This window comes from Streptomyces recifensis (genome assembly GCF_002154615.1).
GTDB classification, from domain to species: domain Bacteria; phylum Actinomycetota; class Actinomycetes; order Streptomycetales; family Streptomycetaceae; genus Streptomyces; species Streptomyces griseoluteus.
The window spans coordinates 1-43740 of record NZ_MUNH01000038.1; the positions used below are offsets into that span (position 1 = coordinate 1).

A 43740-nucleotide genomic window follows, 5' to 3' on the forward strand; every position below is an offset into this window, starting at 1 on the left:
GCCAGATGGCGGGCGGGCGGACAGTGCGGCTCCAGGCCGAGCAGCGGCGGACACCAGCGCCGCACCGCGAACCCCGTCTGCGTGTCGAACAGCGTGGTCCCCGGCGCGGGCGGCCCCTCCCCCCGCCCCAGCCGCGCCTCGAACGTCCCGAGCCCCAGCTCGGTCCGGAGCACCCCATGGCAGTACTGATCCACGAGCGAAGGCGTGTCGATCATTCCGGCTCCCGAGGAGGACGCTGTTTCACACGTCCTAACGGCACGAACCGGATTCAGGTGGCGCGGGGGCGGGACTCAGAGCTGAATACCGGCCATCCGCTTCCACTCGTACGCGCCGGTGCGGATCTTCGCCGCGAACTCCCCGTCGAAGTCGTCCTGGAGCGCCACCCCGGCCTTCTCCACCGCCCGGCGCCCGATCTCCACGCTGGGGGCCACGAGGTTGCCCCACTCGCCGTCCTCGCCCACGAGGGCGATACGGGCCCCGCGCTCGCCGAGGTAGGCCACGTTCCCCTCGGCGCCCCCGTGCGCCTTGGCGAACGTACCGATCTGGTGGGCGAGCCGCTTCACCTGGCGCTCGCTCTTCGCGTCAACCTGCTCCGTGTCAGCCATGACCAGGATGCTACCGACGAGTAGAGAAAAGGGCGACGGGAGGGTCGGCATCCCGCTCAGCGGAGGAAGGGGTCCACCGCGACGGCGACGAAGAGGAGGGAGACGTAGGTGATCGACCAATGGAACAGCCGCATCTCCTTGAGCTTGCCCCCGGTCACCTCGGCCTTGGCCCGGTTCTGCAGGCCGTGCGCCTCCCAGAGCCAGAAGCCGCCGGCCGCGAGGGCGACCACGGTGTAGAACCAGCCGGTGTAGCCGAGCGGGGTCAGCAGCAGGGAGACGGCGACCATCACCCAGCTGTAGATCACGATCTGCCGGGCGACCACCTTGTTGGAGGCGATGACGGGCAGCATCGGCACGCCCACGCGGGCGTAGTCCTCCTTGACCTTCATGGACAGCGGCCAGTAGTGCGGCGGCGTCCAGAAGAACATCACGAGGAAGAGGATGACCGGCGCCCAGGACATCGAGTTGGTGACCGAGGACCAGCCGATCAGCACCGGCAGGCAGCCCGCGATGCCGCCCCAGACGATGTTCTGCGAGGTACGCCGCTTGAGGATCATCGTGTAGACGACGACGTAGAAGAGGAGCGCACCGAGTGACAGCCAGGCGGACAGCCAGTTGACGGTCAGCCCGAACAGCAGGGTGGAGACGACCGCGAGGGTGATGCCGAAGGCGAGGCACTCGCGCGGGCTGACCAGCCCGGTCACCAGCGGCCGCTGCGAGGTGCGGTCCATCAGCGCGTCGATGTCGCGGTCGATGTACATGTTGAGCGCGTTGGCGCCGCCCGCGGACAGGTAACCGCCGACACAGGTGAGCAGGACGAGGCCCAGGTCGGGCACCCCCTGCTGGGCCAGGAACATCACCGGCACCGTGGTGATGAGCAGCAGCTCGATGATCCGCGGCTTGGTCAGCGCCACGAAGCCCTTGACACGGGCTCCGAACGACCGGTCAACCGGGCTCCGGCTCGTACCGGGACCGGCCTCCCCCAGAGCCTCGAGGGCCTGGGAAGTGCCGCCAGGACGGGATTCGACGGCCGTCACGCACACCCCTGACAGAGACATCAAGCGAGCATTCCCGTGTGAAAGCGGGGTAAAGGCTCGCGCGTACCACGCCACTTTAGACGTTGCCCATATCCGGTTTTTCGCCGGGGTCGGCTCGTGTTGGCGAGCCTTGCGACACGCCGCCCGTACGAGGTCTCCCCCGGCTCGGTTGAGCACTCGGACGAGCGGCTCCGTATTCATGTGCCAAGCGGCTTCCGGGCCGGTCGGGAGGCGGATCGCGAAGAGTCCCGGCAGTCTGGAATGACTCGAAAAAACGCACGTCCCCTCGGGGGTAGGCTCGACAACGGCCGGTGGACACCAGTGCACCGGCGGCCGGCGGGCGCCACGCGCCGCGAACCGGCGAACAACATGTGGAGAGGAGCCCTGACCCAGGGTGAGCACCAAGCCGACCACCACAGACCTTGAGTGGACCGAGCTGGACCAGCGGGCCGTGGACACCGCCCGGGTCCTGGCCGCCGACGCCGTACAGAAGGTCGGCAACGGCCATCCCGGTACGGCGATGAGCCTGGCCCCGGCCGCCTACACCCTCTTCCAGAAGGTGATGCGGCACGACCCGGCCGACCCGCAGTGGGTGGGCCGCGACCGCTTCGTGCTGTCCGCCGGTCACTCGTCCCTGACCCTCTACACGCAGCTCTACCTGGCCGGCTTCGGCCTGGAGCTGGACGACCTGAAGTCCTTCCGCACCTGGGGCTCGAAGACTCCGGGTCACCCGGAGTACGGGCACACCAAGGGCGTCGAGACCACCACCGGTCCGCTGGGCCAGGGTGTGGCCAACGCGGTGGGCATGGCGATGGCGTCCCGCTTCGAGCGGGGCCTGTTCGACCCCGACGCGCCCGAGGGCACGTCCCCGTTCGACCACTACATCTACTGCATCGCCGGTGACGGCTGCCTCCAGGAGGGCATCTCCCACGAGGCGTCCTCCCTCGCGGGCCACCAGAAGCTCGGCAACCTGGTCCTGCTGTGGGACGACAACCACATCTCGATCGAGGGCGACACCGAGACCGCCGTGTCCGAGGACACGATGAAGCGGTACGAGGCGTACGGCTGGCACGTCCAGCGCGTGGAGCCCAAGTCCGACGGCGACCTGGACCCGGAGGCGATCTACGCGGCGATCGAGAAGGCCAAGGCGGTCACCGACCGGCCGTCCTTCATCGCCATGCGCTCGATCATCGCCTGGCCCGCCCCGAACGCCCAGGACACCGAGGCCGCGCACGGCTCGGCCCTCGGTGACGACGAGGTCGCGGCCACCAAGCGCGTCCTCGGCTTCGACGAGACGCAGAGCTTCGCCGTCGCCGACGAGGTCCTCGACCACACCCGCGGCGCCCTGGAGCGCGGCCGCCGGGCCAAGGCGGAGTGGGAGAAGGGCTTCCAGGTCTGGCGCGAGAACAACCCGGACCGCGCGGCCGAGTTCGACCGCATCAGCGAGGGCGCCCTGCCGACCGGCTGGGAGCTGAAGATCCCGGTCTTCGAGACCGGCAAGAGCGTGGCCACCCGTGCCGCCTCCGGCAAGATCCTCCAGGCGCTCGGCCCGGTCATCCCCGAGCTGTGGGGCGGCTCCGCCGACCTCGCCGGGTCGAACAACACGACCATCGACAAGGACAGCTCCTTCCTCCCGGCGGGCAACCCGCTGCCGGAGGCGAACCCGTACGGCCGGACGATCCACTTCGGCATCCGCGAGTTCGCCATGGCCGCCGAGATGAACGGCATCACCCTGCACGGCAACACCCGTGTCTACGGCGGTACGTTCCTCGTGTTCTCCGACTACATGCGCAACGCCGTCCGCCTGTCGGCGCTGATGCACCTGCCGGTGACGTACGTGTGGACGCACGACTCGATCGGTCTCGGCGAGGACGGCCCGACCCACCAGCCGGTGGAGCACCTGGCCGCGCTGCGCGCGATCCCCGGTCTGAACGTGGTCCGCCCGGCGGACGCCAACGAGACCGCGACCGCCTGGCGCGAGGTGCTCAAGCGCTGGACCAAGGAGTTCGGCAAGGGCGCCCCGACCGGCCTGGTGCTGACCCGCCAGGGCGTGCCGACGTACGAGCCCAACGAGGACGCCGCGCGTGGCGGCTACGTCCTGTTCGAGGCCGAGGGCGGCGAGCCGCAGGTGATCCTGATCGCGACCGGTTCCGAGGTGCACGTCGCCGTGGAGGCGCGCGAGCAGCTCCAGGCCGAGGGCGTGCCCACCCGTGTGGTCTCGATGCCGTCGGTCGAGTGGTTCGAGGAGCAGGACCAGGGGTACCGGGATTCCGTGCTGCCGCCGTCGGTCAAGGCCCGCGTCGCCGTGGAGGCGGGCATCGGTCTGACCTGGCACAAGTACGTGGGTGACGCCGGCCGCATCGTTTCCCTGGAGCACTTCGGCGCGTCCGCGGACGGCAAGGTCCTGTTCCGCGAGTACGGCTTCACTCCGGAGAACGTGGCCGACAAGGCGCGGGAATCCCTCGCCGCTACGCAGCGCTGACGCCCGTAAACGACACGTAGGAGATGCAATTTCCATGACAGACGCACTGAAGCGCCTCTCCGAGGAAGGCGTGGCGATCTGGCTGGACGACCTGTCGCGCAAGCGGATCACGTCCGGCAACCTCGCCGAGCTGATCGACCAGCAGCACGTCGTGGGTGTCACCACCAACCCCACGATCTTCCAGAAGGCGATCTCGCAGGGCGACGGCTACGACCAGCAGCTCACCGACCTCGCCGCGCGTGAGGTGACGGTGGAAGAGGCCATCCGCATGATCACGACGGCGGACGTCCGTGACGCCGCCGACATCCTGCGCCCGGTCTTCGACGCCACCGGCGGCAAGGACGGCCGGGTCTCCATCGAGGTCGACCCGCGTCTGGCGCACAACACGCGCGCCACGCTGGCCGAGGCCCGCCAGCTCGCCTGGCTGGTGGACCGCCCGAACACGCTGATCAAGATCCCGGCGACCGAGGCGGGTCTGCCGGCCATCGCGGACACGATCGGCAACGGCATCAGCGTCAACGTCACGCTGATCTTCTCCCTCGAGCGGTACCGCAAGGTCATGGACGCGTACCTGACCGGCCTGGAGAAGGCCAAGGAGCGCGGCCTGGACCTGTCCAAGATCCACTCCGTGGCGTCCTTCTTCGTGTCCCGCGTGGACTCCGAGGTCGACAAGCGGCTGAACGCGATCGGCACCGACGAGGCCAAGGCGCTGCGCGGCAAGGCCGCCATCGCCAACGCGCGCCTGGCCTACCAGGCGTACGAGGAGGTCTTCTCCACCGACCGCTGGAAGGCGCTGGAGAAGGCGGGCGCCAACAAGCAGCGTCCGCTGTGGGCGTCGACCGGCGTGAAGGACCCGGCGTACCCGGACACGATGTACGTCACCGAGCTGGTCGCGCCGAACACGGTCAACACCATGCCGGAGGCCACCCTGGAGGCCGTCGAGGACCACGGTGAGATCACCGGCGACACGGTGACCGGCACCTACGAGCAGGCTCGTGCCGACCTCGACGCGATCGAGCGGCTCGGGATCTCCTACGACGACGTCGTCCAGGTGCTCGAGGACGAGGGCGTGGACAAGTTCGAGGGGTCCTGGAACGACCTGCTCAAGTCGACCGAGGCGGAGCTGAAGCGCCTCGCCCCCTCGGAGGGCTGATTTGTCACCCCTCAACGGTTCCGGAGCGAACCCGCTTCGTGATCCCGCCGACCGACGGCTCCCGCGCATCGCGGGGCCGTCGGGCCTGGTGATCTTCGGCGTCACCGGCGACCTGTCCCGCAAGAAGCTGATGCCGGCCGTCTACGACCTGGCCAACCGCGGTCTGCTGCCGCCGGGCTTCTCCCTGGTGGGTTTCGCCCGCCGCGACTGGGAGGACGAGGACTTCGCGCAGGTCGTGCACGACGCGGTCAAGGAGCACGCGCGTACGCCGTTCCGCGAGGAGGTCTGGCAGCAGCTCATCCAGGGGATGCGCTTCGTCCAGGGCACCTTCGACGACGACGAGGCGTTCGAGCGGCTGCGCTCGACCATCGACGAGCTGGACAAGCAGCAGGGCACGGGCGGCAACTTCGCCTTCTACCTGTCGGTGCCGCCGGGCGCCTTCCCGGTCGTGATCCAGCAGCTCAAGAAGAGCGGGCTGGCCGACCAGTCCAAGGGCTCCTGGCGCCGCGCGGTCATCGAGAAGCCGTTCGGCCACGACCTGAAGTCGGCCGAGGAGCTGAACAAGGTCGTGCACGAGGTGTTCGAGCCGGACCAGGTGTTCCGGATCGACCACTACCTCGGCAAGGAGACCGTCCAGAACATCCTGGCCCTGCGCTTCGCCAACACGATGTTCGAGCCGATCTGGAACCGGTCCTACGTCGACCATGTCCAGATCACCATGGCCGAGGACATCGGCATCGGCGGCCGTGCCGGGTACTACGACGGCATCGGCGCCGCCCGTGACGTCATCCAGAACCACCTCCTGCAGCTGCTGGCGCTGACCGCCATGGAGGAGCCGTCCTCCTTCGGCGCGGACGCGCTGGCCAGGGAGAAGACCAAGGTGCTCGGTGCCGTCCGGCTGCCGAGGGACCTGGGCGCCGACACCGTGCGCGGGCAGTACGCGGCCGGCTGGCAGGGCGGCGAGAAGGTCATCGGCTATCTGCAAGAGGACGGCATCGACCCCGAGTCGAAGACCGACACCTACGCGGCGCTGAAGCTGGAGATCGACAACCGCCGCTGGGCGGGCGTCCCCTTCTACCTGCGCACCGGCAAGCGGCTGGGCCGCCGGGTCACCGAGATCGCGGTGGTCTTCCAGCGGGCGCCGCACTCCCCGTTCGACCACACGGCGACCGAGGAGCTGGGCCAGAACGCGATCGTCATCCGGGTCCAGCCCGACGAGGGCATCACGGTCCGCTTCGGCTCCAAGGTGCCGGGCACCTCGATGGAGATCCGGGACGTGTCGATGGACTTCGCCTACGGCGAGTCCTTCACCGAGTCCAGCCCCGAGGCGTACGAGCGGCTCATCCTCGACGTGCTGCTGGGTGACGCCAACCTCTTCCCGCGCACCGAGGAGGTCGAGCTGTCCTGGAAGATCCTCGACCCGGTCGAGGAGTACTGGGACGAGCACGGGCGGCCCGCGCAGTACAAGTCGGGCACCTGGGGCCCGGCCGAGGCCGACGAGATGCTCGCACGAGACGGACGGAGCTGGCGCCGGCCATGAAGATAGACCTGACCGACACCACCGCCGGTGAGATCAACAAGGCGCTGACGGAGGGCCGCCGCGCCATCGGCACGCCCGCCGTGGGCATGGTGCTGACCCTCGTCATCGTCACCGACGAGGAGAACGCCTACGACGCGCTGCGGGCGGCGACCGACGCCTCGCGGGAACACCCCTCGCGCACCCTGGTCGTCATCCGCCGGGTCTCGCGCACCCCGCGCGACCGCACCACCTCCCGGCTGGACGCCGAGGTGCGGGTGGGCGCGGACGCGGGTGCCGGCGAGACGGTCGTGCTGCGCACCTACGGCGAGGTGTCCGACCACGCCGACTCGGTGGTGCTGCCGCTGCTGCTCCCGGACGCGCCCGTGGTGGTCTGGTGGCCGGTGGACGCCCCGCTCGACCCGGCCGAGGACCCGCTGGGCGCGCTGGCGCAGCGCCGGGTCACCGACACCTACGCGGCCGAGCAGCCGGTGCGTGAGCTGGCGGCGCGTGCGGAGACGTACACGCCGGGCGACACCGACCTGGCGTGGACGCGGATCACGCCGTGGCGTTCGATGCTGGCGGCGGCCCTGGACCAGGTGGACTGCGAGGTGCGGTCCGTCGAGGTGGAGGGCGAGGAGTTCAACCCGAGCTGCGAGCTGCTGGCCATGTGGCTGGCGGACCGGCTGGGCGTGCCGGTGCAGCGGTCGCTGTCCTCGGGTCCGGGTCTGACGGCGGTCCGGATGGAGACGACGTGCGGGCCGGTCGTGCTGGACCGGGCGGACGGTTCGCTGGCGAACCTGTCCATCCAGGGCCAGCCGGGCCGTGCGGTGGCGCTCCAGCGCCGGGACACCGCCGAGCTGATCGCGGAGGAACTGCGCCGGCTCGACCCGGACGACACCTACGCGGCGGCCCTGCGCTACGGCGTGGAGCGGCTGTCCACGGGCGCGGAGGCGGTGGCGACGCTGGACGGCGCTCCGGCCGGGCCCACGGAGAAGGCCGCGGACAGGACCGCGGAGGACGAGGCGGTCGCCGGAGCGGCTGTCGCCGAGTCCGAGGCGGGCACCGAGGAGGGCGAGGCCCAGCGGCCCACCCCGAATTCCCTCGCGAGGAAGGCGGCGTCGAAGTGAGCACTCCGCAACTGGTCGTGCACCGCGACAAGGAACTGATGGCCGAGGCCGCCGCCGCGCGGCTGATCACCAAGATCGTGGACGCCCAGGCGTCGCGCGGTCACGCCTCGGTGGTCCTCACCGGTGGCCGCAACGGCAACGGTCTGCTGGCCGCACTGGCCAAGGCGCCCGCGCGGGACGCGATCGACTGGGGCCGCCTGGACCTGTGGTGGGGCGACGAGCGCTACCTCCCCGAGGGCGACCCGGACCGCAACTACACGCAGGCCCGCGAGGCCCTGCTGGACTCCGTGCCCCTGGACCCGGCGCGGGTGCACCCGATGCCCGCCTCCGACGGGCCCTACGGCGCGGACGTGGACGCGGCGGCCGGCGCGTACGCGGCGGAGCTGGCCAAGGCGGCCGGTCCCGAGGACCACGCCGAGGTGCCGGAGTTCGACGTGCTGCTGCTGGGCGTCGGTCCGGACACCCATGTGGCGTCGCTCTTCCCGGAGCTGCCCGCGGTGCGGGAGACCGAGCGCACGGTGGTGGGTGTGCACGGCGCGCCCAAGCCGCCGCCGACCCGGACCTCCCTGACGCTGCCCGCGATCCGCGCGGCGCGTGAGGTGTGGCTGCTGGCGGCGGGCGAGGACAAGGCCGAGGCGGTGGCGATCGCGCTGTCCGGCGCGGGCGAGGTGCAGGCCCCGGCGGCCGGTGCCCAGGGCCGGGCGCGGACGCTGTGGCTGCTGGACTCGGCGGCCGCGGCGGACCTGCCGCGGTCGATGTATCCGCCGGCTTCGCCGTGACCTGAGCGCGGGGAAAGGGGCGGCGGGGATTCCCCGCCGCCCCTTTCGTACGAGTGGCACATCGCGCCGTCGCACTCGATGCCGAGCGCGTACGCTCCGAGCCGCTCGTCTGCGCCTCGGCCATCGACGGGTGGCGCCGGGCTCTTCCGGAGGGCGGACGCGGCCCGAACCGGCCGCGTCCGCCTCACGCGTGGCTCAGCCGCCCATCTTCCGGTACTCCGCGACCAGCGTCCGCGTGGATGGGTCGAGGCCGGGCACCTCGGCGCCTTCGGTGAGGGCGGGTTCGATGCGCTTGGCCAGGACCTTGCCCAGCTCGACGCCCCACTGGTCGAAGGAGTCGATGTTCCAGACCGCGCCCTGCACGAACACCTTGTGCTCGTACAGCGCGATGAGCTGCCCCAGCACGGACGGGGTCAGTCCCGGCGCCAGGATGGAGGTGGTCGGGCGGTTCCCCGGGAAGGTCTTGTGCGGGACCAGTTCCTCCGGCACCCCCTCCTCCCGGACCTCCGAGGCGGTCTTGCCGAAGGCGAGGGCCTGGGTCTGGGCGAAGAAGTTGGCCATCAACAGGTCGTGCTGGGCCTTCAGTTGATCGCTCAGCTCGTCCACGGGACGCGCGAAGCCGATGAAGTCCGCCGGGATCAGCTTCGTGCCCTGATGGATCAACTGGTAGTACGCGTGCTGCCCGTTGGTACCGGGCGTGCCCCAGACCACCGGCCCGGTCTGCCACTCCACCGGCCTGCCGTCCTTCTGGACGGACTTGCCGTTGGACTCCATGTCCAACTGCTGGAGGTAGGCGGTGAACTTCGACAGGTAGTGGCTGTACGGCAGGACCGCGTGCGACTGCGCGTCGAAGAAGTTGCCGTACCAGATCCCCAGCAGGCCGAGCAGCAGCGGCGCGTTCTCCTCCGCCGGAGCGGTACGGAAGTGCTCGTCCACGGTGTGGAAACCGTCCAGCATCTCCCGGAAGCGCTCCGGACCGATCGCGATCATCAGCGACAGGCCGATCGCGGAGTCGAAGGAGTACCGGCCGCCGACCCAGTCCCAGAACTCGAACATGTTGTCGACGTCGATGCCGAACTCGGTGACCTTCTCCGCGTTCGTGGAGAGCGCCACGAAGTGCTTGGCCACGGCCTTGTCGTCACCGAGGGCGTCCAGCAGCCACGAGCGCGCCGAGGTCGCGTTGGTGATCGTCTCGATCGTCGTGAACGTCTTGGACGCCACGATGAACAGCGTCTCCGCCGGGTCCAGGTCCCGCAACGCCTCGTGGAGGTCGGCGCCGTCCACGTTCGACACGAACCGCACCGTCAGGTCACGGTCGGTGAAGGCACGCAGCGCCTCGAACGCCATCGCCGGACCCAGGTCGGAACCGCCGATACCGATGTTGACGACGTTCCTGATCCGCTTGCCGGTGTGACCGGTCCACTCACCCGAACGGACCCGGTCGGCGAAGCCGCTCATCTTGTCCAGCACCGCGTGCACGGCCGGGACCACGTTCTCCCCGTCCACCTCGATCACCGCGTCCCGAGGCGCACGCAGCGCGGTGTGCAGCACCGCGCGGTTCTCGGTCGTGTTGATCCGCTCACCCCGGAACATCGCGTCCCGCTGCCCGAACACATCGGTGGCGACGGCCAGTTCGCGCAGCAGCCGCAGCGCCTCGGCGTCCACGAGCTGCTTGCTGTAGTCGATGTAGAGGTCCCCGGCCCGGACCGTGTACGTCCGCCCGCGCTCCGGGTCGGCGTCGAACAGCTCCCGCAGGCCCGTCCCGCCGAAGCCCTCGCGGTGCTCCTTCAGAGCGGCCCACTCGGGCGTCCGGTTCAGTGCTGTACGGCCTTCTGCGTTCATCTCCGGCTTCCGCCTTCCTTTCTGCGCCTGTCGCCTGTCCTGCCCCGTGTGCCCACTGCGGGACCAACCTAATTGATCACCCGGGGACCGGGCCGGTGGTGACACCACCCCGCTTCTCGTCCATCGATACGTCCGCCGAGCGCGCCGGTATCAGTGCGAGCACCGCCGCCGCGAAGAGGGCGGCCGTGAGGAGCGCGGGGGCGTTGAGGCCGAGGGAGCCGGCGGCGGCACCGCCGAGCAGGGCGCCGAGGGGGGCACCGGCGGTGGAGGCGGTGCGGAAGGCGGCCGAGATGCGGCCGGTCATCGCGGCGGGGGCACGCTGCTGCATCAGCGTCACCTGGTTGACGTTCCACACCATGCCCATCGCGCCGAGCAGCAGCATCCCGGCGATCAGCGCCGCCATCTCCCGCACGGAGCCCAGCAGGAGCAGTGCGCCGGTCTGCACGGTGCCGCCCAGCAGCAGGGCCCGCACCCGGCCGAGACGGCCCGCCAGACGCCGGGCCAGGAAGCCGCCGGCGACGCTGCCGGCCGAGTAGGCGGTCATGACGGCCGCGTAGCCGACGTTCCCCGCGTGCAGCCAGCCGGTGACGTGCAGGACGAGGGTGGCGATCAGGGCGCCCATGCCGATGTTGCACAGCAGGGTGGCTCCGCAGATCGCGCGGAGCGCGCGGTCCCGCCAGAGTTGCCGCAGCCCCTCCCCTATGTCGGCGCGCAGGGTGGCGCCGGGCGGGCGCGGTTCGCGTGAGGGTGTCCCGATGCGGAGGGAGGCCACGAGGGCGGCGCCCAGCAGGTAGGTGACGGCGTCGGCCGCGTAGGGCAGGAACGCCCCGGCCGTCAGCAGCAGCGGCACCAGAGGTCCGCCGAGCAGGCCGCCGGCCAGCTGCTGACCGGTCATCAGGCGGGCGTTGGCGCTGCCCAGGGACTCCGGCCGGACCACGGAGGGGAGCAGGGCGGTCGCCGCGTTGTCGAACAGGGTCTGGAGCGCGGTGAGGGAGAAGGCGAGCGCGATCAGCAGCGGGATCGAGGCGTGGCCGAGAGCCACCGCGAGGGCGAACGCGGCGACGAGCAGCCCCCGTGCCACGTCCACGGCCCACATCGCGCGGCGTTGGTCCACCCGGTCGGCCATCGCGCCGCCCAGCAGGCCGAACAGCAGCCAGGGCACATAGCCGCAGGCGGTCACCGCGGCGACGGCGAGCGGATCGTCGGTCAGGCGCACGGCGAGCAGCGGCAGCGCGGCCGTGCGCAGCGCGTCGCCGAAGCGGGAGAGCACGGCGGCGCTCCACAGCCGCCCGAATCCCCCGCGCCACGCGGGCGTTGCCGTCCGCACCACCTGAGTCGTCGTCATGGCCGTACCCCCGAGTCGCAGTTACCTCACTCACAGTAGGGGGCACCACTGACAACGGGGTCCGGCCGTGGGACAGGACAGCTCCGGCCGGGCACCCTCTCGGGCCCCGGCCGGTGTCAACTCCTAGATCTCGCCCCGCAGTTTGGCGAGCGCCTCGGCGAGGATCGCCTCGCCGTCCGCGTCGCTGCGCCGTTCGCGCACATAGGCGAGGTGCGTCTTGTAGGGCTCGGTGCGCGGCGGGTCCGGCGGGTTGTCCCGGTCCTGACCGGCCGGGAAGCCACAGCGCGGGCAGTCCCAGGTGTCGGGGACCTGCGCGTCGCTGGCGAAGCTCGGCTGGGTCTCGTGCCCGTTGGAGCACCAGAAGGAGATGCGCAGACGCGGGGCGGACTCGCCGCGCTCGGCCTCGCCCATCGGCCCCGCACCGACCCGGCTTCCCCGGATCGCGTTGCCACTTGCCACGGTCGTAACTCCCTGCGTGATGGTGCCGCGAAGCAGGTCGGCCTATCGCTTCGCCGCGAGCGCCTCAGTCTACGTAAGGCCCAACGCGCGTCCAGTGAGGGGAGGTACCGCCTCCGCCCAGACGCAAGCCCCATGATAGGCCGCGCTCGTGGGCGCGTACCGAACATGGGGCCTTACGTGTGGAATCTATGTACTTGTGGGACGGGCGGGGCATCGCGGCTGTACGCGCGGCCCCCGCCTCGGCGGTCCGGTCAGCCGCTCGACTTCATGAGCAGGCCGAGCACGATGATCGAGGCGAACCAGAGCACGGCGATCACGACTGTGATGCGGTCGAGGTTGCGCTCGGCGACCGAGGAGCCGCCCACGGAGGACTGCATGCCACCACCGAACATGTCGGAGAGGCCGCCGCCCTTCCCCTTGTGCATCAGCACCAGCAGCATCAGCAGCAGGCTGAAGACGATCAGGGCGATCGAGAACCCCAAAACCACGGCTGGACCAACTTCCTCGGATTCGGACGGACGGATTGAGCTGGACGGACGGGGGCACGGCACGACGGCCATGCCCCCGCAAGAGTACGACGTATCGTCGCTACCGCCTACTCGCGGACCGGATCACTGATCGCGGAACCGCACGATCTTGACGAACTCGTCGGCGTCCAGCGACGCGCCGCCCACCAGGGCGCCGTCGATGTCCGGCTTGGCCATGATCTCGGCGACGTTGCCGGACTTCACGGAGCCGCCGTACTGGATGCGGATCTTGTCGGCGACGTCCTGGGAGTACAGCTCGGCGAGCTTGCCCCGGATCGCGCCGCAGACCTCCTGCGCGTCGTCGGAACCGCAGACCTTGCCGGTGCCGATGGCCCACACGGGCTCGTAGGCGATCACGACGTTCTCGGCCTGCTCGGCCGGGACGTCCTTCAGACCCCCCTCGACCTGGGCGAGGGTGTGGTCCACGTGGTTCCCGGCCTCGCGGACGTCCAGCTCCTCGCCGACGCACAGGATCGGGGTCAGGCCGTGCTGGAAGGCCGCCTTGACCTTGGCGTTGACCACGTCGTCGGTCTCGTGGTGGTACTGGCGGCGCTCGGAGTGGCCGGCGAGCACGTAGGAGCACTTCAGCTTGGCCAGCATCGAACCGGAGATCTCTCCGGTGTAGGCGCCCGACTCGTGCTGGGAGACGTCCTGGGCACCGTACTTGATCTTGAGCTTGTCGCCGTCGACCAGGGTCTGCACGGAGCGCAGGTCGGTGAAGGGCGGCAGGACGGCGACCTCGACGGCCTCGTAGTCCTTGTCGGCCAGGGCGAAGGCGAGCTTCTGGACGTGCGCGATGGCCTCGAGGTGGTTGAGGTTCATCTTCCAGTTGCCCGCCATGATCGGCGTGCGAGTGGTCATGCGGGGTCAGTCCTCCAGTGCGGCGAGGCCGGGGAGCGTCTTGCCCTCGAGGTACTCGAGGGAGGCGCCGCCACCGGTCGAGATGTGGCCGAATGCGTTCTCGTCGAAGCCGAGCGTACGCACCGCGGCGGCGGAGTCGCCGCCGCCGACGACGGTGAAGCCGTCGGAGTCGACGAGCGCCTGGGCGACCGCCTTGGTGCCCTCGGCGTAGTCGGGGTGCTCGAAGACGCCCATCGGACCGTTCCAGAAGACGGTCTCGGCGTCGCCGAGCTTCGAGGCGTACAGCTCGCGGGTCTTCGGGCCGATGTCCAGGCCCTCCTGGTCGGCGGGGATCTTGTCCGCGTCGACCACGGTGTGCTGCGAGGGGGCCTTGGTCTTCAGGTCCGGGAACTCCGGGGAGACCAGGACGTCCACGGGCAGGACCAGCTCGACGCCGTTCTTCTCGGCGCGCTCCATGTACTCCTTGACGGCCGGGATCTGGTCCTCCTGGAGGAGGGAGATGCCGACCTCGTGGCCCTGCGCCTTGAGGAAGGTGTAGGCCATGCCGCCGCCGATGAGCAGTCGGTCGGCCTTGCCGAGCAGCTGGTCGATGACGGCGAGCTTGTCGGAGACCTTGGCACCGCCGAGGACCACGACGTAGGGGCGCCGCACGTCGTCGGTGAGCTTCTTCAGGACGCCGACCTCGCGCGCGATCAGGTAGCCGGCGTAGTGCGGCAGCCGGGCCGGGAGGTCGTAGACGGAGGCGTGCTTGCGGTGCACCGCGCCGAAGCCGTCGCCCACGTACACGTCGGCGAGGGCGGCCAGCCGGTCGGCGAACTCGCCGCGCTCGGTGTCGTCCTTGGAGGTCTCACCGGCGTTGAAGCGCAGGTTCTCGACGACCGCGACCTGGCCGGGCTCCAGGCCGTCGACGGCGGCGTGGGCGGCGGGGCCGACGGTGTCCTCGGCGAAGGCGACCGGGGTGCCGAGGAGTTCGGCGAGACGCTCGGCGACGGGCAGCAGCGAGAAGGCCGGGTCCGGCGCACCCTTGGGACGGCCCAGGTGGGAGGCGACGACCACCTCGGCGCCGGCGTCGGCGAGGGCCTTGATGGTGGGCACCACAGCACGGATGCGGCCGTCGTCGGTGATGGTCCCGTCGGCCAGCGGCACATTGAGGTCGGCGCGGACGAAGACCCGCTTGCCGCTCACGCCGTCGGCGAGAAGTTCGTCGATCGTCTTCATTGAGTGGACTCCTGGAGAGGGCTCTTGATGCCCCTGATCGTAAAAGGGGCGTGGTCCGTGCGTGAGACAGGGCCCGGACAGCGCGGCCGTGCGCTGCCCGGGCCCTGCTCTCACTTCAAGGTCCTGCGGTGTCGGATCAGAGCTGCTCGCCGACGAAGACCGTCAGGTCCACGAGGCGGTTGGAGTAGCCCCACTCGTTGTCGTACCAGCCGAGGATCTTCACCCTGTTGCCGTCCTGGACCATGGTCAGGGACGAGTCGAAGGTGCAGGAGGACGGGTCGCCGACGATGTCGGAGGACACGATCTCGTCCTCGGTGTAGGACAGGAAGCCCTTGAGGGAGCCGTCCTCGGACGCCTTCTTGAACGCGGCGTTGACCTCGTCCTTGGTGACCTCGCGCTGCAGCTCCACGACCAGGTCGGTGGCCGAGCCGGTCGGGACCGGGACGCGCATCGCGATGCCGTCGAGCTTGCCCTTGAGCTGCGGCAGGACCAGCGCGGTGGCCTTGGCGGCACCGGTGGTGGTCGGGATGATGTTCTCGGCGGCGGCGCGGGCGCGGCGCAGGTCCTTGTGCGGGAAGTCCAGGATGCGCTGGTCGTTGGTGTACGCGTGCACCGTGGTCATCAGGCCGCTGACGATGCCGAAGTTCTCGTCCAGCACCTTCGCCATCGGCGCCACACAGTTGGTGGTGCACGAGGCGTTGGAGATGACGTGGTCCTTCGCCGGGTCGTACTTGTCCTGGTTGACGCCCATGACGATGGTGATGTCCTCGTCCTTGGCCGGAGCCGAGATGAGGACCTTCTTGGCGCCGCCGGCCAGGTGCTTGGCGGCGTCGTCGCGCTTGGTGAAGATGCCGGTCGACTCGATGACGATGTCGACGCCCAGCTCGCCCCACGGGATGTCGGCGGGGTTGCGCTCGGAGAGCACCTTGATGGTGTGACCGTCGACCGTGATCGTGTCTTCGGTGTGCGTCACCTCGGCCTTGAGGCGGCCCAGGATGGTGTCGTACTTGAGCAGGTGCGCCGTGGTCGCGGTGTCACCCAGGTCGTTGACAGCCACAACCTCGATGTCCGCACCCTGCTCCAGCAGAGCGCGGAAGTAGTTACGCCCGATGCGGCCGAAGCCGTTGATGCCTACGCGGATCGTCACGAACCGATCTCCTCGTTGGTACGCCGGCTATGCGGTGCCGGCGAGCTGTATTTGGGATGTCCCCGACCACCCACGACCCTACCCCTCCACGGCCCCCGGGGTGACATCGAGATGGCGCATAAAAGGGCAGGCGTTCCGTACCCGTCAGTAGGGTACGGAACGCCTCGGAACGGCGGTGGATTCACTCCTCTTTGTCAGGGAATGACGGGCACCGCCGACGCACTTTTCACTCGTTCGTGAGCGGGTTGGCTCACCTGATGCGGGGGCCTTCCGCGCACCGTTGAGAGGGGGGTTCGCTCACCTGTCGAGCGCGGTGAGCGCCTTGCGGACGAGAGCGGTCCGTTCGGCCGCCGAGGGGACCTGTTCGAGGCCGAATCCGAGCAGCACGGTGTCGTCGGTGGTGACCGCTCCATAGGTCTGGAAGAGGGCTCCGGTGCGGGTCCAGTCCTTCAGCACCGCAGGGCTCCCGGCCGGGGGTCCGGAGGCGCGCCAGGGACCGAGGGAGGACTCGAACCCTTCCGTCTCCTTCGCGTTGCCGCCGAGGACGAGCGAGGCGTCGTCGGCGAGCACGCCGTGGCCGCCGGTGCCGGGGTCGGTGATGTAGGAGAGGGACAGCTCGATCCGCTTGCCCGCGTAGGCGCTCAGGTCGAAGTCCACCCGCTGCCAGCCCGAGGACCGGCCGGTGAGGCTGTGCCACTGGCCGGTGGTCCCGGTGGCGGTGCAGGCGTTGCCCGTGAGGGTCAGGTAGTGCCTCAGCCAGGGGTGTTCCCCGACCAGGAACCCGGCCCCGCACTCGGCGGGCACGGCGTCGGCGGTGGCACCGCCCGCCTCGGGCAGCGTCGTCCAGTCGTCGGCGCCGACGGTGTGCACCTCCACCACGGCGTGGTCGTATCCGCGCTCGGTGTCCCACAGCAGCCGGGTGCCGAAGGCGGGCTTCTCGGCGGCACCGACACCGGTGAGGTCGATGGTGCGGGTGAGGCGCTTGTAGGCGTCGTCGGTGTGCACGGCGGCGGCCATGTAGGAGCCCGCGTACGGCCCGTACGGGCTGACGGCACCCGTGAACCGGCCCGCCCCCGCGCTGCGGAACCGGGGGTAGGTGGCGGCGGGCAGCTCGTCCGAGGTGACCCCGTAGGCACCGGCCGCGTCGAGGGGGTTGCCCGGTGCGTCGCCGAGCGCGGCGGAGACGCCGTTCAGCGCGCCGGTGCCGGTGATACCGGTGGCGCCCTTGGTGGAGGTCCGGCTGTAGGCGCCCAGGTAGTACTGGCTGAAGTCGTCGGACAGGTTGCCGCCGCCGAGGTCCACCTCACCGCCGGCCTGCTCGCCGGCCTCGATCAGCTTGCCGCCCTCGTTGAGGTAGGCGCGCAACTGGAGCTGGGTGGCGTTGCCGGGGCCGTCGGGGCCCGAGTAGTGGACGACGGTGCGGAAGTGGGCGAGGACGCCGAGGGCGTCGGGGGTGCCGCGCCGGGCGGTGTCCCACACGAGGGGCCTGCGGCCGGCCGCCTTCAGGGCGTCGGTGTAGGCGCGGGTCCCAGTCGCGGTCGCGCCCTCTTCGGCCACGACGAGGGTGTCGGCGGTGCCCCGGTCGGCGACGGTGTAGGTGAAGTGGCGACTCGCCGTCGCACGGCCCGCTCCCGTGAACCAGACCTCGACCCGGTCGCCGGCCCGGCCGCCGGGCACCTCCGCGCGGTACTGGTCGAAGTGGAGGTTGTCGTCGCCGCCGTAGGTCTCGCCGCCCTTCCACGGGCGCAGGGTGCGCTCATGGGTCCGGCCGCCGTTGACGCGGTACACCAGCCGCTTGTTCCGGACCGCCTTGCGGGCGACGACGGAGACCTGCTGGCCGGTGCCTCGGGCGTAGGAGGTGGTGAAGGCGGCCGGGGTGAAGTCGGGGGCGCTCAGGCCGACCGTGGAGGCGGGCCGGTCGGGGTGGGCGGCGGTCTCCGCGACGGAGAGCGCGAACGGCACGTTCTTCTCGAACTCCCGCTGGATCAGCGTCTCGTCGTCCGGGAAGGTGAAGACCGACCGGCAGTCGTCGGGGTTCCAGGCGTCGTCCGGGTCGGACTCGGAGGCGGTCGCGCAGGTGGACATCTCGGGGGTGAACATCGCCATCCCGTTGACGTTGGCCGCCTGCCCGTCCGCCTCGCCGTTGGTGGTGTACAGCTCGGAGGAGACCTGGGAGCGGTAGCCGGGGATCGCCGGCTTGTCGGGGGTGCCGGCCAGCGCCCGGTAGAGGACGTCGTCGGGCGTGTCGGTGGCGACCTGCCATCCGACGCCGTAGAGGAGCAGCTCGGCGGCGGAGTGGTAGTTGATGCCGAACGCGAACCGGACGCGCTTCTCCAGCGCGTCCAGCGCCCTGGTCTCCGGCTCGGAGTTCGCGCTCGGACCGCGGTAGGTCTCGCTGGCGGGGCTGGGGGACGAACCCTCGTCGTCGTAGCCCCACTTGTAGCCGAAGTTGCGGTTGAGGTCGACGCCGTCACCGGTGCCGATGACTCCGTCGCCGTTGATGTCGCGCAGGTTCTTGCGCCACAGCCGGGTGCTGGAGTCCTTGAAGGTGTAGTCGTAGCCGTCGGGGTTGGCGGACAGCACGAACCACAGCTCGGTGGTGTCCACGAGCTTTCTGATCCGTTTGTCCGACCGGTAGTTGTCCAGATAGTGGTGCATCAGGCGCCGGGTCATCTCCGGCGTGATCCACTCCCGCGCGTGCTGGTTGGACATGTACAGCACGGCGGGCCGCGAGCCGTCCTTCGCGGTCCGGGCGTTCCTGGTGACCTTGAGCGCGAGGATGTCCTGGCCGCGCACGGTGCGGCCGATGGACTCGACCTTGGCGAGGCCGGGGTTCTCCTGCGCGGTCCGCAGGATCTCCTCCTTGAGCCCGCCGCTGCCGCTGTACGGGCGGAACACGCCCTGGGCGGCGGCCGACAGGCGCTTGTTCGCGCCGCTCGGCAGGGAATGCTCGGCGAGGCGGACGCCCTGCTCCTTCAGGCCGCGGGCCTGCCGGTCGGTGAGGTAGACCTCGACGGCGGTCCGGCCGCGCGCCCCCACCCGCTCCCCCAGCTCATGGGCGTCCTGGCCCGCCCTGAGCAGCAGGGGCACCTGGGCGCGGGTGACCTCGGCCCGGAAGACCTTGACCTCGTCGCCGCTGCCGGCGGGCGCGCTCTCCCGCGCCTGGGCGACGGGCGTGAGGCAGGCCGCCCCGGCCAGCAGCGCCCCGACGGCGAGGACCGCTCTGGCCGCGGGTCTGGCGGTGGGCCGGGCTGCGGGTCTCACTCGGTGTCTCATGAACCCCCCTCGCGGTGGTTCGCCACAGCGGCGAACAGGTTGCCAGGCTCATGTCACTGCATGATCGAGTCAAGAGCGCCCCTAGGACACGCGAAACGCCGGTGCCTACCACCCGAACGGGCGGCGGCACCGGCGTCGGTGCGGCGCTTTCCCTGCCTTGGCGCCTCGGGGATCAGCCCGCGAGGTTGTCCGCCAGGTCCTCGGACAGGTTGGCCTCGGTGCTCGGGATACCGAGGTCGGAGGCGCGCTTGTCGGCCATCGCCAGCAGCCGGCGGATACGGCCGGCCACCGCGTCCTTGGTCAGCGGCGGGTCGGCCAGCGCGCCCAGCTCCTCCAGAGACGCCTGCTTGTGCTCCATGCGCAGCCGGCCCGCGGCGGCGAGATGCTCGGGCACCTCCTCGCCCAGGATCTCCAGCGCCCGCTGCACCCGTGCCCCGGCGGCTACGGCGGCCCGCGCCGAACGGCGCAGGTTGGCGTCGTCGAAGTTGGCGAGCCGGTTGGCGGTCGCGCGGACCTCGCGCCGCATCCGGCGCTCCTCCCAGGCCAGCACCGACTCGTGCGCGCCGAGCCGGGTGAGCAGGGCGCCGATGGCGTCGCCGTCGCGGACCACGACCCGGTCCACGCCCCGCACCTCGCGGGCCTTCGCGGCGATCGACAGCCTGCGGGCCGCGCCGACCAGCGCGAGCGCGGCCTCGGGGCCGGGGCAGGTGACCTCGAGCGAGGAGGACCGGCCGGGCTCGGTGAGCGAACCGTGCGCCAGGAAGGCGCCGCGCCAGGCGGCCTCGGCGTCACAGGTGGCGCCGGACACGACCTGCGGGGGCAGGCCCCGGATCGGGCGGCCCCGGCCGTCCACGAGCCCGGTCTGCCGGGCCAGCTGGTCGCCGCCCGCCACGACCCGCACCACATAGCGCGAGCCGCGCCGCAGACCGCCGGGCGCCATCACGATCAGCTCGGAGCTGTGGCCGAAGATCTCCAGGATGTCCCGCTTGAGGCGCCGGGCCGCCATCGCGGTGTCCAGTTCCGCCTCGATCACAATCCGCCCGCTCACCAGGTGGAGGCCGCCGGCGAACCGCAGAATGGCGGAGACCTCCGCCTTTCTGCAGCAGGTCCGGGTGACGGGAAGCCGGGAGATCTCATCCTTCACCGCTGCCGTCATCGCCATGGGCCGATCCTTCCATGCATCCGAAAAATACGGTCGTACGCGGCGGCCAGCAGCTCCGGATCGTGCCGGGGAGTTCCGTCGGTCCGGGCCACCGGCGCCAGCTCGACCGCGGCTCCCAGCCGCTTGGCGGCCTCGGTGAGCGAATCGCGGTCGGGCACGGCCGCCTCGTCGGCCAGCACCACGTCCAGGGCGAGTTTAGGGGCGTGTCGCCCCAAAACCTCCAAATGACGCTGCGGTGAGAAGCCCTCGGTTTCGCCGGGTTGCGGGGCGAGGTTCAGCGGGAGGACCCGGCGCGCCTTGGTCTGGGTGAGCGCGTCGAGCAGTTCGGGCACGAGGAGGTGCGGGATGACGGAGGAGAACCAGGAGCCCGGCCCGAGCACCACCCAGTCCGCGTCGAGCACCGCTTCCACCGCCTCGGGGACGGCGGGCGGGTCGGAGGGCACCAGGTGCACCGACTGCACCTCGCCCGGCGTCAGCGCGACCGTCGCCTGCCCGCGCACGGTGTCCACGTCGTCCGGCCGGTCCGGGTCGTGTCCCTTGACCAGGGCCTGCAGTTCCAGCGGTACCGCCGACATGGGCAGCACGCGGCCGTGCGCCCCGAGCAGCCTGCCGACCAGGTCGAGCGCCATCACATGGTCGCCGAGCTGCTCCCAGAGGGCGACGATGAGCACATTGCCGACCGCGTGGTCGTGCAGGTCGCCCTGGGACTGGAAGCGGTGCTGGATGACCCGGGCCCAGGTCTGGCCCCACTCGTCGTCCCCGCACAGCGCGGCCAGCGCCTTGCGGAGGTCGCCGGGCGGCAGCACGCCCAGCTCGTCCCGGAGGCGTCCGCTGGAGCCGCCGTCGTCGGCGACGGTGACCACGGCGGTGAGGTCACCGGTGATCCGGCGCAGCGCGGCGAGCGAGGCGGACAGGCCCATGCCGCCGCCGAGCGCGACCACCTTGGGCTGGGCGCCGCGTCTGCGGGGCCGCGCGCCCCGCACCTCGACGGGGCGGGCCGCGCGGGCCTCCGCGCGGCCGAGACGCCCCTCGGGGACCACGCGGCGCAGGCCGCGCAGCCGCCGTGCACGGTCGGTCATTCGCGTCCCATGTCCCGGTGCACGACCACCGTCTCCACGCCCTCCGCCGCGAGGCGCGCCGCGAGCTTCTCCGACATGGCGACCGAGCGGTGCTTGCCGCCGGTACAGCCGATGGCGATGGTCACGTACCGCTTGCCCTCGCGGCGGTAGCCGGCCGCGATCAGCCGGAGCAGTTCGGCGTACCGGTCGAGGAACTCCTTGGCGCCGGGCTGGTTGAAGACGTAGGAGGCGACCTCCTCGTTGACCCCGGTGAAGGGGCGCAGCTCCGGGACCCAGTGCGGGTTGGGCAGGAACCGCATGTCCGCGACCAGGTCGGCGTCGACCGGAAGGCCGTACTTGAACCCGAAGGACATCACGGTGGCCCGCAGCTCGGGCTCCTCCTCGCCCGCGAACTGGGCGTCCATCTTGGCGCGCAGCTCGTGCACGTTGAGGCTGGAGGTGTCGATGACCAGGTCGGCGTCGCCGCGCAGCTCGCGCAGCAGTTCCCGCTCGGCGGCGATGCCGTCCACGATGCGGCCGTCGCCCTGGAGGGGGTGCGGGCGGCGCACCGACTCGAAGCGGCGCACCAGGGCGTCCTCGGAGGACTCCAGGAAGACGATGCGCCGGGTGACGCCCCGGCTGTCGAGGTCGGCGAGGGACTCACGGAGGTTGTCGAAGAAGCGGCGGCCGCGCACGTCCACCACGACCGCGATCCGCGCCACGTTCCCCTGCGAGCGGGCGCCCAGCTCCACCATGGTGGGGATCAGGGCGGGCGGCAGGTTGTCGACGACGAACCAGCCGAGGTCCTCCAGGCACTTCGCGGCCGTCGAGCGGCCGGCTCCGGACATGCCGGAGATGATCACCAGCTCGGGGATGGGCGCATCGTTGGCCGCTGCCGGCGTGACGTCCTGACTCACCTGTGCTCCGTTGTCCTGTTCCGCCGCCCCTGGCGGGCTGTCGTCCGTCGCCGCGTGTGCGCGGTCCCGCTCGGCCGTGGGCCGTGCCTCGTGCTCGGTCATGTCTCCTGCCCCCGTCGGTCGTCCGGGAGGCCCGCGCTCACGGACTCTCCGGAGGAACCGCCCGTCGTGTCGGGTTCCTCTTCGTCAATGATCTCTCCGGTCGCCGTGTTCACGGCGGGTGCGGCCGGGGCCGAACGGGCGAGTGCCACCGCGATGGTCTCGGCCGTCTTCCGGCCTATGCCGGGTACTTCCTGGATCTGCTCGATGGTGGCGGCGCGCAGCCGCTTGACCGAGCCGAAGTGCTTGATGAGGGCCTGCTTGCGGGTCTCGCCGAGGCCGGGCACCTCGTCCAGCGGGCCGCTGCGCAGCCGCTTGGCCCGTTTGGCGCGCTGGTAGGTGATGGCGAAGCGGTGGGCCTCGTCACGCACCCGCTGGAGGAGGTAGAGGCCCTCGCTGCTGCGGGGCAGGACCACGGGGTCCTCCTCGCCGGGCACCCAGACCTCCTCCAGGCGCTTGGCGAGGCCGCACACGGCGATGTCGTCGATGCCCAGCTCGTCCAGCGCACGCCGGGCGGCCGCGACCTGCGGGCGGCCACCGTCGACCACGACGAGCTGGGGCGGGTAGGCGAACTTCCTGGGGCGGCCGTCGTCGTCCTTGGGGCCGCCGATGACGCCGTCGTCCTCGGCCGCCAGGGGCGCACCGGCGGGCGAGCCGTTCACCGGAACGTCCTCGGCGCCGGCCCACTCGCCCGACTTCTCCTTCTCCGCCAGGTAACGGCGGAAGCGGCGGGTGATCACCTCGTGCATGGAGCGGACGTCGTCCTGGCCCGCGAAGCCCTTGATCTGGAAGCGGCGGTACTCGTTCTTGCGCTGGAGGCCGTCCTCGAAGACGACCATGGAGGCCACCACGTCGTCGCCCTGCAGGTGGGAGATGTCGTAGCACTCGATCCGCAGCGGAGCGCTGTCGAGGTCCAGGGCGTCGGCGATCTCCTCCAGCGCGCGCGAGCGGGTGGTGAGGTCGGAGGCGCGCTTGGTCTTGTGCAGCACGAGGGCCTGCTGGGCGTTGCGCTGGACGGTCTCCATCAGCGCCTTCTTGTCGCCGCGCTGGGGGATGCGCAGCGAGACGTTGGCCCCCCGCCGGACGGTCAGCCACTCCTGGACCGGCTCGACCGGGTCGGGCAGCGCCGGGACCAGCACCTCCTTGGGCACGGAGTCCCCGGTCTCCTCGCCGTAGAGCTGCTGGAGGGCGTGTTCGACGAGGGCGCCGGTGGTGATCTCCTCGACCTTGTCGGTGACCCAGCCGCGCTGGCCGCGCACCCGGCCGCCGCGCACGTGGAAGATCTGGACGGCGGCCTCCAGCTCGTCCTCCGCGACGGCGATGAGGTCCGCGTCGGTCGCGTCGGCGAGCACGACCGCGTTCTTCTCCATGGCCTTCTTCAGCGCGCCGACGTCGTCACGCAGACGGGCGGCCCGCTCGTACTCCATCTCGTCGGACGCCTCGGCCATCTGCTTCTCCAGGCGGCGGAGGTAGGTGCCGGTGCGGCCCGCCATGAAGTCGCAGAACTCCTCGGCCAGCTCGTAGTGGTCCTCCGGCGAGATCCGGCCGACGCAGGGCGCGGAGCACTTGCCGATGTACCCGAGCAGGCAGGGACGGCCGGTGCGCTCGGCGTTCTTGAAGACACCGGCCGAGCAGGTGCGTACCGGGAAGACGCGCAGCAGCAGGTCGACGGTGTCCCGGATCGCCCACGCATGGGCGTACGGGCCGAAATACCTGACGCCCTTCTTCTTGTGACCGCGCATCACCTGGACGCGCGGGAACTCCTCGTTCATCGTGACGGCGAGGTACGGGTAGCTCTTGTCGTCGCGGTACTTGACGTTGAACCGGGGGTCGTACTCCTTGATCCAGGAGTACTCCAGCTGCAGCGCCTCGACCTCCGTGGACACCACGGTCCACTCCACGGACGCGGCGGTGGTGACCATGGAGCGGGTGCGGGGGTGCAGGTTCGCCAGGTCCTGGAAGTAGTTCGCCAGGCGCTGGCGCAGGCTCTTCGCCTTTCCGACGTAGATCACCCGGCGGTGCTCGTCACGGAACCTGTACACCCCCGGAGAGTCGGGGATCTCGCCCGGCCTGGGGCGGTAGCTGGAGGGGTCGGCCATGACTCACACCCTACTGGCGGGAAGGGACACCGCGCCGGGCCTGTGGACAAGGGTCGCGGAGGCACCCGACCGGCCTGTGGACGATCGGGCCGGAGGGGCCGCCGGGGCGTCACGATCCAGGCCATGACGTGACCCAGGGTGTTGTCGGGGTCTGGTCAACACGCTTCAATGCGGGGGAACTCGGGGCCGCGCAGTCGGCGCACGCGAACGGCGTGCCCGCCCGCGAGCGCGCCCCCGGGGGCCCACGGGGTGGCCCACGACCCCGCACCGCGGTCTGACCAGCCGTGGTGACCCCTCACAGAAAGGCTTCTGTGCATGTCACATGTCACAGAGCACCCGGACCTCGCCTCCGCCGAGCTGGAGACGGCCCTGCGGGGCGGCCCCTTCCATGTGGCGCTGCGCGCCGCGATAGCCGCCCGCGGCCTGCCGCTCCAGCGGGTGCAGCACCATCTGACGCGCCACGGGGTGAAGGTCGGCGTGACCAGTCTCAGCTACTGGCAGCAGGGCGCCCGCCGCCCCCAGCGCCCGGAGTCGCTGCGCGCCGTGCGCGCACTGGAGGAGATCCTCCGGCTGCCCGAGGAATCCCTGATCAGGCTGCTCGCCGAGGGGCCGGAGACGGCCGACGGCGACCGCCCGGCGCCCCGCTCCTACCGTTCGCTGGTCGAGGCGTCCGACACGCTGGACCGGCTCCGGGCGGAGCTGGACTGGACACCGGACGGCGGCATGCAGACCCTCGGCCACCACGAACGCGTCCGCATCGGGGGACGGCGCGAACTGGCGGGCCGGGAATCCGAGCACATCGTGCGCGCCCACCGAGACGGCGTGGACCGCTTCGTCGCCGTCCACCACGGCGATCCCGGCTGCCGTCCGGACGACATGGCCGTGCACGCGCTGGAGAACTGCCGCACCGGCCGCGTCCGGCTGGACCGGGAGACCGGTGTCCTGGTGGCCGAGCTGCTCTTCGGCACCCGGCTGCGCTCCGGCGACACCTTCCTCTTCCGGTACGGCATCACCGACGGCACCGCCGGGGCCTCGCACGAGTACGTCCACCGCTTCGGCTCACCGGGCGGGCAGTACGCGCTCCAGGTGCGGTTCGACGCGTCCGCGCTCCCGGCCCGCTGCCACCGCTTCACCCAGTTCTCCCCCGCCGCGCCGCGCGCGGGACGGCAGGAGCTGGCGGTCAGCGAGCCGCACCGCAGCGTTCACGTCGTGGAGCCACGGGTGCGGCCGGGGACCGTGGGGATCGCCTGGGAGTGGGAGTGATCCGTTCTCGGACGCCCTGAGCGGGGACGACCGGCGGCGTCAGGCGGCCGGCCCCGCGACGATCCGGCCGTCCGCCACCTTCACCGGCAACTCGCTCAGCGGCTCGGTCGCCGGTGCCTGGACCACCTTGCCGGTGGCGGCGTCGAACTCGCTGCCGTGGCAGGGGCAGACCAGGGTGGTGCCGCGCAGCTTGTTGATCACGCACCCGGCGTGCGTGCAGACCAGGCTGTACGCCTTCAGGCCACCTTCGGCGTCCCGGCTGACCACCACGTTGTGGTCGCGGTACAGCTTCGCGGCGCCCTTGGCCACCTCGCCCTCGGCCCCGAGGTCGACGGAGGAGGTGACCGCCGACGCGCCCTTGTCGTCCTGGGGAGCGGCACAGGCGGCCAGCCCCAGCCCGGCGACCGGCACCACGGCGGCTCCTCTGAGGACGGTACGGCGGCTCGCGGACGATCGGGCGGGCATCGGTCTCTCCACAGGTCAGGGGATGTGCAGAGTGACCTTATCCGGGCATGGGGGACGGTTCGGGAGCGGGGGCGGGCGTACGCGGCTTGGGGCGCCCTCGGACCAGGACGCCTGCGTAAGCGCTTGCGCAAGCGTTTACGCACACGTGGCCGATGGGATACCTTCCCGCCCGTGGGACCAACGTCTGGCGCCGTGGCCCGCGCCCGCCGGCCGGACGGCGGCCGGGACGGCGTTCCGGGTCTTGTGGGAGGGGAAGCGCGATGTCCACCATGGCCGACGTGGCCCGGAACGCCGGTGTCTCCGTGGCGACCGTCTCCCACGTCCTGAACGGCACGCGCCCGGTGCTCCCCCACACCCGGCAGGCCGTGCTGGACGCTGTCGAGGCCCTCGGCTACACGCCCAACTCCCTCGCCCGCTCCCTGGTGACCTCCCGGACCCGCTCCATCGGGCTCGCGGTGTCGGCGATCAGCAACCCGTACTTCACCGAGATCCTCCAGGGCGTGGAGGCGGCCGCGCTGGAGGCGGGTTACAGCCTGCTCATCGCGGACCCGCACGACGACCCCGAGCATGAGCTGAAGGTCGTCAAACTGCTGCACGGGCGCCGGGTGGACGGCATGATCGTCGCGCCCTCCGCCGAGCCGGGGGACCTCGTGGCGTACCTCCGGCGCCAGGCCGTGCCCACAGTGCTGCTGGACCGGGTGCTGGAGCAGGCCGGCCCCGGGCAGGGGCAGTTCGACCAGGTGTGCGCCGAGAACTCCGGGCCCATGGCCGAGCTGGTCACCCACCTCGCCTCCCTGGGACACCGGCGGATCGGCCTGGTCGCCGGGCTGCCGGGGCTCAGCACCACCAGCGAACGGATCGCGGGGTACCGGCAGGGGCTCGCGGCGGCAGGGCTATACGCCGACGACGAACTCGTGGTGTCCGGCAGCTCCGAAGCCAGGGGGGCCGAGCGGGCCACCGCCGCGCTGCTCGCCCTGCCCGGTGCGCCCACGGCACTGGTCACCGCCAACAACGCGATGACGATCGGCGCCCTGCGCGCTCTGCGGGAGCGGGGCCTGAGTGTGCCCGGCGACATCGCCCTGGCGTGCTTCGACGACTTCGCCTGGGCCGACCTGTTCGCACCCCGGCTCACCGCGATCGCCCAGCCCAGCCGGGAGATGGGCGCCCGGGCCGTCCGGGTGCTGCTGGACCGCCTGTCGGCGCCGGACCGAGAGGCGAGGACGGTACGGCTGCCCTGCGCCTTCGTCCACCGCGCCTCCTGCGGCTGCCCGGAGCCCGGGCCGGCGGACACCGGCAACAGCATGGAATCGACCTCGCAGTCCGAGAAGGGAACCACCCCGTGATCGTCGTCGCCGGTGAGGCACTGATCGACCTGGTACCGCAGGGCCGTGGCGCCCTGGCCGGCCTCCAACCGGCCCTCGGCGGCGGCCCGTTCAACACCGCCGTGGCCCTCGGCCGGCTGGGCTCGCCGACCGCCTTCGCCTCCCGCGCCTCGCACGACGCCTTCGGCGAGGCCCTGCTCGACGGGCTGCGGCGGGCCGGGGTGGACGTCTCCGCGGTGCAGCGCGGCCCCGAGCCGACCACGCTCGCCGTGGCCACCGTCGACTCCGGCGGCTCGGCGGCCTACTCCTTCTACGTCGAGGGCACCGCCGACCGCCTCTTCACCACCCCGGCCGCTCTGCCCGAGGGCACCCGCGCGGTGTCCTTCGGCACCTGCTCGCTCGCCCTGGAACCGGGGGCGAGCGCCTATGAGGAGCTGATGCGGTCGGCCGCCGGCCAGGGCCTGTTCACCGCCCTCGACCCCAACATCCGGGCGGGCCTGATCCCGGACGCGGACGCCTACCGCGAGCGTTTCCGGGGCTGGCTGCCCTCGGTGACGCTGCTGAAGCTGTCCGAGGAGGACGCCCAGTGGCTGGGCGGCACCCCCCGCGAGTGGCTGGCCGCGGGACCGTCGGCCGTGGTCGTCACACGGGGCGGCGACGGCCTCACCGTCTACACCGCCGACGGCGCGGAGCACCGTGTGCCCGGCGAGAAGGTCGACGTCGTGGACACCATCGGGGCCGGGGACACCGTGAACGCGGCCCTGCTGCACGGCCTGTCCACCCTGGACGCGCTGTCCGCGCGGGCGCTCGCCGGGCTGGGCCCGGACACCTGGCGGCGACTGCTCGGCTTCGCCGCACGGGCGGCGGCGGTCACCTGCTCGCGGGCGGGCGCGGAGCCGCCGTACGCGGCCGAGCTGGGCCCGCTGTGACCGGCTGAAACGGCGAGCGGCGCCTCGCGGGGTGAGTCCCGCGAGGCGCCGCTCGCACCAAGGGCCGCCGTCAGGCCTTGGGGGCCCGTGTCGCCTTCTTGGCGGCCGTCTTCCTGGCCGTCCCGGCCTTGGCGGTGGCGGTGCCGTCGGCCTTGGCCGGAACCGCCTTCTTCGCGGTCTTCCGCGCCCGCGGGGCCTTCACCGGGCCCGCGTCGCTGACCCGGTCGGCGCCGAGGATCTCGCGCAGGAACTTGCCGGTGTGGCTGGCCGGAACCGCCGCGACTTCCTCGGGCGTGCCCTCGGCGACCACGAGACCGCCGCCCGCGCCGCCCTCCGGGCCCATGTCGATGACCCAGTCCGCGGTCTTGATCACATCGAGGTTGTGCTCGATGACGACGACCGTGTTGCCCTTGTCCACCAGACCGGTGAGGACCTTCAGCAGCTTACTGATGTCCTCGAAGTGCAGACCGGTGGTCGGCTCGTCCAGGACGTAGACCGTGCGGCCGGTGGAGCGCTTCTGCAGCTCGCTGGCGAGCTTGACGCGCTGCGCCTCACCGCCGGACAGGGTGGTCGCGGACTGGCCCAGCCGGACGTAGCCGAGTCCGACGTCCTTCAGGGTGCGCAGGTGCCGGGAGATGGCGGGCACCGCCTCGAAGAAGTCGGTCGCCTCCTCGATCGGCATGTTCAGCACGTCGGCGATGGACTTGCCCTTGTAGTGGACCTCCAGGGTCTCCCGGTTGTACCGGGCGCCGTGGCAGACCTCGCACGGGACGTAGACGTCCGGGAGGAAGTTCATCTCGATCTTGATCGTGCCGTCGCCCGAGCAGTTCTCGCAGCGGCCGCCCTTGACGTTGAAGGAGAAGCGGCCGGGCTGGTAGCCCCGCACCTTCGCCTCGGTGGTCTCGGCGAACAGCCTGCGGACGTGGTCGAAGACACCGGTGTACGTCGCCGGGTTGGAGCGCGGGGTGCGACCGATGGGCGACTGGTCGACGTGCACGACCTTGTCCACCTGGTCGTCGCCGTCCACGCGCGTGTGGCGGCCGGGGACGTTCCGCGCGCCGTTCAGCTCGCGGGCCAGGTGGGTGTACAGGATGTCGTTGACCAAGGTCGACTTGCCCGAGCCGGACACACCGGTGACCGCCGTGAACACGCCCAGCGGGAAGGACACGTCGATGTCCTGGAGGTTGTTCTCCCGCGCGCCGCGCACCACGAGCTGCCGGGACGGGTCGAGCGGCCGGCGCACGTCCGGCAGCGGGATCGACTTGCGGCCGGAGAGGTACTGGCCGGTCTGCGACTCCGTGTTGGCGAGCAGTTCCTTGAGGTGACCGCTGTGGACGACCTTGCCGCCGTGCTCACCGGCGCCCGGACCGATGTCCACGATCCAGTCGGCGACCTTGATGGTGTCCTCGTCGTGCTCGACCACGATGAGGGTGTTGCCCATGTCGCGCAGCCGGACCAGGGTCTCGATCAGCCGGTGGTTGTCCCGCTGGTGCAGACCGATGGACGGCTCGTCCAGCACGTAGAGCACACCGACGAGGCCGGAGCCGATCTGGGTGGCCAGGCGGATGCGCTGGGCCTCGCCGCCGGACAGGGTGCCGGCCGCGCGGTTGAGGGAGAGGTAGTCCAGGCCGACGTCGACCAGGAAGCGCAGCCGCTCGTTGACCTCTTTCAGCACGCGCTCGGCGATCTTCTTGTCGCGCGCGTTCAGCTTCAGCTCGCCCAGGAAGTCCGCGCAGTCGCTGATCGACATCGCGGCGACCTCGGCGATCGACTTCCCCATGACGGAGACCGCGAGGACGATCGGCTTCAGGCGCGTGCCCTCGCAGGAGGGGCAGGGCACTTCGCGCATGTAGCCCTCGAAGCGCTCCCGGCTGGCGTCGCTCTCGGCCTCGCTGTGCCGCCGCTTGACGAAGGGCACCGCGCCCTCGAACGGGGTGGTGTACACCCGCTCGCGGCCGTACCGGTTGCGGTAGCGGACCTCGATCTGGGTCTTGTGGCCGTACAGCAGGGCCTTCTTGGCGCGCTGGGGCAACCCGGCGAAGGGGATGTCGGTGCGGAAACCGAGGGCGTCCGCGAGGGCGTTGATCAGCCGGCCGAAGTAGTCCTTGGTGTGGCCGTGCGACCAGGGGTGGATGGCGCCCTCGTCGAGCGACTTGTCCTCGTCCGGGACGATCAGCTCCGCGTCGACCTCCATCCGCGTGCCGATGCCGGTGCACTCGGGGCAGGCGCCGAAGGGCGAGTTGAAGGAGAAGGAGCGCGGCTCCAGCTCCTCGAACGACAGGTCGTCGTACGTGCAGTACAGGTGCTCCGAGAACATGCGCTCGCGCTCGGGGTCGTCCTCGGGGAGGTCCACGAAGTCGAGCACGACCATGCCGCCGGAGAGGCCGAGGGCGGTCTCCACGGAGTCGGTCAGGCGGCGCTTGGCGGAGTCCTTCACCGTGAGGCGGTCGACGACCACCTCGATGGTGTGCTTCTCCTGCTTCTTCAGGGTCGGCGGCTCGGACAGCTGGATGGTCTGGCCGTCGACCCGCGCGCGGGAGTAGCCCTTGGTCTGGAGGTCGGAGAAGAGGTCGACGAACTCGCCCTTGCGCTCGCGCACGAGCGGGGAGAGGACCTGGAAGCGGCTGCCCTCGGGCAGCTCCAGCACCTTGTCCACGATGGCCTGCGGCGACTGGCGCGAGATGGGCCGGCCGCACTCTGGGCAGTGCGGCTTGCCGATGCGCGCGAAGAGCAGGCGCAGGTAGTCGTAGACCTCGGTGATGGTGCCGACCGTGGAGCGGGGGTTGCGCGAGGTCGACTTCTGGTCGATGGAGACCGCGGGCGAGAGGCCCTCGATGAAGTCGACGTCGGGCTTGTCCATCTGCCCGAGGAACTGGCGGGCGTACGAGGAGAGCGACTCCACGTAGCGGCGCTGGCCCTCGGCGAAGATGGTGTCGAAGGCCAGGGAGGACTTGCCCGACCCGGACAGGCCCGTGAAGACGATGAGCGCGTCACGCGGCAGGTCGAGCGAGACATTCTTCAGGTTGTGCTCGCGCGCGCCACGGACGATGAGACGGTCGGCCACGCCGGTCCGCACCTTTCTTCGGAGAAATGACAGGGGCCGAGACCCCGTGCTTCTTGGAGCCTAGGGGGAGCCACTGACAACGCCGGTCGGATTCCCCGGATGCATAACAATCCCCAGCCACCCAGCATGCCCGACGCCGTCTTCGACGATATAGCACGCGCTTTCGAATTACGGAGGATGTTCGCCACCTTCACCCGAAGGAGTGGTCCCGCTAGGGTCGGGCCCCATGACCGATCACGCTCATGACCTGGCCCGTGTACGGGAAGCGACGGAACGGCTGCTCAGCGCGGCCGCCGCACTGGACAACGCGGCACTGTCCGAGCCGTCACGGCTTCCGGGCTGGACGCGCGGACATGTCCTAGCTCACATCGCCCGCAACGCCGACGCCCTCGTGAACGTCCTCGAGGGTCGCCCGATGTACGTGAGCGCCGAGACCCGCGACGCCGACATCGAGCGGGACGCCCCGCGCCCCCTCGAGACCCACATCACCGACGTGCGCGACAGCGCGGCCCGGTTCGACGCGGCGGGCTCGGCGCCGGGCGACTGGAACCGCGTGGTGGAGCTGCGCAACGGCATCACCGACGTCGCGGACCGGTTGCCGTTCCGGCGCTGGGCCGAGATCGAGCTGCACCACGTCGACCTCGGCGCCGGCTACGAGCTGGAGGACCTCCCGGCCGAGTTCACCGAGCGCGAGACCGAGTTCCTGGCCCAGCGCTTCCTGGGCCACCCCGACGTGCCGCCCACGCTGCTGAGCGACGGCACGCGGACCTGGAGCACCGGGCAGGAGGCGCCCGAGCCCGAGGTCACCGTCACCGGCACTCCGGCCGACCTGCTGGGCTGGCTCGCCGGGCGCCGCGAGGGGACCGCGCTGGAGGTGAAGGGCGGCGAGCTGCCCGCGCTGCCCCCGCTGTGACACGGCACCGGGCCGCCAACCCCCGCCCCGCTATAGGCTGATCGTCATGACGTACAGCGGCGAGGTCAGGGTCGGCGGTCCGGCGGACGTGCACGAGCTGAAGGACCTGATGATCACGAAGGTCGCGGTCGGCCCGATGAACAACAACGCCTATCTGCTGCGTTGCCGGGCCACCGACGAGCAGCTCCTGATCGACGCGGCCGCCGAGCCGCACAAGCTCCTCACCATGATCGGCGAGGACGGCATCGCGTCCGTCGTCACCACCCATCAGCACGGCGACCACTGGCAGGCGCTCGGCGAGGTCGTCGGCGCCACCGGCGCGCGCACCTACGCCGGCCGGGAGGACGCCCCGGGCATCCCGGTCCCCACCGACGTGCCGGTCGACGACGGGGACGTGATCCGGGTCGGCCAGGTCGAGCTGACCGCGCGCCACCTCGTCGGGCACACGCCGGGCTCCATCGCGCTGGTCTACGACGACCCGCACGGCCACCCGCACGTCTTCACCGGCGACTGCCTCTTCCCCGGCGGTGTCGGCAACACCCACCAGGACCCCGAGGCGTTCGCCAGCCTGATCCACGACGTGGAGACGAAGATCTTCGACGCCCTGCCGGACGAGACCTGGGTCTACCCCGGCCACGGCGACGACACCAGCCTCGGTGCCGAGCGCCCGCATCTGCCGGAGTGGCACGCGCGCGGCTGGTGAGCCGGGGCGGCGCTCAGCCGTCGGCCCGCGCCGACCCCGCCAGCGTGGCGATCCGCTCCACCGCGAAGACGTACCCCTGCACCCCGCAGCCCGCGATCACCCCGTCGGCGCGCAGCGAGACGTACGAATGGTGCCGGAAGGACTCGCGCTGGTGGATGTTGGAGATGTGGACCTCCACCACGGGCAGGCCGTCGCAGGTGTTCAGCGCGTCCAGGATCGCCACCGACGTGTGCGAGTAGGCGCCGGGGTTGATGACGATCCCGGCGTGGTCGAGCCGCGCCTCGTGAATCCAGTCCACCAGTTGCCCCTCGTGGTTGGACTGCCGGCAGTCCACCGTGCCGCCGTACGCGGCCGCCGCCTCGGCGCACATGGCCTCCACGTCCGCGAGCGTGTCCTTGCCGTAGATCTCGGGCTGCCGCTGGCCGAGGAGGTTCAGGTTGGGCCCGTTGAGGATCATGATCGGGGCGCTGGCCAGGCTGCGGGACACGGTGGTTTCCTCCGGTGCGTCGGGGGCGGCCGGCAGGACGGCCACCGCTCGCACCCGGTCTATCACGGCCCGCCGGGCGGCTCACGGGCCCGGTGGGGCGCCCTCGGCTACGGATTGAGGGCCAGCTCCAGATAGGCGGCGAAGATGACCAGGTGGACGCCGCCCTGGAGCGGGGTGGCGCGGCCGGGTACGACCGTGAGCGAGGCGACGACCACAGTGAGCGCGAGCAGCAGCATGTGCGTGGAGCCGAGGCCCAGCACGAGCGGTCCGGACAGCCAGACCGACGCCAGGGCGACGGCCGGGATGGTCAGGCCGATGCTGGCCATGGCGGAGCCCAGCGCGAGATTGAGGCTGGTCTGCACCCGGTCGCGGCGGGCGGCGCGCAGCGCGGCGATGGTCTCCGGGAGCAGCACGAGCAGGGCGATGATCACACCCACGACCGAAGGGGGCAGCCCCGCGCCCTCCACCCCGGACTCGATGGTGGGTGACACGCCCTTGGCCAGACCGACCACACCGACGAGGGCGAGGCCGAGCAGGCCGAGGCTGATCCAGGCCCGGCGGCGGGTCGGAGGTGCCGCGTGGTCGGTGACGACGTCGCCCTCCTTGGTGACCGGCAGGAAGTAGTCGCGGTGCCGGACGGTCTGGGTGGCGACGAAGAGGCCGTAGAGGATCAGCGAGGAGAAGGCCGCGAACGTCAGTTGCACGGAGGAGAACTCGGGGCCGGGCTTGCTGGTCGTGAAGGTCGGCAGCACCAGGCTGAGGGTGGCCAGGGTGGCGACCGTCGCCAGGGCGGCTCCGGTGCCCTCGGGGTTGAACACGGCGGTGCCGTGGCGCAGGGAGCCGACCAGGAGGCAGATGCCGACGATGCCGTTGCAGGTGATCATCACCGCGGCGAACACCGTGTCGCGGGCCAGGGTGGCGCTCTTGTCCCCGCCGTCGACCATGAGGGTGACGATCAGCGCCACCTCGATGACGGTGACGGCGACGGCGAGCACCAGGGAGCCGAAGGGTTCGCCCACCCGGTGGGCGACGACCTCGGCGTGGTGCACGGCGGCCAGCACGGACCCGGCGAGCACGACGGCGACCAGGGCGACCACCGCGCCGGGCAGGCTGCGGCCCCAGGTGAAGACGAGGAGGACGACCGCGAGCACCGGCACGAGGAGCGTCCACCGCGCGGCGAGCGACCTGAGCCGAGTGATCATGCAGTGATGGTGGCAGAGGCGTACAGGGTTCGCATTCCGTTCGTTTCGTCCGGCGCACCGGTCGGGTGGGCGCGGTGGGGTCGGCGGAGCGGGGCCTTCCCGGCGGAAGGCGCCGGGCCGCGGCACCTTCCGCACGGGTCGCCCGCCTTTCGGGGGTGACGGGTCAGGCGTCGATGCTGTCCTTGGCGCCGCCGGCGCCCCCGGCCGCCTCAGCGGCCGCCTGCTTCCTGGAGGCGATGAGGCTGGTGATCGTGGTGACGATCAGCACGCCGCAGATCACGCCCAGGGAGACGGGGATGCTGATCTCCGGGACATGCACGCCCAGCTCGTGCAAGGCGTGCAGCACCAGCTTGACGCCGATGAAGCCCAGGATGACCGACAGGCCGTAGGACAGGTGGACCAGCTTCTTCAGCAGGCCGCCGATGAGGAAGTAGAGCTGGCGCAGACCCATCAGGGCGAAGGCGTTCGCGGTGAAGACGATGTACGGGTCCTGCGTCAGGCCGAAGATCGCGGGGATGGAGTCCAGCGCGAACAGCACGTCGGTGGTGCCGATGGCGAGCATCACGACCAGCATCGGGGTCATGACCCGCTTGCCGTTCTCCTCGATCCACAGCTTGGTGCCGTGGTAACGGTCGGCGACACCGAACCTGCGCTCGGCGGCCTTCAGCAGCTTGTTCTCCTCGTACTCCTCGTCCTCGTGATCGGCGCGGGCCTCCTGGATGAGCTTCCAGGCGGTCCAGATCAGGAAGGCGCCGAAGATGAAGAACACCCAGGAGAAGCTGGCGAGGATCGCCGCGCCGGCCGCGATGAAGACGGCCCGCAGGACCAGGGCTATGAGCACGCCGAAGAGCAGGACCCGTTGCTGGTACTGCGCGGGCACCGCGAACTTCGTCATGATCAGGACGAAGACGAAGAGGTTGTCGACACTCAGCGACTTCTCGGTGATGAAGCCGGCGAAGAACTCCCCGGCGGGCTGGGCGCCGCCGAAGTAGAACAGTCCGAGGCCGAAGAGCCCGGCCAGGGCGATCCAGACGGCTGTCCAGATACCGGCTTCCTTGATGGACACCTCATGCGGCTTGCGGCCGATGAAGAAGTCCACCGCGATCAGGGCTGCCAGCCCCACGATGGTCAAGACCCACAGGGTCATCGAGACGTCCACTGCACCTCCGGCATCACGTCACGGCAAACATCAGCGTTGTCGCTGCCGGAGGTCTCTTCCACCCGAGGGACGGGCCGGCGCCCCGGAATCCATGGGGATTCGTATTGACGGGGCCGCCGCATCAGGGAGTACTCCCCTCCGCACGGATACGGTAGCGCAATCACCAAGGGAGAGTAAAGAGAAAAGTAAAGTAAAGACCAAGTGAGCAGCTCAGAGACTCTTTACCGTCCCTTGATCCGGGCTGCGGCGACCTTGCTGAGCACCTGCTGGAGCACCGCCCCGCCCGACGGCGGCAGGGACGGTTCGAAGGTCCATGCGTGCCCGACCCAGGGGTCGGCGAAATGGTCGTCGGGTGACGGCGTGAGTCGCGTCAGCGAACGCCACAGCGGGTCGAGCAAAGGCCCGTACTCCCCCGCGTCCGCACGGTCCGCGACCAGCAGCAGATGGACCCCAGCCGCCGGGCCCTCGTCGGCGAGGAAGCGGAGCCGGGTCAGGGCGCGGTCGTCGAAGCCCTGGGGGAAGTCGTTGACCATCAGCAGCCGCCGGGCGGTGTCGAAGCCGTCCGGCAACGCCTCGGTGGCGCCACCGCCGATCGCCATGCGTACGAGGTCGACCCGCCGGGTGAGGGACTCCAGCGCCTGCGCGACGCCCGCCGTGCCCCTGGCGGGCGGTCCCGTCAGCGCGCCCGTCCGGGTGAGGGCGCCGAGCGGTCCGGCTCCGGCCCCGGCCGGGTCGATGACCTCCACGGAGAACTCCCCCACCGGGTGGACGGCGAGCAGCCGCGCGGCGAGGGCCACGGCGACTTCCAGGGCCAGCCGGCGCCGCTCGGCCGAGTCCGTGAAGTCGGCCGGTGTGGCACCGCTGTCGACCCACAGACCCCGCTCCAGCGGCAGCCTGACCAGCATCGGAATGCGCAGGGACGCGCTCTCGGGGAGGTGGAGGTCGCCCAGCCGTACGGCCTGGGGCACCTCTGTCGGCATCCGGTGGCCGTGCCAGACGGGGCTGTCCCAGCGGGCGTACGCGGGTGGCAGGGCGGGCTCGACGACCTCCGCCTCGGCGGTGAGCTGGGCGAGGTCGCGGTCGTGGGCCGCCTGCGCCCGGCCCATCAGTTCGTCGTGCTTGGCCCGGGCCGCCTTCCGTGCCGCGTCCCCGGCGCCGCCGATCCTGGCGCGCGGGTCGGCCAGGGCTTCGTCGAGTTCCCGGTCGAGGCGGGCGCCGGCGAAATCGGCCGCGCTCCGGAGGGCGGCGGTGGAACGGGCCAGATCCTCGAACATGCCCCAGACCTGGTTGTAGAGCCGCTCCTCCATGGACCAGCCCGGCGCGTCGCCCGCGACGGGCTGTGGCTGTGGCTGTGGCTGTGGCTGTGGCTGTGGCTGTGGCTGTGGGGGAGCCTGCCGCACGGGGTGGGTGTAGTCGACGGGTCCGCCCTCGGACGGGCCGGCCTTCGGCGGAGCGGCGGCCAGGACCGCGCCGAGGCGCCCTGCTTCGTGCATCGCCTCGGCCACTTCGCGGGCCCCGGGCAGTCCCAGGTCCGCCAGGAGTGCGGTGAGGCCCTCGGCATACCCCTGGCCGACCGCCCGGACCTTCCAGCCGCCCTGCCTGCGGTACAGCTCCAGCGCGACGACGGCCGACTCGGCGTCCAGCCCGGCGAGGGTGAAGCGGACGATCTCCGTGCCGTCGGCATCGGTGACGGTCGTCCGCGGGGCGGCGGTCGCGCCGAACCGTGCTGCCGGCCCCAGCAGGGCCAGCAGCACGGTGACACGGTGCACCGCCTCGGACAGCTCCCCCAGGTCGGCGGAGAGACGGTGCTCGGCGGCCGCCGCGCGGGGCACCTCGATGCCGGGGAGGACCGGGGCGCCGTGATGGGCGATCCCGTGGCCCTCTTGCACGCGGCCGCCCTCGTCACCGAGAGCGGCCGCCACGAGCACGGGGACCTCGGCCGAGACCAGGATCTCCAGCCGGGTCCGGGGCAGCGGGTGGTTCTGCCCCCGCACCAGTTCGGCCACCATCGCCGTCCCCCTGTGGTCGTGTCGTGGTGCGCGCCGGGCGGGTCCTAGAGGTGCGGCAGGATCGCCGGCATCAGGTCCTGGAAGGTGCGTCCGTTGGCCGGCTCCCCCAGCGCGGTCATCGTCCAGCCGGCGCCCTGGCGGTGCACCTTGGCCATGATCTGCGCGGTGTACTCGCCACCGCCCGCGAGCGTGTAGCGCGCCAGTTCCTGGCCGTTGGTCTCGTCCACCAGGCGGCAGAACGCGTTCTGCACCTCCTGGAAGGTCTGCCCGGTGAAGGAGTTCACCGTGAAGACGATCTGGTCGACGTGGGGCGGGACCCGCTGGAGGTCCACCAGGACGGCCTCGTCGTCGCCGCCCTGCCCGACACCGCCGACGAGGTTGTCACCGGTGTGCCGTACGGAGCCGTCGTCGCTCACCAGGTGGCGGAAGAAGACCACGTCGACCGGCTGCTTCTCCGCGAAGAGGACCGCCGAGGCGTCCAGGTCGATCTCGCGGGTGCGCGAGCCGAACAGCCCGCGTCGCTTCGCCGCCTGCCAGCCGAGACCCATACGGACCGCGGTCAGGGTGGCACCGTCCTTCTTCTCCAGGCTGATGGCCTGGCCCTTGGTCATGTTGACGGTCACGGCTGAATCCCCTCTCGGTGTTCCCCTGTTGCCGCGCATCGCGCGGTTGCCCAGAACCCTACGCAGCGTCGCCGACCGTGCCGAACCCCGGCCCGCGCTTTGTGTCGGTGTTGCAACACTGGGCGCGTATGCCGAGGTCCGGACGGGTCGGGAGGGTCAGGCGAGACCGGCCTCCCGCATCTGGCGCAGTTCCTTCTTCATCTCGGACACCTCGTCGCGCAGCCGGGCGGCGATCTCGAACTGGAGCTCCGCGGCGGCGGCGCGCATGCGGTCCGTCATCTCCTCGATCTGTCCGGCGAGTTCGGCGGCCGGCTGGTCGGTGGGCTGCGTCCTGCCCTTGGCCTTCGTCCTGGCCGCCTTCGCCTTGGCGTCCTGGGTCGCCTTGCCGCCCAGGCTGGGCACCGGCGCCTTGGCCGCCTTGCCGTCCTTCTGCTGCCGGTAGCCGGTGCCGAGGAGCTGCTCGGTGTCGACGTCCTCGCGGGCGATCTGGGCGACGATGTCGTTGATCTTCTTGCGCAGCGGCTGCGGGTCGATGCCGTTGGCCTTGTTGTACGCGACCTGCTTCTCGCGGCGCCGGTTGGTCTCGTCGATGGCCTTCTCCATCGCCGGGGTGATCTTGTCGGCGTACATGTGGACCTGGCCGGAGACGTTGCGCGCCGCGCGGCCGATGGTCTGGATCAGCGAGGTGCCGGAGCGCAGGAAGCCCTCCTTGTCGGCGTCGAGGATGGCCACCAGGGACACCTCGGGCAGGTCGAGGCCCTCGCGCAGCAGGTTGATGCCGACCAGGACGTCGTACTCACCGGCGCGCAGCTCGCGCAGCAGCTCCACGCGGCGCAGGGTGTCCACGTCGCTGTGGAGGTAGCGGACCTGGATGCCGAGTTCCACGAAGTAGTCGGTGAGGTCCTCGGCCATCTTCTTGGTGAGCGTGGTGACCAGGACGCGCTCGTTCTTGTCGGTGCGCTCCCGGATCTCGTGCACCAGGTCGTCGATCTGGCCCTCGGTCGGCTTGACCACGACCTCGGGGTCGACCAGGCCGGTCGGGCGGATGATCTGCTCCACCACGCCGTCGCCGCGGGAAAGCTCGTAGGCCCCGGGCGTCGCCGACAGGTAGACGGTCTGCCCGATGCGCTCCTGGAACTCCTCCCACTTCAGGGGGCGGTTGTCCAGCGCGGAAGGGAGCCGGAAGCCGTGGTCGACCAGGGTGCGCTTGCGGGAGGCGTCGCCCTCGTACATGGCGCCGATCTGCGGGACGGTGACGTGCGACTCGTCGATGACCAGCAGGAAGTCGTCCGGGAAGTAGTCGAGCAGGGTGTTCGGCGGGGAGCCGGGGAGGCGGCCGTCGAAGTGCATCGAGTAGTTCTCCACGCCGGAGCAGGTGCCGATCTGGCGGAGCATCTCGATGTCGTAGGTGGTGCGCATCCGCAGGCGCTGGGCCTCCAGGAGCTTGCCCTGCTTCTCCAGCTCGGCCAGGCGCTCCCCCAGCTCCTTCTCGATGCCGTTGACGGCGCGCTCCATGCGCTCCGGTCCGGCGACGTAGTGGGAGGCGGGGAAGACGTAGAGCTGCTGGTCGTCGCTGATGATCTCGCCGGTGATCGGGTGCAGCGTGGAGAGCGCCTCGATCTCGTCGCCGAACATCTCGATGCGGACGGCCAGCTCCTCGTAGACCGGGAAGATCTCGATGGTGTCGCCGCGCACGCGGAAGGTGCCGCGGGTGAAGGCGGTGTCGTTGCGCGTGTACTGGATGTCGACGAAGCGGCGCAGCAGGTCGTCCCGGTCGATCTCCTCGCCGACCTTGAGCGGGACCATGCGGTCCACGTACTCCTGCGGCGTACCCAGGCCGTAGATGCAGGAGACGGAGGCGACCACGACCACGTCACGGCGGGTGAGCAGGGAGTTCGTCGCCGAGTGGCGCAGGCGCTCGACCTCCTCGTTGATCGAGGAGTCCTTCTCGATGTAGGTGTCCGACTGCGGGACGTACGCCTCGGGCTGGTAGTAGTCGTAGTACGAGACGAAGTATTCGACCGCGTTGTTCGGGAGCAGCTCGCGGAACTCGTTGGCCAGCTGGGCGGCCAGCGTCTTGTTCGGCGCCATGACCAGGGTCGGGCGCTGGAGCTTCTCGATCATCCACGCGGTGGTGGCGGACTTGCCGGTACCGGTCGCGCCGAGCAGTACGACGTCCTTCTCGCCGCCCTGCACACGCTTGGCCAGGTCGGCGATGGCCGCCGGCTGATCGCCGCTGGGCTGGTAGGGGCTGACGACCTCGAAGGGCGCCACCGTGCGTTCGATCTTTGAAACGGGCCGCATGCCATCAACCGTACGACCCCCCACTGACAACGGGTCCGGAGTCAGTGGCGCTGCGGGGTGCGGGAGCCGTGGGCGTCGGCGTGGACCGGCTCCCGGTACGGCCGCTGCGGCGGGCGAACGCGCTGATGGGAGGGGACGGCGGCGGCCGGGACGCCCGGCTTGGACTCCTCGGGGACGCGTGGCGGCGCGCCCTTGACCATCAGCGGATCGAACATCACGACGACGGCCGCGAGGAGCAGGAGGGCGAGCGGTCCGACGAGGATCGGCGCGAGCACGGCGGCCGGCGAGCCGCTGGTCGCGGGGGCGGGGGTGCCGTGGAGGTGGACGGTGAGTCCGGCCATGCCGGTGTAGTGCATGCCACTGACGGCCAGGCCCATGACGAGGCTGGCGCCGATGCTGCCCCGCCACCCCCGGACGTGTCCGGCGGCCCAGAGGGCGACGGTGGCGGCCACGACGGCGATGACGACAGAGGCGACGACGCCGGCGATGTCGTAGGTGAACTCTCCGTCGAAGCGCATGCCGGCCATGCCGAGGTAGTGCATCGAGGCGACGCCCAGGCCGGTGATCGTGCCGCCCGTGACGAGCGAGGTGCCGCTGGCGCCCCGGTAGCCGATCATGAAGATCCCGACGCCCACCATGACGATGGCCAGGCCGAGGCTGGCGTAGGTCATCGGTTTGTCGAAGCGGATCGGCGTCTCGTCGATGGAGAAGCCCATCATGGCGATGAAGTGCATGGTCCAGATGCCGGAACCGATCGCGGTCGAGCCCAGGGCCAGCCACGCGGGCCGCCAGGAGCGGGTGACGAGCAGGGACCGGGTGGTGCAGCGCAGGCCCAGGGCGCCGCCCAGGCAGGCCATCACATAGCCCACCAGGGGAGTGACGACCCCGTAGCTGAATCCGTCGATCGTGCCTCGCATGCGCGGCTGTCCCTCGCCTTCTCGCGACCCTTACCGACGCGATGTTCCCCCTGCCCAGCACCGCGGTGGCGGTCGGGACTGTCGGAGAGAGTATGGCTGCCACCGGAATGGTCGAATGATTTTCCGGCAAAGAAACACGTCCTTACCCCACTTGTGCGGCACCGGTGTACGGAGTTGGGCCCCGCCGTTCATCCTGTGGCCGTTCTGCGCTCCTGTGCCGTTGACGCTGCGCTGTCACCCTGGTGCTGTTGGTATTCGCCGGACGTGAGGAGTACGCATGTACGCGCACGCAGTCGCCGCCGCGGCCACCGCGGCCCTGGGGGCGACGGTCCTGCTGAGCCCCGGCTCCGACGGCCGGCAGGTCAGGGCGGCCCAGCCCACGGTGGTCGCCCACCGCGGGGCCTCCGCGTACGCGCCCGAGAACACGCTGTCCGCCATCGACAAGGCGGCGAGGCTGGGCTTCTCCTGGGTGGAGAACGACGTGCAGCGCACCAAGGACGGCAAGCTGGTCGTCATCCACGACGACAGCCTGGCGCGCACCACGAACGTCGAGGACGTCTTCCCCGGCCGGGCGCCCTGGAAGGTGAAGGACTTCACGGCGGCGGAGATCGCCCGGCTGGACGCGGGGAGCTGGTTCTCCCCCGCCTACGCGGGCGCGCGCGTGCCGACGCTCGATCGCTACATGCGCCGGGTCGAGCGCAACCACGAGAAACTCCTGCTGGAGGTCAAGAACCCCGAGCTGTACCCCGGTATCGAGGCGCAGATCCTCAAGACCCTGAGCAACGAGGGCTGGCTGGACCGCGCGCACCAGAACCGGCTGATCGTGCAGAGCTTCAGCGCGGACAGCATCCGTACCGTGCACCGGCTCAAGCCCGCGCTGACCACCGGCTACCTGGGCCGTCCGGAGGTCGCCGAGCTGAGCGGCTACGCCCGGTTCGCCGACCTGGTCAATCCGGCGTACGCGGGCATCTCCGCGAGCTACGTCTCAGCGGCGCACGCCCTGAAGGGGCCGCACGGCAAGCCTGTCCGGGTCTTCGCGTGGACGGTGAACGACGCGGCGACGGCGCGGAAGGTCCGGGGCTACGGCGTCGACGGCATCATCACCAACAAGCCGGACGTGGTGCGCACGGCGCTCAGCGCCGACTGATTCCCACGTCAGGGCCCGTTGTCGGTGCCGGGTCGTACCGTGGTCGGCATGGACAGCCAGGGGCAGGACGGACAGCGGGTCGTGTGGGCGGTCGTGCCCAGCCGCATCGGCCCGCTGATGCTGGCCGCGAGCGGCCAGGGGCTGGTCAACGTGGTCTTCCACGCCACCGGCCCGGTGCGCGAGCGAGCGCTGAGGCGGCTGGCGGCGCGGTACGGCACCGAGCCGGTCGAAGAGCCGGGCGCGCCCCTGCTGGCGGAGGCGATACGGCAGGTCGAGGCCTATCTGGCCGGCGGGCGGCAGGACTTCGACCTGCCGCTGGACTGGTCGCTGATCTCCGGTTTCCACCGGGCGGTGCTGCGCGAACTGGCCGACGGCGTCCCGTACGGCACGGTGGTCGGCTACGGCGATCTGGCCCGGCGGGTCGGGCAGCCCGGCGGGGCGCAGGCGGTGGGCACGGCGATGGGCGCCAACCCGTTGCCGGTGGTCGTGCCGTGTCACCGGGTGGTGGAGAGCGACGGCGG

At 71.0% G+C, this 43740-nt stretch carries 35 protein-coding genes and 1 pseudogene; 12 read left to right on the top strand and 24 right to left on the bottom strand.

Features of this window, described 5'->3' with window-relative positions; genetic code table 11:
• The 3 genes and pseudogenes from CCN33_RS02505 to CCN33_RS02515 all read right to left on the bottom strand — a co-directional run.
• Positions 1–215: pseudogene (locus CCN33_RS02505) on the bottom strand (amidohydrolase); the annotation flags it as partial.
• A 75-nt stretch (positions 216–290) separates the two neighbouring features.
• A complete protein-coding gene (locus tag CCN33_RS02510) occupies positions 291–605 on the bottom strand; it encodes a hypothetical protein (RefSeq protein ID WP_086690653.1) in 315 nt (104 codons plus the stop codon).
• Between the two features lie 56 nt (positions 606–661).
• The gene (locus CCN33_RS02515) at positions 662–1648 is read right to left on the bottom strand and encodes a heme o synthase (protein ID WP_167387749.1); all 987 of its coding nucleotides are present in this window, start codon (positions 1646–1648) and stop codon (positions 662–664) included.
• Positions 1649–2036: 388 nt separating this feature from the next.
• Between CCN33_RS02515 and tkt the strand changes: the two genes are divergently transcribed.
• Genes tkt through pgl form a run of 5 tightly spaced genes read left to right on the top strand, consistent with a single transcriptional unit; the run spans position 2037 to position 8702 of the window.
• Positions 2037–4124 (top strand): transketolase, encoded by a 2088-nt coding sequence (gene tkt / locus CCN33_RS02525; protein WP_086690601.1) that lies wholly within the window; start codon positions 2037–2039, stop codon positions 4122–4124.
• 34 nt (positions 4125–4158) lie between these two features.
• Complete coding sequence (gene tal, locus CCN33_RS02530; RefSeq protein WP_086690603.1) at positions 4159–5277, top strand: transaldolase; 1119 nt, start codon at positions 4159–4161, stop codon at positions 5275–5277.
• Between the two features lies 1 nt (position 5278).
• On the top strand, positions 5279–6817 hold the full coding sequence (gene zwf, locus CCN33_RS02535; protein WP_086690605.1) for a glucose-6-phosphate dehydrogenase: 1539 nt from the start codon (positions 5279–5281) through the stop codon (positions 6815–6817).
• Positions 6814–7923, top strand: coding sequence for a glucose-6-phosphate dehydrogenase assembly protein OpcA (opcA, locus tag CCN33_RS02540; RefSeq protein ID WP_086690607.1), 1110 nt, complete (start codon positions 6814–6816; stop codon positions 7921–7923). Before zwf ends, opcA begins: the two co-directional genes overlap by 4 nt.
• The gene (pgl, locus tag CCN33_RS02545) at positions 7920–8702 is read left to right on the top strand and encodes a 6-phosphogluconolactonase (protein WP_031182002.1); all 783 of its coding nucleotides are present in this window, start codon (positions 7920–7922) and stop codon (positions 8700–8702) included. The genes opcA and pgl overlap by 4 nt, the downstream gene beginning before the upstream one ends.
• Positions 8703–8897: 195 nt before the next feature.
• On the opposite strand, the gene pgi is transcribed toward pgl, so the two are convergent.
• From pgi to uvrC, 12 genes are all read right to left on the bottom strand, one after another.
• A complete protein-coding gene (gene pgi / locus CCN33_RS02550) occupies positions 8898–10544 on the bottom strand; it encodes a glucose-6-phosphate isomerase (protein WP_086690609.1) in 1647 nt (548 codons plus the stop codon).
• Between the two features lie 76 nt (positions 10545–10620).
• Entirely contained in the window at positions 10621–11889 is a 1269-nt protein-coding gene (locus CCN33_RS02555) for an MFS transporter (RefSeq protein WP_086690611.1), read from the bottom strand.
• A gap of 123 nt (positions 11890–12012) precedes the next feature.
• Positions 12013–12348 (bottom strand): RNA polymerase-binding protein RbpA, encoded by a 336-nt coding sequence (locus CCN33_RS02560; protein WP_003957010.1) that lies wholly within the window; start codon positions 12346–12348, stop codon positions 12013–12015.
• Positions 12349–12599: 251 nt separating this feature from the next.
• Positions 12600–12836 carry a preprotein translocase subunit SecG gene (gene secG, locus CCN33_RS02565; protein WP_030809737.1) on the bottom strand — a complete coding sequence of 79 codons (237 nt, stop codon included), beginning with the start codon at positions 12834–12836 and terminating at the stop codon, positions 12600–12602.
• Positions 12837–12959: 123 nt separating this feature from the next.
• On the bottom strand, positions 12960–13736 hold the full coding sequence (gene tpiA, locus CCN33_RS02570; RefSeq protein ID WP_086690613.1) for a triose-phosphate isomerase: 777 nt from the start codon (positions 13734–13736) through the stop codon (positions 12960–12962).
• 6 nt (positions 13737–13742) lie between these two features.
• Positions 13743–14954 (bottom strand): phosphoglycerate kinase, encoded by a 1212-nt coding sequence (locus CCN33_RS02575; protein ID WP_086690615.1) that lies wholly within the window; start codon positions 14952–14954, stop codon positions 13743–13745.
• A 136-nt stretch (positions 14955–15090) separates the two neighbouring features.
• Positions 15091–16101, bottom strand: a complete 1011-nt coding sequence (gap, locus tag CCN33_RS02580) for a type I glyceraldehyde-3-phosphate dehydrogenase (RefSeq protein WP_086690617.1) — start codon at positions 16099–16101, stop codon at positions 15091–15093.
• Positions 16102–16398: 297 nt separating this feature from the next.
• Positions 16399–19377: a M14 family metallopeptidase gene (locus CCN33_RS02585; protein ID WP_086690618.1), complete on the bottom strand. Its 2979-nt coding sequence runs from the start codon at positions 19375–19377 to the stop codon at positions 16399–16401.
• A 172-nt stretch (positions 19378–19549) separates the two neighbouring features.
• A complete protein-coding gene (gene whiA / locus CCN33_RS02590) occupies positions 19550–20539 on the bottom strand; it encodes a DNA-binding protein WhiA (RefSeq protein ID WP_086690620.1) in 990 nt (329 codons plus the stop codon).
• A complete protein-coding gene (locus CCN33_RS02595; RefSeq protein WP_086690622.1) occupies positions 20530–21618 on the bottom strand; it encodes a gluconeogenesis factor YvcK family protein in 1089 nt (362 codons plus the stop codon). Before CCN33_RS02595 ends, whiA begins: the two co-directional genes overlap by 10 nt.
• Positions 21615–22616, bottom strand: a complete 1002-nt coding sequence (gene rapZ / locus CCN33_RS02600) for an RNase adapter RapZ (protein ID WP_031182822.1) — start codon at positions 22614–22616, stop codon at positions 21615–21617. Before rapZ ends, CCN33_RS02595 begins: the two co-directional genes overlap by 4 nt.
• Positions 22613–24712 carry an excinuclease ABC subunit UvrC gene (gene uvrC, locus CCN33_RS02605; protein WP_086690624.1) on the bottom strand — a complete coding sequence of 700 codons (2100 nt, stop codon included), beginning with the start codon at positions 24710–24712 and terminating at the stop codon, positions 22613–22615. Before uvrC ends, rapZ begins: the two co-directional genes overlap by 4 nt.
• 315 nt (positions 24713–25027) lie before the next feature.
• On the opposite strand from uvrC, the gene CCN33_RS02610 reads away from it, so the two are divergent.
• Positions 25028–25975, top strand: coding sequence for a hypothetical protein (locus CCN33_RS02610; RefSeq protein WP_086690626.1), 948 nt, complete (start codon positions 25028–25030; stop codon positions 25973–25975).
• A 39-nt stretch (positions 25976–26014) separates the two neighbouring features.
• Here CCN33_RS02610 and CCN33_RS02615 read toward each other — a convergent pair whose 3' ends face one another.
• Complete coding sequence (locus CCN33_RS02615; RefSeq protein ID WP_086690628.1) at positions 26015–26440, bottom strand: Rieske (2Fe-2S) protein; 426 nt, start codon at positions 26438–26440, stop codon at positions 26015–26017.
• Between the two features lie 260 nt (positions 26441–26700).
• On the opposite strand from CCN33_RS02615, the gene CCN33_RS02620 reads away from it, so the two are divergent.
• Together CCN33_RS02620 and CCN33_RS02625 are read left to right on the top strand one after the other, a co-directional pair.
• On the top strand, positions 26701–27783 hold the full coding sequence (locus tag CCN33_RS02620) for a LacI family DNA-binding transcriptional regulator (RefSeq protein WP_086690630.1): 1083 nt from the start codon (positions 26701–26703) through the stop codon (positions 27781–27783).
• Entirely contained in the window at positions 27780–28691 is a 912-nt protein-coding gene (locus tag CCN33_RS02625) for a carbohydrate kinase family protein (protein WP_086690632.1), read from the top strand. Before CCN33_RS02620 ends, CCN33_RS02625 begins: the two co-directional genes overlap by 4 nt.
• 70 nt (positions 28692–28761) lie before the next feature.
• On the opposite strand, the gene uvrA is transcribed toward CCN33_RS02625, so the two are convergent.
• Entirely contained in the window at positions 28762–31755 is a 2994-nt protein-coding gene (uvrA, locus tag CCN33_RS02630; protein ID WP_086690634.1) for an excinuclease ABC subunit UvrA, read from the bottom strand.
• Between the two features lie 226 nt (positions 31756–31981).
• On the opposite strand from uvrA, the gene CCN33_RS02635 reads away from it, so the two are divergent.
• Both CCN33_RS02635 and CCN33_RS02640 read left to right on the top strand, forming a co-directional pair.
• A complete protein-coding gene (locus tag CCN33_RS02635; protein WP_086690636.1) occupies positions 31982–32668 on the top strand; it encodes a maleylpyruvate isomerase family mycothiol-dependent enzyme in 687 nt (228 codons plus the stop codon).
• 46 nt (positions 32669–32714) lie between these two features.
• On the top strand, positions 32715–33371 hold the full coding sequence (locus CCN33_RS02640; RefSeq protein ID WP_086690638.1) for an MBL fold metallo-hydrolase: 657 nt from the start codon (positions 32715–32717) through the stop codon (positions 33369–33371).
• 13 nt (positions 33372–33384) lie between these two features.
• On the opposite strand, the gene aroQ is transcribed toward CCN33_RS02640, so the two are convergent.
• The 7 genes from aroQ to CCN33_RS02675 form a co-directional block, all read right to left on the bottom strand.
• A complete protein-coding gene (gene aroQ / locus CCN33_RS02645; protein WP_086690657.1) occupies positions 33385–33858 on the bottom strand; it encodes a type II 3-dehydroquinate dehydratase in 474 nt (157 codons plus the stop codon).
• Positions 33859–33965: 107 nt separating this feature from the next.
• Positions 33966–35060, bottom strand: coding sequence for a calcium:cation antiporter (locus CCN33_RS02650; protein ID WP_086690640.1), 1095 nt, complete (start codon positions 35058–35060; stop codon positions 33966–33968).
• A 163-nt stretch (positions 35061–35223) separates the two neighbouring features.
• Positions 35224–36207, bottom strand: coding sequence for a TerC family protein (locus tag CCN33_RS02655; protein ID WP_167387748.1), 984 nt, complete (start codon positions 36205–36207; stop codon positions 35224–35226).
• Positions 36208–36440: 233 nt separating this feature from the next.
• Positions 36441–38228, bottom strand: a complete 1788-nt coding sequence (locus CCN33_RS02660) for a TerD family protein (RefSeq protein WP_086690644.1) — start codon at positions 38226–38228, stop codon at positions 36441–36443.
• A gap of 44 nt (positions 38229–38272) precedes the next feature.
• A complete protein-coding gene (locus tag CCN33_RS02665) occupies positions 38273–38851 on the bottom strand; it encodes a TerD family protein (protein ID WP_030809798.1) in 579 nt (192 codons plus the stop codon).
• A 156-nt stretch (positions 38852–39007) separates the two neighbouring features.
• Positions 39008–41155, bottom strand: a complete 2148-nt coding sequence (gene uvrB / locus CCN33_RS02670; protein ID WP_086690646.1) for an excinuclease ABC subunit UvrB — start codon at positions 41153–41155, stop codon at positions 39008–39010.
• A gap of 41 nt (positions 41156–41196) precedes the next feature.
• Complete coding sequence (locus CCN33_RS02675) at positions 41197–42072, bottom strand: MHYT domain-containing protein (protein WP_086690648.1); 876 nt, start codon at positions 42070–42072, stop codon at positions 41197–41199.
• Positions 42073–42349: 277 nt separating this feature from the next.
• Between CCN33_RS02675 and CCN33_RS02680 the strand changes: the two genes are divergently transcribed.
• Together CCN33_RS02680 and CCN33_RS02685 are read left to right on the top strand one after the other, a co-directional pair.
• Positions 42350–43219, top strand: coding sequence for a glycerophosphodiester phosphodiesterase (locus CCN33_RS02680; protein WP_086690651.1), 870 nt, complete (start codon positions 42350–42352; stop codon positions 43217–43219).
• Between the two features lie 48 nt (positions 43220–43267).
• Positions 43268–43740, top strand: a 473-nt coding sequence (locus CCN33_RS02685; RefSeq protein ID WP_086690659.1) for a methylated-DNA--[protein]-cysteine S-methyltransferase, incomplete at its 3' end; no start/stop codon positions are given.

What these genes read in the sequence shown, in the direction of transcription:
- CCN33_RS02640 (WP_086690638.1), top strand. Translation starts at nt 32,715, where the DNA reads ATGACGTACAGCGGCGAGGTCAGGGTCGGCGGTCCGGCGGACGTGCAC.
- CCN33_RS02635 (WP_086690636.1), top strand. Translation starts at nt 31,982, where the DNA reads ATGACCGATCACGCTCATGACCTGGCCCGTGTACGGGAAGCGACGGAA.
- opcA (WP_086690607.1), top strand. Translation starts at nt 6,814, where the DNA reads ATGAAGATAGACCTGACCGACACCACCGCCGGTGAGATCAACAAGGCG.
- CCN33_RS02555 (WP_086690611.1), bottom strand. Translation starts at nt 11,889, where the DNA reads ATGACGACGACTCAGGTGGTGCGGACGGCAACGCCCGCGTGGCGCGGG.
- CCN33_RS02610 (WP_086690626.1), top strand. Translation starts at nt 25,028, where the DNA reads ATGTCACATGTCACAGAGCACCCGGACCTCGCCTCCGCCGAGCTGGAG.
- whiA (WP_086690620.1), bottom strand. Translation starts at nt 20,539, where the DNA reads ATGGCGATGACGGCAGCGGTGAAGGATGAGATCTCCCGGCTTCCCGTC.
- CCN33_RS02650 (WP_086690640.1), bottom strand. Translation starts at nt 35,060, where the DNA reads ATGATCACTCGGCTCAGGTCGCTCGCCGCGCGGTGGACGCTCCTCGTG.
- CCN33_RS02660 (WP_086690644.1), bottom strand. Translation starts at nt 38,228, where the DNA reads ATGGTGGCCGAACTGGTGCGGGGGCAGAACCACCCGCTGCCCCGGACC.
- CCN33_RS02615 (WP_086690628.1), bottom strand. Translation starts at nt 26,440, where the DNA reads ATGCCCGCCCGATCGTCCGCGAGCCGCCGTACCGTCCTCAGAGGAGCC.
- CCN33_RS02675 (WP_086690648.1), bottom strand. Translation starts at nt 42,072, where the DNA reads ATGCGAGGCACGATCGACGGATTCAGCTACGGGGTCGTCACTCCCCTG.
- CCN33_RS02585 (WP_086690618.1), bottom strand. Translation starts at nt 19,377, where the DNA reads ATGAGACACCGAGTGAGACCCGCAGCCCGGCCCACCGCCAGACCCGCG.
- tpiA (WP_086690613.1), bottom strand. Translation starts at nt 13,736, where the DNA reads ATGACCACTCGCACGCCGATCATGGCGGGCAACTGGAAGATGAACCTC.
- CCN33_RS02655 (WP_167387748.1), bottom strand. Translation starts at nt 36,207, where the DNA reads ATGACCCTGTGGGTCTTGACCATCGTGGGGCTGGCAGCCCTGATCGCG.
- CCN33_RS02680 (WP_086690651.1), top strand. Translation starts at nt 42,350, where the DNA reads ATGTACGCGCACGCAGTCGCCGCCGCGGCCACCGCGGCCCTGGGGGCG.
- CCN33_RS02620 (WP_086690630.1), top strand. Translation starts at nt 26,701, where the DNA reads ATGTCCACCATGGCCGACGTGGCCCGGAACGCCGGTGTCTCCGTGGCG.
- uvrC (WP_086690624.1), bottom strand. Translation starts at nt 24,712, where the DNA reads ATGGCCGACCCCTCCAGCTACCGCCCCAGGCCGGGCGAGATCCCCGAC.
- CCN33_RS02510 (WP_086690653.1), bottom strand. Translation starts at nt 605, where the DNA reads ATGGCTGACACGGAGCAGGTTGACGCGAAGAGCGAGCGCCAGGTGAAG.
- CCN33_RS02575 (WP_086690615.1), bottom strand. Translation starts at nt 14,954, where the DNA reads ATGAAGACGATCGACGAACTTCTCGCCGACGGCGTGAGCGGCAAGCGG.
- pgi (WP_086690609.1), bottom strand. Translation starts at nt 10,544, where the DNA reads ATGAACGCAGAAGGCCGTACAGCACTGAACCGGACGCCCGAGTGGGCC.
- rapZ (WP_031182822.1), bottom strand. Translation starts at nt 22,616, where the DNA reads ATGACCGAGCACGAGGCACGGCCCACGGCCGAGCGGGACCGCGCACAC.
- CCN33_RS02595 (WP_086690622.1), bottom strand. Translation starts at nt 21,618, where the DNA reads ATGACCGACCGTGCACGGCGGCTGCGCGGCCTGCGCCGCGTGGTCCCC.
- tal (WP_086690603.1), top strand. Translation starts at nt 4,159, where the DNA reads ATGACAGACGCACTGAAGCGCCTCTCCGAGGAAGGCGTGGCGATCTGG.
- uvrB (WP_086690646.1), bottom strand. Translation starts at nt 41,155, where the DNA reads ATGCGGCCCGTTTCAAAGATCGAACGCACGGTGGCGCCCTTCGAGGTC.